General features: G+C 69.6%; 46 protein-coding genes (1 of these 46 running past the window's edge). 22 read left to right on the top strand and 24 right to left on the bottom strand.

The annotated features are described in order from the left end of the window. The 3 genes from ACTJKJ_RS10375 to ACTJKJ_RS10365 form a co-directional block, all read right to left on the bottom strand. A protein-coding gene (locus tag ACTJKJ_RS10375) for a DUF1624 domain-containing protein (RefSeq protein ID WP_440820379.1) crosses the window boundary here: on the bottom strand, positions 1-238 show its 5' end (the start). Its footprint begins 563 nt before the window's first position; 238 of the gene's 801 nt are visible here — the first part of the coding sequence; its start codon is at positions 236-238; its stop codon lies off the left edge, out of view. 96 nt (positions 239-334) lie between these two features. After that, positions 335-1,741 (bottom strand): DUF6895 family protein, encoded by a 1,407-nt coding sequence (locus ACTJKJ_RS10370; protein WP_440820377.1) that lies wholly within the window; start codon positions 1,739-1,741, stop codon positions 335-337. A gap of 4 nt (positions 1,742-1,745) precedes the next feature. Further along, positions 1,746-1,976, bottom strand: coding sequence for a hypothetical protein (locus tag ACTJKJ_RS10365; RefSeq protein ID WP_297387835.1), 231 nt, complete (start codon positions 1,974-1,976; stop codon positions 1,746-1,748). 355 nt (positions 1,977-2,331) lie between these two features. On the opposite strand from ACTJKJ_RS10365, the gene kdgD reads away from it, so the two are divergent. The 4 genes from kdgD (at position 2,332) to garD (ending at position 7,958) form a co-directional block, all read left to right on the top strand. Continuing rightward, positions 2,332-3,246, top strand: coding sequence for a 5-dehydro-4-deoxyglucarate dehydratase (gene kdgD, locus ACTJKJ_RS10360; protein WP_440820376.1), 915 nt, complete (start codon positions 2,332-2,334; stop codon positions 3,244-3,246). A 128-nt stretch (positions 3,247-3,374) separates the two neighbouring features. Then, entirely contained in the window at positions 3,375-4,814 is a 1,440-nt protein-coding gene (locus tag ACTJKJ_RS10355; protein ID WP_440820375.1) for an aldehyde dehydrogenase family protein, read from the top strand. Between the two features lie 105 nt (positions 4,815-4,919). After that, entirely contained in the window at positions 4,920-6,302 is a 1,383-nt protein-coding gene (locus ACTJKJ_RS10350; protein WP_440820374.1) for an MFS transporter, read from the top strand. Between the two features lie 75 nt (positions 6,303-6,377). Next, the gene (gene garD / locus ACTJKJ_RS10345) at positions 6,378-7,958 is read left to right on the top strand and encodes a galactarate dehydratase (RefSeq protein ID WP_440820373.1); all 1,581 of its coding nucleotides are present in this window, start codon (positions 6,378-6,380) and stop codon (positions 7,956-7,958) included. A gap of 16 nt (positions 7,959-7,974) precedes the next feature. Here garD and ACTJKJ_RS10340 read toward each other — a convergent pair whose 3' ends face one another. The 4 genes from ACTJKJ_RS10340 to ACTJKJ_RS10325 are packed head-to-tail and all read right to left on the bottom strand — an operon-like array spanning position 7,975 to position 12,060. Further along, entirely contained in the window at positions 7,975-8,856 is an 882-nt protein-coding gene (locus ACTJKJ_RS10340; RefSeq protein ID WP_440820372.1) for an ABC transporter permease, read from the bottom strand. 1 nt (position 8,857) lies between these two features. Further along, entirely contained in the window at positions 8,858-9,727 is an 870-nt protein-coding gene (locus ACTJKJ_RS10335; protein ID WP_147240423.1) for an ABC transporter permease, read from the bottom strand. 7 nt (positions 9,728-9,734) lie between these two features. Next, positions 9,735-10,988 carry an ABC transporter substrate-binding protein gene (locus tag ACTJKJ_RS10330; protein ID WP_440820371.1) on the bottom strand — a complete coding sequence of 418 codons (1,254 nt, stop codon included), beginning with the start codon at positions 10,986-10,988 and terminating at the stop codon, positions 9,735-9,737. A 52-nt stretch (positions 10,989-11,040) separates the two neighbouring features. Then, complete coding sequence (locus ACTJKJ_RS10325) at positions 11,041-12,060, bottom strand: ABC transporter ATP-binding protein (protein WP_440820370.1); 1,020 nt, start codon at positions 12,058-12,060, stop codon at positions 11,041-11,043. Positions 12,061-12,164: 104 nt separating this feature from the next. Between ACTJKJ_RS10325 and ACTJKJ_RS10320 the strand changes: the two genes are divergently transcribed. After that, entirely contained in the window at positions 12,165-12,908 is a 744-nt protein-coding gene (locus ACTJKJ_RS10320; protein WP_440820369.1) for an aspartate/glutamate racemase family protein, read from the top strand. Between the two features lie 16 nt (positions 12,909-12,924). On the opposite strand, the gene ACTJKJ_RS10315 is transcribed toward ACTJKJ_RS10320, so the two are convergent. The 3 genes from ACTJKJ_RS10315 to ACTJKJ_RS10305 all read right to left on the bottom strand — a co-directional run bounded on the left by ACTJKJ_RS10315 (position 12,925) and on the right by ACTJKJ_RS10305 (position 15,812). Then, entirely contained in the window at positions 12,925-13,662 is a 738-nt protein-coding gene (locus tag ACTJKJ_RS10315; protein ID WP_147240419.1) for a GntR family transcriptional regulator, read from the bottom strand. 71 nt (positions 13,663-13,733) lie between these two features. Next, a complete protein-coding gene (locus tag ACTJKJ_RS10310; RefSeq protein WP_091732693.1) occupies positions 13,734-14,321 on the bottom strand; it encodes a PAS domain-containing protein in 588 nt (195 codons plus the stop codon). 150 nt (positions 14,322-14,471) lie between these two features. Next, positions 14,472-15,812, bottom strand: coding sequence for a class I SAM-dependent methyltransferase (locus ACTJKJ_RS10305; RefSeq protein ID WP_440820368.1), 1,341 nt, complete (start codon positions 15,810-15,812; stop codon positions 14,472-14,474). A 344-nt stretch (positions 15,813-16,156) separates the two neighbouring features. Here ACTJKJ_RS10305 and acnA point away from each other — a divergent pair, with 344 nt between their 5' ends. Both acnA and ACTJKJ_RS10295 read left to right on the top strand, forming a co-directional pair. Continuing rightward, positions 16,157-18,892 carry an aconitate hydratase AcnA gene (gene acnA, locus ACTJKJ_RS10300; protein WP_183480597.1) on the top strand — a complete coding sequence of 912 codons (2,736 nt, stop codon included), beginning with the start codon at positions 16,157-16,159 and terminating at the stop codon, positions 18,890-18,892. A gap of 129 nt (positions 18,893-19,021) precedes the next feature. Beyond that, positions 19,022-19,444: a YciI family protein gene (locus tag ACTJKJ_RS10295; RefSeq protein ID WP_091732680.1), complete on the top strand. Its 423-nt coding sequence runs from the start codon at positions 19,022-19,024 to the stop codon at positions 19,442-19,444. A gap of 87 nt (positions 19,445-19,531) precedes the next feature. Here ACTJKJ_RS10295 and ACTJKJ_RS10290 read toward each other — a convergent pair whose 3' ends face one another. The 4 genes from ACTJKJ_RS10290 to ACTJKJ_RS10275 all read right to left on the bottom strand — a co-directional run bounded on the left by ACTJKJ_RS10290 (position 19,532) and on the right by ACTJKJ_RS10275 (position 22,467). Continuing rightward, positions 19,532-20,482 (bottom strand): CsgG/HfaB family protein, encoded by a 951-nt coding sequence (locus ACTJKJ_RS10290; RefSeq protein WP_297389089.1) that lies wholly within the window; start codon positions 20,480-20,482, stop codon positions 19,532-19,534. A 102-nt stretch (positions 20,483-20,584) separates the two neighbouring features. Then, positions 20,585-20,971 (bottom strand): hypothetical protein, encoded by a 387-nt coding sequence (locus tag ACTJKJ_RS10285; RefSeq protein ID WP_440820367.1) that lies wholly within the window; start codon positions 20,969-20,971, stop codon positions 20,585-20,587. A gap of 439 nt (positions 20,972-21,410) precedes the next feature. Beyond that, the gene (locus tag ACTJKJ_RS10280) at positions 21,411-22,100 is read right to left on the bottom strand and encodes a riboflavin synthase subunit alpha (protein WP_440820366.1); all 690 of its coding nucleotides are present in this window, start codon (positions 22,098-22,100) and stop codon (positions 21,411-21,413) included. Between the two features lie 13 nt (positions 22,101-22,113). Then, complete coding sequence (locus tag ACTJKJ_RS10275; RefSeq protein WP_091732668.1) at positions 22,114-22,467, bottom strand: ArsC family reductase; 354 nt, start codon at positions 22,465-22,467, stop codon at positions 22,114-22,116. A 58-nt stretch (positions 22,468-22,525) separates the two neighbouring features. Here ACTJKJ_RS10275 and aat point away from each other — a divergent pair, with 58 nt between their 5' ends. The 5 genes from aat (at position 22,526) to ACTJKJ_RS10250 (ending at position 30,102) form a co-directional block, all read left to right on the top strand. Then, entirely contained in the window at positions 22,526-23,338 is an 813-nt protein-coding gene (gene aat, locus ACTJKJ_RS10270) for a leucyl/phenylalanyl-tRNA--protein transferase (RefSeq protein ID WP_440820519.1), read from the top strand. A gap of 2 nt (positions 23,339-23,340) precedes the next feature. Then, positions 23,341-24,066, top strand: coding sequence for an arginyltransferase (locus tag ACTJKJ_RS10265; protein ID WP_091732664.1), 726 nt, complete (start codon positions 23,341-23,343; stop codon positions 24,064-24,066). 645 nt (positions 24,067-24,711) lie between these two features. Further along, positions 24,712-27,318: a chitinase C-terminal domain-containing protein gene (locus tag ACTJKJ_RS10260; RefSeq protein WP_440820365.1), complete on the top strand. Its 2,607-nt coding sequence runs from the start codon at positions 24,712-24,714 to the stop codon at positions 27,316-27,318. A gap of 46 nt (positions 27,319-27,364) precedes the next feature. Beyond that, positions 27,365-29,404, top strand: a complete 2,040-nt coding sequence (locus ACTJKJ_RS10255; protein WP_440820364.1) for a glycosyl hydrolase family 18 protein — start codon at positions 27,365-27,367, stop codon at positions 29,402-29,404. A gap of 182 nt (positions 29,405-29,586) precedes the next feature. Further along, the gene (locus ACTJKJ_RS10250; protein WP_297389072.1) at positions 29,587-30,102 is read left to right on the top strand and encodes a hypothetical protein; all 516 of its coding nucleotides are present in this window, start codon (positions 29,587-29,589) and stop codon (positions 30,100-30,102) included. 132 nt (positions 30,103-30,234) lie between these two features. Here ACTJKJ_RS10250 and ACTJKJ_RS10245 read toward each other — a convergent pair whose 3' ends face one another. The 4 genes from ACTJKJ_RS10245 to glgX all read right to left on the bottom strand — a co-directional run bounded on the left by ACTJKJ_RS10245 (position 30,235) and on the right by glgX (position 35,884). Then, positions 30,235-30,630, bottom strand: a complete 396-nt coding sequence (locus ACTJKJ_RS10245) for a VOC family protein (protein ID WP_091733810.1) — start codon at positions 30,628-30,630, stop codon at positions 30,235-30,237. 57 nt (positions 30,631-30,687) lie between these two features. Further along, positions 30,688-31,893, bottom strand: a complete 1,206-nt coding sequence (locus tag ACTJKJ_RS10240) for a cation:proton antiporter (RefSeq protein ID WP_091732654.1) — start codon at positions 31,891-31,893, stop codon at positions 30,688-30,690. 152 nt (positions 31,894-32,045) lie between these two features. Continuing rightward, positions 32,046-33,569: a 4-alpha-glucanotransferase gene (malQ, locus tag ACTJKJ_RS10235; RefSeq protein WP_091732651.1), complete on the bottom strand. Its 1,524-nt coding sequence runs from the start codon at positions 33,567-33,569 to the stop codon at positions 32,046-32,048. Beyond that, on the bottom strand, positions 33,566-35,884 hold the full coding sequence (gene glgX, locus ACTJKJ_RS10230; RefSeq protein WP_440820363.1) for a glycogen debranching protein GlgX: 2,319 nt from the start codon (positions 35,882-35,884) through the stop codon (positions 33,566-33,568). The genes malQ and glgX overlap by 4 nt, the downstream gene beginning before the upstream one ends. Before the next feature lie 310 nt (positions 35,885-36,194). Here glgX and ACTJKJ_RS10225 point away from each other — a divergent pair, with 310 nt between their 5' ends. The 9 genes from ACTJKJ_RS10225 to ACTJKJ_RS10185 all read left to right on the top strand — a co-directional run bounded on the left by ACTJKJ_RS10225 (position 36,195) and on the right by ACTJKJ_RS10185 (position 49,039). Then, complete coding sequence (locus ACTJKJ_RS10225) at positions 36,195-37,295, top strand: ABC transporter ATP-binding protein (protein ID WP_440820362.1); 1,101 nt, start codon at positions 36,195-36,197, stop codon at positions 37,293-37,295. Positions 37,296-37,312: 17 nt separating this feature from the next. Continuing rightward, positions 37,313-38,500, top strand: a complete 1,188-nt coding sequence (gene malE / locus ACTJKJ_RS10220) for a maltose/maltodextrin ABC transporter substrate-binding protein MalE (protein WP_440820361.1) — start codon at positions 37,313-37,315, stop codon at positions 38,498-38,500. Next, entirely contained in the window at positions 38,497-40,161 is a 1,665-nt protein-coding gene (gene malF, locus ACTJKJ_RS10215; protein ID WP_440820360.1) for a maltose ABC transporter permease MalF, read from the top strand. The genes malE and malF overlap by 4 nt, the downstream gene beginning before the upstream one ends. 13 nt (positions 40,162-40,174) lie before the next feature. Next, positions 40,175-41,065, top strand: a complete 891-nt coding sequence (malG, locus tag ACTJKJ_RS10210) for a maltose ABC transporter permease MalG (protein WP_440820359.1) — start codon at positions 40,175-40,177, stop codon at positions 41,063-41,065. Between the two features lie 411 nt (positions 41,066-41,476). Then, a complete protein-coding gene (locus ACTJKJ_RS10205; RefSeq protein WP_440820358.1) occupies positions 41,477-43,774 on the top strand; it encodes a phosphoesterase in 2,298 nt (765 codons plus the stop codon). Between the two features lie 17 nt (positions 43,775-43,791). After that, positions 43,792-45,204 (top strand): cytochrome-c peroxidase, encoded by a 1,413-nt coding sequence (locus ACTJKJ_RS10200; RefSeq protein ID WP_440820357.1) that lies wholly within the window; start codon positions 43,792-43,794, stop codon positions 45,202-45,204. Positions 45,205-45,218: 14 nt separating this feature from the next. Further along, the gene (locus tag ACTJKJ_RS10195; RefSeq protein ID WP_440820356.1) at positions 45,219-45,881 is read left to right on the top strand and encodes a hypothetical protein; all 663 of its coding nucleotides are present in this window, start codon (positions 45,219-45,221) and stop codon (positions 45,879-45,881) included. Between the two features lie 8 nt (positions 45,882-45,889). Beyond that, entirely contained in the window at positions 45,890-46,792 is a 903-nt protein-coding gene (locus tag ACTJKJ_RS10190) for a 2OG-Fe(II) oxygenase (protein WP_440820355.1), read from the top strand. 75 nt (positions 46,793-46,867) lie between these two features. Further along, on the top strand, positions 46,868-49,039 hold the full coding sequence (locus ACTJKJ_RS10185; protein ID WP_440820354.1) for a glycoside hydrolase family 13 protein: 2,172 nt from the start codon (positions 46,868-46,870) through the stop codon (positions 49,037-49,039). Positions 49,040-49,059: 20 nt separating this feature from the next. Here ACTJKJ_RS10185 and ACTJKJ_RS10180 read toward each other — a convergent pair whose 3' ends face one another. The 5 genes from ACTJKJ_RS10180 to glk all read right to left on the bottom strand — a co-directional run bounded on the left by ACTJKJ_RS10180 (position 49,060) and on the right by glk (position 54,081). Then, positions 49,060-49,200: a hypothetical protein gene (locus tag ACTJKJ_RS10180; protein ID WP_440820353.1), complete on the bottom strand. Its 141-nt coding sequence runs from the start codon at positions 49,198-49,200 to the stop codon at positions 49,060-49,062. Between the two features lie 70 nt (positions 49,201-49,270). Then, on the bottom strand, positions 49,271-49,429 hold the full coding sequence (locus ACTJKJ_RS10175; protein ID WP_440820352.1) for a hypothetical protein: 159 nt from the start codon (positions 49,427-49,429) through the stop codon (positions 49,271-49,273). Further along, on the bottom strand, positions 49,426-49,776 hold the full coding sequence (locus tag ACTJKJ_RS10170) for a helix-turn-helix domain-containing protein (protein ID WP_440820351.1): 351 nt from the start codon (positions 49,774-49,776) through the stop codon (positions 49,426-49,428). The genes ACTJKJ_RS10175 and ACTJKJ_RS10170 overlap by 4 nt, the downstream gene beginning before the upstream one ends. Before the next feature lie 169 nt (positions 49,777-49,945). Then, positions 49,946-52,741, bottom strand: coding sequence for a TonB-dependent receptor (locus tag ACTJKJ_RS10165; protein WP_440820350.1), 2,796 nt, complete (start codon positions 52,739-52,741; stop codon positions 49,946-49,948). 329 nt (positions 52,742-53,070) lie between these two features. Next, positions 53,071-54,081 (bottom strand): glucokinase, encoded by a 1,011-nt coding sequence (gene glk, locus ACTJKJ_RS10160; RefSeq protein ID WP_440820349.1) that lies wholly within the window; start codon positions 54,079-54,081, stop codon positions 53,071-53,073. Positions 54,082-54,486: 405 nt separating this feature from the next. Here glk and ACTJKJ_RS10155 point away from each other — a divergent pair, with 405 nt between their 5' ends. Next, positions 54,487-56,400, top strand: coding sequence for a glucokinase (locus ACTJKJ_RS10155; RefSeq protein WP_440820348.1), 1,914 nt, complete (start codon positions 54,487-54,489; stop codon positions 56,398-56,400). Between the two features lie 111 nt (positions 56,401-56,511). Here the strand turns inward: ACTJKJ_RS10155 and ACTJKJ_RS10150 are convergent, their stop codons facing one another. Next, positions 56,512-57,624, bottom strand: a complete 1,113-nt coding sequence (locus tag ACTJKJ_RS10150) for a TIGR03364 family FAD-dependent oxidoreductase (protein ID WP_440820347.1) — start codon at positions 57,622-57,624, stop codon at positions 56,512-56,514. Positions 57,625-57,671 lie beyond the last annotated feature (47 nt).

The raw sequence follows: 57,671 nt of genomic DNA, 5'->3' as shown, positions 1-57,671 counted from the left end.
TGCCGCTGCGCTGCCATGTCCAGAACGGATCGCGGTAGAAGTCCTCGACGATGACCTTGAAGTAGCTCAGGTCAAAGCAGAAATGGAAGGCCGTCATCCACACCATCGCCAGGCCGCGCAGCGCGTCGAGGCGGTCGAAACGGGGCGTGGCGGTCTCGGGGCCCGGGGGTGGGAAGTCGGCGGAGGCGCCGTGTCCGGGGTCAGGCGTTGCGGTCGGGAGGCGGGCCGGCGGATTCATCGAGGAACGAGTCTACATAAGCCGATCCGCCCCACGATGACGCTGAACCGGCAATCGGTCACGGGCAAGCGGCATACCCCGCGCCGCGCGGCGCCGCTACGCCGGTGGGCTCGACCGCGCCACCGCGGTCGTGCGCCGCAGCCGCATCAAGGCCTGGCGCGCCGACGGCCCGTCGCCGCTGCCGTGCTCGAGCGTGCCCGCCAGCGCCTCGCGCAGCTGCGCGAGGTCTCCCGCGGCCGCGCGCCGGAACCAGACGTTGAAGCACAGCGAGGTCAAGGCCGCCTGGCGGCTCGCGTCGAGTCGCTCGAAGGTCTGTTGCCAGCGTGGCGTGGGCGCGCGTGGCGGCAAGCGCGCGAGCCAGCCAGTGTCTCCAACCGGCGCCGCGCCACGCCGCGGCGGCGACGCCAGCGAGGCGGATGACATGAACGGTGCCGGCATCCCCCGCGACGAGGGCGACACGAGCGAAGCGCGCGACGCGATCGCCGCGGGCGGCGCCGCGCCCGGCCGCAGCGCCGCCGCGCACAGCATGCCCATCACGAGCGTCGCGTGGTACGACGTGCGCAGCACCATCTCGTCGCGCGCAAGGCCCGGCACCGGCTCGGTGGCCCACCGCGCATGCTCAGGTCCCGGCAGGAAGCCGAATTCATCCTGCACCGTCGACAGCAGGTCGAAGGCGAACACGGCGGCCGCGCTCCATGGCCGATCCAGCATCGGCCAGGTCCACAGCAACTCCGCCGCGAGGTCGAAGTTGTCCGCATCGAGCGCCGCGGCCAGGCCCGCCTCGGCCTCGGCCAGCACCTCGTCCACCGGGCGCGGCAGGCGCACCGGCCGGCGCCCCATGTCGGACGCATACAGGACGACGTGGGTGAACATGTAGAGGTCGAGCGTCGAGCACGCCAGCACGTCCAGCGGCCAACCGATGCAGGTGGCGGCCAGCAGCTCCGCGTCGATGGGCTCGACGTCGACCCGGCCGCGCCGCAGCTGGTCCAGCCACTCGCATTCCAGCTGGTGATTCGGCAGCCGCTCGGCGCCGCCGGCGACCTCGCCCTCGAGGAGTTCGTCGAGCAGGCGGTCGAAGGCTTCGTCCGGATACCCCGCGTCGCCGAGGAACAGGTGCGCCGACGCATGCTCCAGCGCGCGGCCGGTGTCGTGGCACAGCCGCGCCTTCACCCGCGCACCGCGTGCCGGCGCGACCAACTGCACCGCGAGCAGCCGCGATTCCACGTCCAGCGTCTCGTCCTCGCCGCGCAGGCTCGCCGCCATGCGCAGCAGCATCGCCGCCTCGCCGACGACCTTCGCCAGCACCAGCGGCGCCGGGGCACCGCCTCCTCCCGGCGCGCCCGCGAGTGCGCCCTCCTCCTCGGCCAGCGCGCGCTTCAGGCTCCGCCGGGCCATGCGCACCGCCAGGTGCACGCGGCCCAGCAGGTCCTCCCGGCGCCGGGCGGCGGCCGACCGCCTGCCCACCATCGGCCGGACCACCGGCATCGGGACGACCGCGCTCATCGCGTCACTCGCGCAGTTGGCGGACGTCGCGCACGATGTCCAGCTCCGGCCCCGGCCAGCCGCAGTTCCAGATCGCGTTGCGGTTGATGATGGTGACCAGCGCCTCGCCTTGCAGCAGGGCCCGTTCGCCGAACTTGGCGAAGGTCACGCCGACCGCGTCGACGTTGATGGCCTTGCTCTCCACGAGCGCCTCGATGACTTGCTGCTGGAACGCAGTTCTCGCTTCAGATCTCATGACAGCCTCCTTGAAGGGTTTCGCGTCGGAGCTGAAGCGGACTGCCTCCCCCTCGATCGCCTACCGGTTGTAGGTGGCCCCCTCGGCCCCCACTACCCCTAGCTCGCCCCCCTCCGAAGAGGCCCCTCCAAAGAGGCAACCGCAAACAGGCTCCCCGAAGGGGGGAGCCCCCGCCGGGGCGACCGGCGCGCTGCGCGATTCCAGATTAGGGGATTACCCGCAGTTGTCAGACATCCTCTTGATGAGCGCCGGTGGCATCGCTACCATCTGCCCATGCTGGTACCGGTACCAAGTCATTCAGGACGGGGTGCGACGACGGATCCAGCGCTGTTGTAGCCACGGAGACAAGCCGCTCATGACCTCGCCCCAAGACCTCAAGGCCACCATTTCCCACGGCCTGCTGTCCTTCCCGCTGACCGATTTCGACGCCCAGCTGAACTTCGCGCCCAAGCCTTATGCCGAGCGCCTGGAATGGCTGATGCCCTACGGCGCGACTGCGCTGTTCGCGGCCGGCGGCACTGGCGAGTTCTTCTCGCTCGAGCCCAAGGAGTACAGCGACGTCATCCGCGTCGCGGTCGAGACCTGCAAGGGGAAGATGCCCATCATCGCGGGCGCCGGCGGCCCGACCCGGGTCGCGATCCAGTACGCGCAGGAAGCCGAGCGCCTGGGCGCGCAGGGCATCCTGCTGCTGCCGCACTACCTGACCGAGGCCTCGCAGGAAGGCCTGGTGGCGCATGTGCAAGCCGTCTGCCGCAGCGTCAAGTTCGGCGTGATCGTCTACAACCGCGGCGCCTGCCGCCTGACGCCCGAGTCTCTGCTCAAGCTTGCCGACACCTGCCCCAACCTGATCGGCTTCAAGGACGGCATCGGCGACATCGAGTCCTTCGTCTCGATCCGCCAGCAGCTCGGCGACCGCTTCAGCTACCTGGGCGGCCTGCCCACCGCGGAAGTCTTCGCCGGCGCCTACCGCGCCATGGGCTGCCCGGTGTATTCGTCGGCCGTCTTCAACTTCATCCCGAAGACCGCGATCGACTTCTACAACGCCCATGCGTCGGGCAACACCGCCACCACCGACCGCCTGATCCGCGAGTTCTTCCTGCCCTACATCGCGCTGCGCAACAAGGGCCATGGCTACGCGGTGTCCATCGTGAAGGCCGGCGCCACGCTGGCCGGCCACACGGCCGGCCCGGTGCGTCCGCCGCTGTCGGACCTCAAGCCCGCCGAGGTCGACGAGCTGGGCGCGCTGATCTCCAGGCTCGGCCCGCAGTAAGCGCGCCGCGGGACGCGTCGTCCGGCTTCGGCCGGCGCGCGTCCCTCTTCCCTTCTTCGCCTTCCGCCCCTGCGGCCTTCCCGTCCATCCGCCACGCGCCCTTCGCGGCCGGCAACGAGCAGTCCCTCATGTTCAAGAACCTCATCAACGGCGAGTGGGTCGACGGTCCCCGCGCCTCCCGCAACATCAACCCGAGCGACACCCGCGACCTGATCGGCGAGTACGCGCAGGCCGACGTCGCCCAGGCGCGCGCCGCCATCGCCGCCGCACGCGCGGCCTTCGGCCGATGGAGCCTGTCCACGCCGCAGCAACGCTTCGACGTGCTGGACGCCGCCGGCACCGAGATCCTGGCGCGCCGGGCCGAGCTCGGCGACCTGCTGGCCCGCGAGGAAGGCAAGACGCTGCCCGAGGCGATCGGCGAAGTCGTGCGCGCCGGCAACATCTTCAAGTTCTTCGCCGGCGAGGCGCTGCGCGTCGGCGGCGAGGTGATCCCCTCGGTGCGCCCGGGCGTCGGCGTCGAGGTCACGCGCGAGCCGGTCGGCGTGGTGGGCCTGATCACGCCGTGGAACTTCCCGATCGCGATCCCCGCCTGGAAGATCGCGCCCGCGCTGGCCTTCGGCAACAGCGTCGTGCTCAAGCCGGCGGACCTGGTGCCGGGCTCGGCCTGGCAGCTCGCGGACATCCTGAAGCGCGCCGGCCTGCCCGACGGCGTCTTTAACCTCGTGATGGGCCGTGGCGCCGAGGTCGGCGCCGAGCTGCTCGAGAACCGCCAGGTCGACGCGATCAGCTTCACCGGCAGCGTCGCCACCGGCCAGCGGGTCGCCGCCGCCTGCGTCGCGCGCGGCGCGAAGTTCCAGCTGGAGATGGGCGGCAAGAATCCGTTCGTCGTGCTGGACGACGCCAACCTCGACGTGGCCGTCGCCGCCGCGGTCAACAGCGGCTTCTTCTCGACCGGCCAGCGCTGCACCGCATCCTCGCGGCTGATCGTCACCGCGGGCATCCATGACCGCTTCGTCGCGGCCGTGGTCGAGCGCATGAAGGCGCTCAAGGTCGACGACGCGCGTAAAGCCGGCACCGACATCGGCCCGGTCGTCGACGAACGCCAGCTGGCGCAGGACCTCGAGTACATCGCCATCGCCAAGGCCGAGGGCGCGACGCTGGCCGCCGGCGGCGAGGCACTGCCCACCAGCAGCGCGGGCGCGCCCGGTTTCTACCTGACGCCCGCGCTCTTCACCGGCACCGCGCCCGCGATGCGCATCAACCAGGAAGAGGTCTTCGGCCCGGTGGTGAGCGTCATCCAGGCCAAGGACTACGACGAGGCACTGGCCCTGGCCAACGACACGCCCTTCGGCCTGGCCACCGGGATCGCCACCACCTCGCTCAAGCACGCGACCCACTTCAAGCGCCACGCGCAGGCCGGCATGGTGATGGTCAACCTGCCCACCGCGGGCGTCGATTACCACGTGCCTTTCGGCGGCCGCAAGGCCTCCAGCCACGGCCCGCGCGAGCAGGGCAAGTACGCCGCCGAGTTCTACACGACGGTGAAGACCGCATACACGCAAGCGTGATCCACCTGTGATGCAGGCATGAGGGCGGCGCGGGTCCAGGCCCGCGCGCCCGATGGCATGACGCAAGCCGGCGCAGACCGGCCCTCGATACGATCCGGAGACAACATGCAGTTATCCCTCTCCTCCGCCGCCGCGAGCGGCATCGGCCGCGCGCGCTTCGGCGTGCTGGCGATGATCTTCGTCGTGACGGTCCTGAACTACGCGGACCGCGCCACCGTCGGCGTCGCCGGCCCGGTGCTGTCCAAGGAGCTCGGCATCGACGCGGTCCAGATGGGCTTCATCTTCTCGGCCTTCAGCTGGTCTTACGTGCTGGGCCAGCTGCCCGGGGGCTGGCTGCTGGACAAGTTCGGCGCCAAGCAGGTCTATGCCTGGAGCATCCTGCTCTGGTCGCTGTTCACGATGCTGCAGGGCAGCGTGCACCACATGGGCATGGACCAGATGCTGTTCGGGCTGCCGCTGGCGGTCTCGGCGCTGTTCCTGATGCGGCTCATGGTCGGCCTGTCGGAGTCGCCCTCCTTCCCGGCCAACGGCCGCATGGTCGCGGCCTGGTTCCCGGTGAAGGAACGCGGCACGGCGTCGGCGATCTTCAACTCCGCGCAGTACTTCGCCACCGTGCTGTTCGCGCCGATCATGGCGTGGATCGTGCATGCGATCGGCTGGTCCGAGGTCTTCTACTTCATGGGCGGCCTGGGCATCCTGATGAGCGTGCTGTGGATGCGCACGATGCACAACAGCCCGGCCGAGCATCCGTCCATCAGCGCCGCGGAGCGCGAGTACATCGAGGCCGGCGGCGCCTTGCTGTCGGGCTCGGACAAGGCCTCGCGGGCCTCGCGGGCCTCGCGGGCCGCGCGGGTCGCGGGTCCCCGGCTCGGCTACCTGAAGCAGCTGCTGGCCAACCGCATGCTGATGGGCGTCTACCTCGCGCAGTACTGCGTCAACGTGCTCACCTACTTCTTCCTCACCTGGTTCCCGATCTACCTGGTCAAGGAGCGGGGCATGTCGCTGCTCAATGCCGGTTTCGTCGCGGCGCTGCCGGCGATCTGCGGCTTCGCCGGCGGCGTGCTGGGCGGCGTGATCTCGGACTGGCTGCTGCGCCGCGGCCACTCGCTGACCTTCGCCCGCAAGCTGCCGATCGTGGTGGGCATGCTGCTGTCGACCTCGATGATCGCGTGCAACTACGTGGGCATCGAGGCGGTCGTCGTCGGCATCATGGCGCTGGCCTTCTTCGGCAAGGGGCTGGGCGCGCTGGGCTGGGCGGTGGTGTCGGACACCTCGCCCAAGGAGATCGCCGGCCTGTCGGGCGCGCTGTTCAACACCTTCGGCAACGTCGCCGGCATCGTCACGCCGATCGTGATCGGCTACATCGTGCAGACGACGCATTCGTTCAACGGCGCGCTGGTCTTCGTCGGCGCGCATGCGCTGGTCGCGGTGCTGAGCTACCTGCTCATCGTCGGCGAGATCAAGCGTGTCGAGCTCAAGCCCGTCTGACCTTCCGACCCACCGGGCGTGCGGCCGCGTGGCCGCCGCGCCCTCGCCCCAGGTTGACCTGACCCAGGAACTTCCATGATCACCTCCCCGCTGACCCTGCAGATGCACGAGGCCGACAACGTCGCCATCGTCGCCAACGACGGCGGATTGCCCGAGGGCACGGTGCTGCCCTCCGGCCTGGTGCTGCGCCACCACGTGCCGCAGGGCCACAAGGTCGCGCTGGTGGACCTGCCGGCCGACACCGCCGTGCTGCGCTACAACGTGCCGATCGGCTACGCGCTGCAGGACATCCCGGCCGGCAGCTGGGTGCACGAGCGGGTGCTGCGCATGCCGCCGGCGCGCGAGCTCGAGGGCCTGCCGATGGCCACGGTGCCGGCGCCGACGCGGGAGCCGCTGACGGGCTACACCTTCCAGGGCTACCGCAACGCCGACGGCTCGGTGGGCACGCGCAACATCCTGGCGATCACGCAGACGGTGCAATGCGTCGCGGGCGTCGTCGAGTTCGCGGTCGAGCGCATCAAGCGCGAGCTGCTGCCCAGGTACCCCCATGTCGACGACGTCGTCGGGCTGGCGCACACCTACGGCTGCGGCGTCGCGATCGACGCGCCCGACGCGGTCATCCCGATCCGCACCGTGCGCAACATCAGCCTCAATCCCAACTTCGGCGGCGAGGTGATGGTCGTGAGCTTGGGCTGCGAGAAGCTGCAGCCGGAGCGGCTGATGCCGCCCGGAGTGATCCCGATCGCCGACCAGCGCGGCGGCGCCGGCGCGGCCGATGCCCAGGGCGATGCGCTCGACGTGGTCTGCCTGCAGGATGCGAAGCATGTGGGCTTCATGTCGATGATCGACTCGGTCATGGCGCAGGCGAAGGTGCATCTGGAGCGCCTGAACGCGCGCCTCCGCGAGACGGTGCCCGCGTCGGAGCTGGTGGTCGGCGTCCAGTGCGGCGGCAGCGACGCGTTCTCCGGCGTGACGGCCAATCCGGCGGTGGGCTTCTGCGCCGACCTGCTGGTGCGTGCGGGCGCGACGGTGATGTTCAGCGAGAACACCGAGGTGCGGGACGGCATCGCGCAGCTGACCTCGCGCGCGAGCACGCCGGAAGTGGCGGAGGCGATGGTGCGCGAGATGGCGTGGTACGACGCCTACCTGCGGCGCGGCAGCGTGGACCGCAGCGCCAACACGACGCCGGGCAACAAGAAGGGTGGCTTGTCCAACATCGTCGAGAAGGCGATGGGATCGATCGTGAAGAGCGGCAGCTCGGCGATCTCGGGCGTGCTGTCGCCGGGCGACAAGCTGGCGCGCGACCAGCGCGGGCTGATCTACGCGGCGACGCCGGCCAGCGACTTCATCTGCGGCACGCTGCAGCTGGCCGCGGGCATGAACCTGCATGTGTTCACCACCGGCCGCGGCACGCCCTACGGCCTGGCGGAGTGCCCGGTGATCAAGGTCGCCACGCGCAGCGACCTGGCGCGGCGCTGGCATGACCTGATGGACCTCAATGCCGGGCAGATCGCCGATGGCGAGAAGTCCATCGAGGAGATGGGCTGGGAGATGTTCCGGATGATGCTGGACGTCGCCTCGGGCAGGAAGACGTGGGCGGAACAGCACCGGCTGGCCAATGCGCTGGTGCTGTTCAATCCGGCGCCGGTGACTTGAGGTCGACGCGAGCGGCTCACCGACGTCGGACACTCCGCCGCCGCATCCCCCACGCCACCGCGAGCGCCAGCCCGATCACCACGAAGGAAACCACGGTCGTCACCGTGCCGAGCGCATAGATGACCGGCGTGGTCACCGTCGTCGTCAGGCCTTGCAGCTCCATCGGCAGCGTGTTCAGGTCGCCCATCGTCTGCGAGGAGCGCGCGATCTCGTCCCAGCTCAGCGTGAAGCCGAACATGCCGACCCCCACCAGGCTCGGGGCGATCAGCGGCAGCACGACATGGCGAAAGGCCTGCCACCGCGTCGCGCCGAGGTCGCGCGCCGCTTCCTCGTAGGCCCGGTCGAAGCGGTTGAACACCGCGAACATGATCAGCAGCCCGAACGGCAGCGTCCAGGTCAGCTGCGCCCCCAGGCCCGAGGTGAACAGGCCCAGCGCCGTCCCGTAGTCGTCGGCCCAGCTCGAGCCCAGTCCCTCCAGTACGGTCCTGATGCCACCATCCAGCAGCCGGAAGGCCAGCCCGATGCCCAGCGACACGATGATCGACGGCATGATCAGGCTGGCCACCACCGCATAGAACAGCACCGTCCCGCCCGGCAACCGCTTGCGGTAGGCGAGCCCGGCCAGCAGCGACAACAGCACCGTCAGCGCCATCACGACGCCGCCCAGCGCCAGCGACCGGCGGAACGCGCCGCCGATGTCGACCACGCCGATCCCTTCCCAGAGCTTCGCGAACCAATGCAGCGACCAGCCGCGCAGCGGGAAGGTCAGGCCGCCCTCCGGGCCCTGGAAGCTGAGCGCGACGATCGCGATCATCGGCCCGTAGAGGAACAGCACGAAGAGCCCGAAGAAGGCGGCGAGCGCGAAGAAGGCGCCGGGGCGCCGCGTGGCATCGCTCATCTCAGAGCTCCCGTCTCAGGTCGACCAGCCGCATCAGCGCGGCGATCATCAGCAGGACCACGGCCAGCAGCACCACGGCATTGGCCGCGGCGGCCGGGAACTGCAGGTAGCCCGCCTGCACCTGGATGGTCTTGCCGACCGAGGCGATCTGCTGGCCGCCCATCACGCCCACCGTCACGAAGTCGCCCATGACCAGCGCCAGGATGAAGATCGAGCCGATCAGGATGCCGGTCCTGGACAGCGGCATCACGACATGCCGGATCGTCTGCCAGGCGCTCGCGCCCGAGTCGCGCGCGGCCTCGATCAGCGCGCGGTCGATGCGCATCATCGAGTTGAAGATCGGCACGATCATGAACATCGTGTAGAGGTGCACGAACGCCAGCACGACCGAGAAGTCCGAGAACAGCAGCCACTCCACGGGCCGGTCCACCGCACCGGTGGCAAGCAGCGTCTGGTTGACCAGGCCGTTGCGCCCCAGCAGCGGGATCCACGAGATCATCCGGATCACGTTGCTGGTCCAGAACGGCACGGTGCAGACGAGGAACAGCACCGTCTGCATCAGCGTCGTGCGGACATGGAAAGCCAGGAAGTAGGCGATCGTGAAGCCGATCGCCAGCGTCAGGGCCCAGGTCAGGACCGCGAACTTCAGCGTCGAGCCATAGGTCTTCAGCGTGACGCACAGCTCCGACGTGTCCGCGCAGCCCCGGAACACGTCGGCATAGGCCTGCGTCGTGAAGGCCGGGATCAGTTCGTAGTCGGTCGCCTGCCAGAAGCTCACGACCACCACCAGCACCAGCGGCACGACGAAGAACAGCGCGAACACGGCCGCCAGCGGGCCGGCCTGCAGCCACGCGGAGATCTGCGGTTTCATCGCGCCGTCACGCCGCAACGAACTCGTTCCACTTCTGCACCATGTACGCGTTCTCGTCCATGATCGCGTTCCAGCAGGCGATGCCGCCCATGCGCTGCTCGTAGCTGCCACCGTCCCGCTTCTCGCCGGCCTTGGCCAGCAAGTCGCCACCGGGGCTCTTGATGTCCTTCTCGGCCGCCTTGCCTTCCATCCAGTACGCCCACTCGTAGGGCGCCATCTGGGCCTTGGCGGTGTCCAGCACCGCGCTGTAGTAACCCTGGCGATTCAGGTAGGCCCCGGCCCAACCGTCGAGGAACCAGTTGATGAACTCGTAGGCGGCGTCCAGTTGCCGGCCCTTGAGCGTCCTGGGCACGCCGAAGCCGGCGGCCCAGGCGCGATAACCCTCCTTCAGCGGCTGGAAGTTGCAGGCGATGCCCTTGGTGCGCACGGCGGTGACCGCCGGGCTCCACATCGACTGGATCACCACCTCGCCGGAGGCCATCAGGTTGACGCTCTCGTTGAAGTCCTTCCACAGCGCGCGGAACTGGCCGGCGCGCTTGGCCTCGATCAGCGTCCTGATCGTGAGGTCGATCTCCTTGCGGGTCATGTTGCCCTTGTCCGGATACTTGTAGAGGCCCGCCGCCTCGACCACCATCGCCGCGTCCATGATGCCGATCGACGGGATGTTCAGGATCGCCGCCTTGCCCTTGAACTCGGGGTTCAGCAGCTCCTTCCAGCTCTCGATCGGACGCTTGATCAGGTCGGGCCGGATGCCCAGCGTGTCCGCGTTGTAGACGGTGGGGATCAGCGTCATGTACTGCGTGGGCGCGGCGGCGAAGGTCTTCGCGTCGGGCTTCTCCAGGTACATGACCTTCTTCGGCGCCGTGCCCTGGTCGCCGACCTTCCTGCCGCCGACCTCGCCGCGCGTGAACAGCGGCGTGATCCGGTCGGCGTTCCTGATCCGCCGGGCATCGATGCCCTGCAGGTTGCCGGTCGGCAGGATCTTCTTGAGGCTGAAGTACTCGGTGTCGATCAGGTCGAAGCTGTTGGGCGCGGTCACCGCGCGCTTGGACACGTCATCGGTCGTCACGGCGATGTACTGGATCCTGATGCCGGTGTCGGCCTCGAACTTCTCGGCGATCGCCTTGTCCTGGTTCACCGCCGTGCCGAGGTAGCGCAGGACGGGCTTGGCCTGGGCATGCACGAACGGGAAGCCCATCGTGCCGGCACCAGCGACGGTGGCGGCACCGGCGGTCTTCAGCAATTGGCGGCGGGTGGTCATCAGGCGGCTCCTCAAGAAAGTTGCTGGGATCGGTGATCGGGGCTCGGGCGGCTCAGGCCTCGAGCACATGGACGTCGGCCGCGAGCCAACGCATCGTGGCGCGGTCGCCGGGGTTCAGCGGACTCGCATGGAACTGGCTGTCGCTCATCGCGGCGGTCCAGTCGGGACCCGCCGCCGCATCGAGCTCGCGACGGTTGTCGGCGCCCAGATGGACCAGCACCTGGCTGCCCTGGTATTCGACGTCGAGCACGGTGGCCGGCATGGCCGCTTCTCCGGTCGCGCCGCCGCGGCCGACGAGCACCCGGTCGCAGCGCACCGCGACCTTGCCCGCCGGGGTCTCCATCACGTTGTGGGCGCCGATGAAGCGCGCGACGAATTCGGTGCGGGGCCGCTCGAACACCGCTCGCGGCGGGCCGGCCTGCTCGATGCGGCCCTGGTTCATGACGACGACGAGGTCCGCCAGCGCCAGGGCTTCCTCCTGCGAGTGGGTGACGTGCACGAAGCTCATGCCGAGCTCGCGATGCCAGCGCTTGAGTTCGGCGCGCATGCGCACGCGCAGGAAGGGATCGAGCGCCGACAGCGGCTCGTCCAGCAGCAGCACGCGCGGCTGCATCATCAGCGCACGGGCCAGCGCGACGCGCTGTTGCTGACCACCCGAGAGCGCGGCGGGCAGGCGCGCCGCATAGGGCGTCATGTGGACCAGCTCGAGCAACTCGCGCGCACGCGCCTCGCGCTCAGCCTTCGGCTGGCCCTTCATGCGCGCGCTGAAGGCGACGTTGTCCAGCACGCTCAGGTGGGGAAACAGCGCGTAGCTCTGGAACATCATCGCGGTGCCGCGCTCCGCCGGCGACAGCGGGGTGATCTCGCGACCCGACAGCAGGACGTGGCCCTCGGTCGGCACCTCATGGCCCGCGATCATGCGCAGGGTGCTGGTCTTGCCGCAGCCCGACGGCCCCAGCAGGCAGCAGTAGCTGCCACCCGCAATGCGCAGATCGATGCCGGCCACCGCGGTGGCATCGCCATATCGCTTGGTCAGCGCAATCAGTTCCAGATCGTTGCGTGCAGTCGTCATGGGATTTTTGTATGCATAAGCTGTGCCATATCATCGACTCTGTTGTCGACTTGAAGCTGCACCAACTGCATGCAAAAAGCACCTTGCCGGTGCGGAGAGCCCCAATGAAGCTACTGCTGATCAACCCCAACACCTCGCTGCCGATGACCCGCGGCATCGAGGAAGCGGCCCGGGCGGTGGCCGCGTCGGGCACCGAGGTCGTGGCCCGGTGCCCCAGCTTCGGGCCGGTGTCGATCGAGGGGCATCTCGACGACGCCTTCGGCGCGGCGGGCGTGGCGGAGCAGGCGCTGCTGGCGGCGCGGGAGGGCTTCGACGCCACCGTGATCGCCTGCTTCGGCGACCCCGGACTGGACGCGGCGCGCGAGGCGCTGCCCGGGCCGGTGCTGGGCATCGCGGAGGCGGCCTTCCAGGCCGCGTCCATCGTGGCGACGGGGTTCTCGGTCGTGACGACGATGACGCGCACCTGCGTGATCGCCGAGCGGCTGGTGCGTCGTTATGGCTGCGAGTCGACCTGCCGCGGCATCCACGGCACCGACATCGAGGTACTGTCGCTGGAGTCGTGCGACGAGGCCACGCTGGCGCGGATCGAGGCGGCCTCGCGCGTGGCCCTGGCGCGCGATCGCAGCGAGGCCATCGTGCTGGGCTGCGCCGGGATGGCCTCGCTGTGCGAGGAACTGCAAAGGCGTCTGGAGGTGCCGGTGATCGACGGACTCGCGGTGGCGGTGAAGCTGGCCGAGGCCCTGTCGGCCCTGCGGCTGCGAACCGCCAAGGGCGGCGACTACGCGCCGCCGCTCGCCAAGCGCTGGACCGGATGGGCCGCCGGTTTCGGCCAGGACCGCACGGCCTAGGCGCGGAGGGCGGCGATCACGCCTTGGCCGCGGACTTGCGACGGGGCTTGGCGCCGCGGGCCGGCGCCTCGGGCTCGAGCTGGAAGATCTGGCGGAAGTCCATTTCGCCCGCCGTTTCGGCCGGGGGACGGATGCCCTGCTCGACGTGCGCCAGGTGCTCCAGCATCAGGCGCTCGGCACGGCGCGCATCGCCGCTCTCGATGGCGGCCACGATGTCGTCGTGTTCGTGATCGGGGCAGGCGCTGGACGCCAGCGCGTCGTACTGCGCGATCGCCAGGCCGGTCAGCGCCACCAGGCGGCGCACGGTGTCGATGAACAACCGGTTCTCGGTGCATTCCGCCAAGCGGAGGTGGAAGGCGCCCGTCAGTTGCGCCAGCGCCGCGCGATCGCCGGCGGCGCGGGCATCGGCCTCGTGCGCGAGGTGCTGGCGCATCGCCGCCAGCTGCGACTGGCCGGCGGTCCCCGCCAGTTCGGCGCTCAGCTGCGCGGCCACGGCGCGCTCCACGGCGCGGCGCATGGCGAAGACATCGCTGAGGTCGCGCGGCGTCGGGCTGGCGACGAACGCGCCCCGGTTCAGGTGCAGGTCGATCACCAGTTCCTGGCTGAGCCGGTTCAGCACTTCGCGGATGCGCGTGCGGCTGGCCTGGAAGGCGCTGGCCAGGCGTTCCTCATTCAGCTTGGTCCCGGGCAGCAGCCGCCGTTCGCTGATCGCGGTGTAGATGCGCTCGTAGATTTCCTGATTGGTCAGCGGCATGGCGGCGGCAAGGGCGGGAAGACAAGGCTGCGATTATGTGCGCGCGATTGTCGACAAAACGCAGATGCCGCTCATGCGCCGCAGGTCGCCTGCCTGAACGATGCCGCGAGGATCTCCGCCACCTGGTCCAGCAACTGGGCCGCGTCATCGTCGCGCCGCGGGTCATACGGGGCCGCGTCGGTCGCGGGCACGCCCAGCAGTGCGTGGAACGGCGTGCAGCCCAGCGCCGCGGGCGACAGGTGCTCGCCCAGGAAGCGGTCGTCGTAGGGCGTCACCGGACGCTCGGTCAGGTCGACCATCGTGCCCAGCATCCGGAGCACGTTGCCCCGGTGATCCCGCTGGACCACCCTCCCCCGCGACAGCACCGCCCGGTAGCCCGAGCCATTGCTGCGCAGCCGGAAGCGTTGCTCGTAGGTGTCGGTGAAGCCGTCGAAATGCGCGCGCAGCGCCAGCATCATCGGCTCGAGGTCCTCGGGATGGACGCGGCAGCGCCAGAACGCGGTGCTGTCCGGTTGCTCCGGATGCGGAAAGCCCAGGTGTTCCTTCCAGCGCGGCGAGTAATGCACCAGCTCCAGCGGCGGATTCAAGTCCCAGACGCCGAAGGCGCCCCGCTCGATCGCCGTCCGCCAGCGCCTGACTTCATCATGACGGATCCCCATGGCGGGGCATCTTGCGCGCCATGCCGGGCGGGGTCAACGCCGGTTCTCCCTCGGAACGGGGAGCCGTGCCGTCGCGCCACAGCTGCGCCGCCGGCGAGCCCCCTGGGGCTTGACAGCCGGGTCGACCGCCGGTCGCTGATCGGAGATCCCCTACCTCGGCTCGTACATGTAGCGCCGCGTTAGCGGAACCGGCGCCGGCCCGCCGTCGCGCTTGCTGGCCAGGATCTGATACAGGCCCAGCTCGCCAGTCTCGAATTCGAGCGCCGACGCGGCCATGTACAGCCGCCAGATCCGGTAGTGCGCCTCGTCGACGTACTGCAGCGCCTGCTCATGCCCCTCCTCGAGCTTGGCCACCCAGGCGCGCAGCGTGCGCGCGTAGTGCATCCGCAGTCCCTCGACGTCATGGAGCTCGAACTGCTGCTGTTCCATCACCCGCATCACATTGCTGGCCCGGTCCAGCTCGCCGTCCGGGAAGACATAACGGTTGATGAACTTGGACGACAGCGCCTGCCCCCATCCGTCCTCCTCATGGGTGATGCCATGGTTCAGGAACAGCCCGCCGGGCTTGAGCAGCCGATGCACGCTGCCGAAGTAGGTCGGCAGGTTCTTGAGCCCCACGTGTTCGAACATGCCGACGCTGGACACCTTGTCGAACTGCCCGCTCATGTCCCGGTAGTCGCACAGACGCACCTCCACCTGCCCCTGCAGGCCGGCGGCTTCGATGCGCTGGCGGGCCAGCGCGAGTTGCCGCTCGGACAGGGTGATGCCGGTGGCCTTCACGCCGTAATGACGCGCCGCATGCATCACCAGCGCGCCCCAGCCGCAGCCGATGTCCAGCAGCTCCTCGCCGGGCTGCAGCCGCAGCTTGCGGCAGATGTGGTCCAGCTTGGCCCACTGGGCCTGGGCCAGGCTGGTGTCCTCGGTTTCGTAATAGGCGCAGGAATAGACCATCGCCGGGTCCAGCCAGAGCGCGTAGAAGTCGTTGGACAGGTCGTAATGGAAGGCGATGGCGGCCTTGTTCTCGGCCCGGGTGTGGCGACGCACGCCATCGGCGCGCAGTTCCGCGTCAGCGGCGCCGGGCGGCGGCGCCAGCAGGCGGACCGCCAGCCGCAGGCGGTCGCTCCAGGACAGGGTCAGCTCCGGCAGGTGGTCCTTGAGCTGCAGCGCGGCGAAGAAGTCGCCCTCCACGTCGATCTGCTGGGTGAAGTAGGCCTCGGCGAAGCGCAGCGGATCGCGGCCCAGCAGCAGCCGGCGCAGCGCCGTCGGCTCGTTCAGGACCAGGGTGAACTCGGGCGGCTGATGGGCCTGCCGGCCCAGCCGCGTGGTCCAGTGGCCCTGCCGCAGCCCCATGCTGCCGGGGTAGGCGCAGAACAGACGCTGCAGCAGCGTCAGTCCGGCGGGCGGCAGCGGCGGCGTGCCCGACACGCCGGCGATGACCTCGGCCGCGCGGGCGGCGGCCGCCGAGGTGGGGGACAACAGTTCCTGATCCATGCGAGTCCTCGTCCGAAACCACGAAAGCATGCTGGTCGGAAGCGCCGCGGGGTCAGTTCTTGCGCGCCCTCGCGAGCTGGCGGCCTGGAGTCGTCGGGGGATATTAGCCAAACCGGCACCCCCCGCCCGGATTGGGGGCATTGCTGCAATCGGCATGCCCGGCACCCTCCGGCGGGGGGCCCTCGCGCGCTCGTTGCGCCCTCGCACACCCTCGCCCAAAGGAGTCATCACAAGCCCGTCGGCCAGGGCCACAATCAGCCCCCATCGCCCGAGAGAAACCCGTCTGGCCCCGGGTCCCGGGACCGCGCCAGGACCACCAGCCAAGAAACGCCAAGGAGTGAGCCATGCCCCATGCATTCGCCAACACCGTCGCCAGCTTCAAGACCGCGTCAGGCAAGAGCGGCAAGTACTACTCGCTGCCCCGGTTGGCCGAGCGCTTTCCCAACGTGAACCAGCTGCCGGTGTCGATCCGGCTGGTGCTCGAGTCGGTGCTGCGCAACTGCGACGGCAAGCGCGTCACCGCCGAGCATGTCGAGCAGCTCGCCAACTGGCAGCCCAATGCGCCGCGCAACGAGGAGATCCCTTTCGTCGTGGCCCGCGTGGTGCTGCAGGACTTCACCGGCGTGCCGCTGCTGGCCGACCTGGCCGCGATGCGCAACGTCGCCCAGGCGCAGGGCAAGAACCCCAAGACGATCGAGCCGCTGGTGCCGGTCGACCTGGTGGTGGACCACTCGGTCATGATCGACCACTTCGGCGACAAGCAGGCGCTGGACCTGAACATGAAGCTGGAGTTCGAGCGCAACCGCGAGCGCTATGAATTCATGAAGTGGGGCATGCAGGCCTTCGACACCTTCGGCGTCGTGCCCCCGGGCTTCGGCATCGTCCACCAGGTCAACCTGGAATACCTCGCCCGCGGCGTCCACAAGACCGACAACAAGACCGGCGGCGGCGCCGGCACCGTCTACTACCCCGACACGCTGGTCGGCACCGACAGCCACACGACGATGATCAACGGCATCGGCGTCGTCGGCTGGGGCGTCGGCGGCATCGAGGCCGAGGCCGGCATGCTCGGCCAGCCGGTCTACTTCCTGACGCCGGACGTGGTCGGTTTCGAGCTCACCGGCCGCCTGCGCGAGGGCGTCACCGCCACGGACCTGGTGCTGACGGTCACCGAGATCCTGCGCAAGGCCAAGGTGGTGGGCAAGTTCGTCGAGTTCTTCGGCGAGGGCACCGCCTCGCTGTCCGTGCCCGACCGCGCCACCATCGGCAACATGGCGCCGGAATACGGCGCGACGATGGGCTTCTTCCCGGTCGACGAGCGCACCATCGACTACTTCAAGGGCACCGGCCGCACGACCGAGGAGATCGAGGCCTTCGAGAGCTACTTCCGCGCGCAGGGCCTGTTCGGCATCCCCAAGGCGGGCGACATCCGCTTCAGCCAGGTCGTCTCGCTGGACCTGGGCAGCGTCGTGCCCTCGCTGGCCGGCCCCAAGCGCCCGCAGGACCGCATCGTCATCACCGACCTGGCCAAGACCTTCACCTCGCTGTACAGCAAGCCGGTGGCCGACAACGGCTTCAACCAGCCGGCCGCCAAGCTGCACCAGCGCTTCCCGCTGGGCGGCGCCCAGAAGGGCCTGTCGATCGCCAACGGCGACGTGCTGATCGCGGCGATCACCTCCTGCACCAACACCTCCAACCCGAGCGTGCTGCTGGCCGCCGGTCTGCTGGCCAAGAAGGCGGTCGAGGCTGGCCTGAAGGTGCAGCCGCACATCAAGACCTCGCTGGCGCCGGGCTCGCGCATCGTCACCGAGTACCTGGAGAAGGCCGGCCTGCTGCCCTACCTGGAGCAGCTGGGCTTCACCGTCGCCGCCTACGGCTGCACGACCTGCATCGGCAACGCCGGCGACCTGACGCCGGAGATCAACGAGGCCATCACCGGCAACGACCTGGTCTGCGCCGCGGTGCTGTCGGGCAACCGCAACTTCGAGGCGCGCATCCATCCCAACATCAAGGCCAACTTCCTGGCCAGCCCGCCGCTGGTGGTGGCCTACGCGATCGCCGGCAACGTGACCCGCGACCTGATGACCGAGCCGGTCGGCCATGGCACCGACGGCCGGGCGGTCTACCTGGGCGACATCTGGCCCACCAGCGACGAGATCTACGCGCTGCTCAAGCTCGCGCTCAATCCCGACGCGTACCGGGCCAACTACGGCAAGGTCAAGGCCGAGCCGGGCGAGCTCTGGAAGAAGATCACCGGCGGCACCGGCCAGGTCTACGGCTGGCCGCGCAGCACTTACATCGCGCAGCCGCCCTTCTTCAGCGGCTTCACGCAGATCCCGCAGGCGCAGGAGATCGGCGTGCGGGACGCGCGCATCATGGCACTGTTCGGCGACTCGATCACCACCGACCACATCTCGCCCGCCGGCTCGATCAAGGAAGCGTCGCCCGCGGGCAGCTACCTGAAGGAGCAAGGCGTGCTCAAGGCCGACTTCAACAGCTACGGCTCGCGCCGCGGCAACCATGAGGTCATGATGCGCGGCACCTTCGCCAACGTCCGGATCAAGAACCTGATGATCCCGGCCAAGCCGGACGGTGCGCGCGAGGAAGGCGGGCTGACGCTGTTCCAGCCCGGCGGCGAGAAGCTGTTCATCTACGACGCCGCGATGCGCTACATCGCCGCCGGTACCCCGACGGTGATCTTCGCCGGCGAGGAATACGGCACCGGCTCCAGCCGGGACTGGGCGGCCAAGGGCACGCAGCTGCTGGGCATCAAGGCGGTGGTGGCCAAGAGCTTCGAGCGCATCCACCGCTCCAACCTGGTCGGCATGGGCGTGCTGCCGCTGCAGTTCCGTCCGGGCGATTCCTGGGAATCGCTGGGGCTGAAGGGCGACGAGCTCATCGACATCGAGCTGGGCAACGAGATCCGGCCGCAATCGGAAGCGACGCTGATCATCCGTGCCGCCGGCGCCGCCGAGCGCCGCGTGCCGCTGATCCTGCGCATCGACACGCCGATCGAGGTCGAGTACTACCGCCACGGCGGCATCCTGCCCTACGTGCTGCGGCAACTGCTGGCGGCCTGAGGGGCACGGGGAAATTTCGCGGCGCCTGTCGAAATCCGGCGGCGCCAGACGTCATGAGGGTGAGACGGCCATGGTCGTCCACCCTCATCCACTTTCAGCGTCCCGCCGGGGCGCATTCAGGAGCACGTCATGCGATTCATGGTCATCGTCAAGGCCGACAGCCACAGCGAAGCGGGCGAGATGCCCAGCACCGAACTGCTCGCCGCGATGGGCGCGTACAACGAGCAACTCGTCAAGGCCGGCATCATGAAGTCGGGCGAAGGGCTGCATCCGAGCCGCAAGGGCGTGCGGGTGCGCTTCTCCGGGGAGTCCCGCACCGTCACCGACGGTCCGTTCGCCGAAACCAAGGAGCTGATCGCCGGCTTCTGGATCTGGGAGTGCGCCTCGCTGCAGGAGGCGATCGAGTGGGTCAAGAAGTGCCCGAATCCGCAGACGGGCGACTCGGACATCGAGATCCGCCAGATCTTCGAGGCCGAGGACTTCGGCGAAGCCTTCACCCCGGAATTGCGCGAGCAGGAAGAGCGCCTGCGCGCCGAGATCGAGCAGCGCTGAGGCACGCCGCGTCTCCCGCGCGGTGGCGGGAGTCCCCGGCATGGCCCCCTCTCCCGCGAAGTGGGAGAGGGTTGGGGTGAGGGCGAGTTACTTCCCGGTCGTCCCGGTCGTGCCCGAGGTCGCCGGCTTCTTCGCCGCGGGCTTGGCCGCCGGCTTCGGCGCGGCCTTCGGTGCGGCGGGCTGGTCCAGTTCCTTCGACGCCGCGGTCGAGCCGCCCTGCACGCCAAGTCGACCGCCGGTGCCCAGGCCACCCTTGACCTGCTGCGCCTTGTAGTTGCGCAGCGCCTTGACCATCTGGTTGTACGAGTCCGCGAAGGCGGTCACGATGACCTTGCCCGCCGGCGTCTTGCCGTAGGCGCCGCCAGCGATGGCGGTGTTGCTGAAGAAGCTGGCACCGCCGAAGCCGAAGTCGAAGTTCTTGGCCGTGCCCTCCGCCGCCGAGATCTGCACGCCGGAGCGGTTGTCCACCAGCAGCAGCGTCGTGGAGGCCTCGTTCTGGCTGACGTTGGCCGCGACCGCGGTCAGCAGCCCGATCGCGCCGGTGCCGATGCCACCGCCACCACCGCCGGTCTTGCCGGCGAACTGGATCTCGGGGCTCATCGTGTAGTCGGCGGCGACCATCTGGCCCTGGCCGAAGTTGCTGCCGGCACGAACCTCGCCCGACTGCATCAGCGCCCGCTCGCGCTCCATGTTGGCGAAGGCCTTGCCGCGCTCCACGATCACGAAGCAGTTGGACTGCTGGACCATCAGGCGCAGCACCGGCACCGTGGAGCCCAGCTGGCGGTCACGCAGCTGCGACCACCAGGGGGCGTTGGTGTCCTCGAAGATCGCCAGCGTGCCCAGCGTCTCGTCGCAATGCTCGAGCTTGCTGTTCTGGTTCTCGGCGGTCGCGCCGCCAGCGGCGCCGGAGACGGTGCCCTTGTTCTCGCCCATCGTCGGCGCGGTGGCCAGGCAACCCGCGAGCAGCAGCGGGGACAGCAGCAGGGCCGACTTCAGCGCGAAGCCGGACACGGAAGTGGAGCGGGGAGTGGCGAGCATGGGATCCTCCAGTTTTTCTAAGGACGTCTCAGGACGAGCGGAAACAACAACGACGGACACGACCCGGTCGGCCCGACCGGCCGGGTCTGGGAAACGGGGTGATCAGTCGAGCGGGGTGGCGGGCGCGACGCCGTAATGGCCGCCGACCGGCTGGCCATGCGGGTTGCCGATCCAGATGCTGGTGCCGAAGACATCGCTGCAGCCGCCCCAGGCGATCTCGAAGGCGCGCGGCTCCTCGTTGCGGGTCTGCGCGTAGACGGACACGGTGCTGTCGGACGGACCGATCGTGTAGCAGACCCGCGCCCACACCGGACGCGGCGACGACGCCACCACCGAGGCCGAGCCCTCGGCATGGCCATCGGAGGCCTTGGCCATCCATTTCGTGCCGCGGGTGGGTCCCGGGTTGTAGCTGAACACGTAAGGCACCTGCGCCACCGCCGCGATCGACGCGGCGAGCAGCCCGGCTGCCATCAGGCCTTTGGCCATCATTCGTCATCCCCTTGCCTGTGGTCCGCATCGCAACGGATGCGACGGAATGTGGCGGATTGTTGAGCCTCGTTTTTGAAAAAGCGAGGCCCCCATCGTGGTGGGGACCACCCGATCCGCAGGGGCGGAGCGGCGACGACATGGATCAGGGACAGCCCCGCTCCACAGGGCGCACGAAAGCGGCGCGGCGGACGGCGCACAGCAAGCCCTGGCCCCGCGATCGCCAGCATCGGCGCGGGTTGGCGAGGATCGGCGCCAAGGCCGATGGCATCGGGGAATGGTTCGCCGGCGCGTCGGCCGGAGCAGCGCGCGGCGCCCGCGTCACGCGATGCGGCGCGCCGCGGGACGCATCCGCGTCGCGCGGCGGCGATGACTTAGGTCATCTGGTGTTGTAGGGATGGCGAAACAGCGGCGATGGACTATGCGGGGGAACCCGCACGCCTCATTCCACGCCGAGGTCCAGGCCCCGTTCCCTGGCGAATGCCTGGAGCGCCGGCATCAGCGCGCCGATCTTTTCCGCCACCGCATCGCGGATGGTGTCCACCATCACCTGGGTCTGGCGCTCGATCTCGATGTGGACCGGCGCGCCCTCGCCCTTGTCGGCGAAGGTCGTCATGCGCAGCGTCTCGGGAATGAGCCAGACCTCGAACCAGCCCGAGCCGTCGGCGTTGCGGCCGGCCTCGGCCACGGTCAGGCTGGCGCCGTTCACCGCGATGTAGCCCTTCGGGAAGATGTAGCGCATCCATGGCGCGGGCACCGCGATGCGGATGACGTGGTTGTTGGCCGGACGGCGGATCGACGCGACGGTGGCCATGAAGTCGACATGGCCCGACAGCGGATGACCGCCGATCTCGGCGCCTTCCTTGGCGGCCCGCTCGACGTTGAGCCGGCCGCCGACGCCCAGCCGCCCCAGCGTCGTGAGGTTCAGGCTCTGCAGCATCACGTCGAAGTCGGCGCGGTGGTCGCCGTCCAGCGCGGTGACGGTCAGGCAGACGCCGTCGCAGGCGACGGACGCGCCGATCTCCAGGTCGCGGCAGAAGCCGTCGGGGAAGTCCAGGGTGAAGCTGCGCAGCCCTTCCTTGTCGGTGATGCGGGCGACCCGCGCGATGCCTTGAACGATGCCGGTGAACATGGCGGACCTCCGATCAGCGCGGGGCGTGCGACGCGAACAGCTCGGGCGAGAAACCCAGGCTCAGGCGGCCGTCGTCCCATTCGACGACCGGGCGCTTGATCACGCTCGGCTGCTCGCTCATCAGCGCGGCCGCCGAGGCCGCATCGGTGACGCCGGCCTTGGTCGCGTCGTCCAGCTTGCGCCAGGTGGTGCCGGCGCGGTTCAGCACCTTGTCCCAGCCCAGTTCCGCCATCCAGCGCGGCAGCCGCTGCGCGGGCACGCCCTGCTTCTTGTAGTCGTGGAACTGGTAGGCCAGGCCCTGCTCGTCGAGCCAGGCGCGGGCGCGCTTCACGGTGTCGCAGTTGGGGATGCCGTAGAGGGTGATCATGGGAACGAGGGGGATGCGGGACGTCGTCGAAAGAAGCCGGCACGCTACCATGAAGCGGATGATCCCCTGGCTCGACGATGACTCCCTGGACTTCCCGCCGACCCGCCGCGCGCTGGGTCCGCGCAGCGACGCGCCGGGGCTGCTCGCGGCCGGCGGCGACCTGCGGCCCGCCCGCCTGAGGGCGGCCTACGCCCGGGGGATCTTCCCCTGGTATGGGGAGGGCCAGCCCATCCTCTGGTGGACCACCGATCCGCGCATGGTGCTCAAGACGGCGGACTTCAAGCTGTCGCGCTCGCTGCGCAAGACGCTGGCCCGCTTCATCCGCACACCCGGCTGCGAGATCCGCGTCGACAGTGCCGCCGCCACCGTGCTCAAGGCCTGCGCCAGCACGCCACGCGACGGGCAGGACGGCACCTGGATCGTTCCCGAGATGCAGCAGGCTTACCTGCAGCTCGCCCGCGACGGCACGGTCCACACGGTCGAGACCTGGATGGACGGCGAGCTCGCCGGCGGGCTCTATGGCGTCAACCTCGGCCGCATGTTCTACGGCGAGTCGATGTTCATGCGCAGGACCGACGCCTCGAAGATCGCGCTGGCCGCGCTGGTCTGCCTGTGCCGGGAATTCGGCATCCCCTGGATCGACTGCCAGCAGCAGACGGCGCACCTGGCGTCGCTGGGCGCGGCACCCGTCACGCGCGAGGCCTTCGAGGCCCATCTGGACGCCCATGCCGACCTGCCGGCGCCGGGGGATTGGACCTATCATCCGCGCCTGTGGGCCCACCTGGGCCTCGGCGACGCCGACCGCGCGGCCGCCGGCTCCCCGCCGATCCCCTCCTCGACCGACTCGCGCGCAACGTCCGACAGGCCCTGACCGTGACGCATCCCAAGGAACTCCCGCTGGCCGAGCTGCAGTTCTATGCGACCGCGCCCTACCCCTGCAGCTACCTGAGCGACCGCCAGGCCCGCTCGCAGGTCGCCACGCCCAGCCACCTGATCCATGCCGACGCCTACTCCAGCCTGGTGGCGGCCGGTTTCCGGCGCAGCGGCATGTTCACTTACCGGCCCTACTGCGATGGCTGCAAGGCCTGCGTGCCGATGCGCATCCCGGTGGCGGATTTCCATCCCAACCGCAGCCAGCGCCGTGCCTGGGCGCAGCACCAGCACCTGCAGGCGCGGGTGATGCGGCTGGGCTACAGCGACGAGCATTACCAGCTCTACCTGCGCTACCAGGCCGGCCGTCACAGCGGCGGCGGCATGGATCACGACAGCGTCGACCAGTACACCCAGTTCCTGCTGCAGAGCCGCGTCAACTCGCGGCTGGTGGAATTCCGCGAGCCCGGCGGCGCGCTGAAGATGGTGTCCATCCTGGACATCCTGGGCGACGGGCTGTCGGCGGTCTACACCTTCTACGAGCCCGAGCCCGGCGTCAGCTACGGCACCTACAACGTGCTGTGGCAGCTGCGCCAGACCCGCGACCTGAGCCTGCCCCACCTCTACCTGGGCTACTGGATCGCCCAGAGCGACAAGATGGCCTACAAGGCCCGCTTCCTCCCGCACGAGCTGCTGCGCGAGGGGCACTGGCAACGCGTCGACCGCTGACGCCGCGCCTCCCGGCACCTCTCAACAGACACCCCCTCTCCCCGCTTGCGGGGAGAGGGTGGGGGTGAGGGGTCTCCGCACGGCACCAATCCTCTAGCGGGCAAAAATTGGTCCCACACTGGTTTTCCCTCCAATGGCGACGGCCGCTTCCCGTTTTCCCTTGAAGGCGACACAAATGACGCCCGCACGCGCCTTTAACGACATCATTACGACAAGTTACCCCACCTCCAAGGGTTAACCTGAATGATGCGAACGCGAGTGGTATCTACATTGCATACCACTATGAGATCAGCAGCGGTATCGATCTCCTGGACGCCGCGGACGCCAGTCGCCCGCGGACTGCACGTCGAACGCGAGGAGTGACTTCCATGCCTGCACGCGCCCTCCCAAGTCCCGCTGACCGCGTCGCCCCTGTGGCGGCGCCGATCCCACGCCCCTCTGCCCCCGAGTGGCCGGCATGACGCCCGTCTGAAGCCGGCCGCCGGCGCTCGCGCCCGAGCGACCGCCGCCTTCGCCGGTTGAACGACCGGCGCTTTTTCTCCGAGTCCGACCGATTCCGCCGCGCTGCATCCGCAGTCGCCCGGCGCGGCGGCGCTCATCCCTGCAGTTTCCGAAGACAACGACAACACCCTTCAGGAGCCCCCGATGAGACTTCATCCCTGTGCCCGCCCCCACCCGCTGCTGCCCTGGCTGATGCCGGTGGCGCTGGCCTTCGCCGGCAGTTCCGCGATGGCCTACGACTGCACCGGCGTCGCCGACTGGAACGCGGCCACCGCCTACAGCGGCAACGCGATCGTCAAGCAGAACAACACCGCCTACCAGGCCAAGTGGTGGACGCAGAACAACCCGCCGGCCAGCAACTCCGGCCAGTGGGACGTGTGGAAGGTGCTCGGCGCCTGCGACGGTGGCGGTGGCGGCACCAACAAGCCGCCGACGGTGGCGCTGACCGCGCCGACCGCCGGTACGTCGCCGACCGCGGGCGACACGGTGACCCTCGCCGCGACCGCCGCCGACAGCGACGGCACGGTGGCCAAGGTCGGCTTCTACGTCAACGGCGCACTCGTCGCCGAGGACAGCACCGCGCCCTTCAGCATCGGCTGGACCGCGCGCGCCGGCGTCGCCGACATCACCGCCCGCGCCATCGACGACAAGGGCGCCAGCACCGACAGCGCCGCCGTGCGCATCAGCGTGCAGGGCCAGGTCACCGGCGACGAGCGCTGCCGGCCCGAGGGCCTGGTCACCACCGCCGGCACCGCGCCCGCCTACTGCAAGGTCTACGACGACCAGGGCCGCGAGAAGATGGGCGCCGACAAGCCGCGCCGCATCATCGGCTACTTCACCAGCTGGCGCACCGGCAAGACCGGCCAGCCCGCCTTCCTCGCGCACCAGATCCCGTGGGCGCAGGTCACGCACATCAACTACGCGTTCGCGCATGTGGACGCGGCCAACAAGCTGTCCATCGGCAACACCGCCGACGCCGCCAATCCCGCCACCGGCCTGACCTGGCCGGGCATCGCCGGCGCGGAGATGGACCCGGCCTATCCCTACCAGGGCCACTTCAACCTGCTGAACAAATTCAAGAAGCAGTACCCGAACGTCAAGACGCTGATCTCGGTCGGCGGCTGGGCGGAGACGACCGGCTTCTACACGATGACGACCAACGCGGACGGCTCGGCCAACACGGCCGGCATCAACGCGTTCGCGGACTCGGCGGTGGCCTTCCTGCGCCAGTACGGCTTCGACGGCGTGGACATCGACTACGAGTACCCGACCAGCATGAACAACGCCGGCAACCCGGTGGACTTCGCCATCAGCAACGCCCGTCGCGGCGCGCTGATGAAGAACTACGTGGTGCTGATGCGGACCCTGCGCGCCAGGCTCGACGCCGCCAGCCAGGCCGACCAGCGTCATTACCTGCTCACGATCGCGGCGCCCTCCTCCGGCTACCTGCTGCGCGGAATGGAGGCCTTCCAGGTCACGCAGTACCTGGACTACGTGAACATCATGAGCTACGACCTGCATGGCGCCTGGAACCAGTTCGTCGGCCCCAACGCGGCGCTGTACGACGACGGCAAGGACGCCGAGCTCACCGCCTGGAACTACTACTCGAGCGCCCAGTACGCGCGCATCGGCTACCTCAATACCGACTGGGCCTACCACTACTTCCGCGGCGCGATGCCGGCGGGCCGCATCAACATCGGCGTGCCCTACTACACCCGCGGCTGGCAGGGCGTGACCGGCAGCACCAACGGCCTGTGGGGCCAGGCGGCGCTGCCCGACCAGAGCAAGTGCCCGGCCGGCACCGGCGGCGGCACCGTGCAGAAGTGCGGCAACGGCGCCATCGGCATCGACAACCTCTGGCACGACCTCGACGTCTCCAGCAAGGAAGTGCCGGCGGGCTCCAACCCGATGTGGCATGCGATGAACCTCGCCTCCGGCCGCCAGGGCAGCTACCTCGCCGCCTACGGCCTGAACCCGGCGACGAATCCGGCCGACCGGCTCACCGGCAGCTACGTCCGGCACTACGACGCGACGCTCGTGGCGCCCTGGCTGTGGAACGCACAGAAGCAGGTCTTCATCAGCACCGAGGACGAGCAGTCGCTCGGCACCAAGGCGCAGTACATCGCCGATCGCGGCATCGGCGGCGTGATGTTCTGGGAGTTCGCCGGCGACTACGCCTTCGACACCGCGCGGAGCGAATACTTTATCGGCAACACGCTGACCAGCACGCTCTACAACAAGCTCAAGACCGCCGGCGCCTACGGCAACCGGATGAGCGCGGCCAGCCTGCCCACCGACACGCTGGACATCGGCTTCGCGCTGAACGGCTTCGCGCTGGGCGACAGCAACTACCCCATCACGCCCAAGCTGACCCTCACCAACAACAGCGGCACGACCCTGCCCGGCGGCACGGAGTTCCAGTTCGACGTCCCGACCGCGATCCCGTCGACGGTGACCGACCAGAGCGGCTTCGGCCTGACGGTGATCGCCAATGGCTCGAACGCGGCCGGCCACAACGTCGGCGGGCTGAAGAACGACTTCCACCGCGCCAGCTTCAAGCTGCCCGCCTGGCAGAGCCTGGCGCCCGGCGCCAGCGTGACGCTGACCATCAACTACTACCTGCCCATGCCCATGCCCAGCAACTGGACGGTCACGTTCGGCGGCCGCAGCTACGCGCTGGCGCAGGAAGCGCGGCGCGGCGCGGTGCCCGCCGCCACCGCGGCCAGGGCCTCCACCGCCGCCCGCCAGTGATTCACGAACCTCCCCACCCACCCAACCTCGACATCAGGAGCTCGACATGAAGAACCGCATGGTCCGCCTCGGCGGCATCGCGCTGGCCGCGGCGATGGCCGCCGGCACCGCCCAGGCCTATGACTGCACCAACGTGCCCGAATGGTCCGCCTCGGCGATCTACACCGGCACGTCCAACAGCTATGCCAAGCAGAACAACATCGCCTACCAGGCCAAGTGGTGGACGCAGAACAACCCGCCGGCCAGCAACTCGGGCCAGTGGGACGTGTGGAAGTCGCTGGGCGCCTGCGACACCGGCGGCGCCGACACCACGCCCCCGAGCGTGCCGGGCGGGCTGAGCTCCAGCAACATCACCACCAGCAGCATCACGCTGAGCTGGGCCGCGTCGACCGACGCCGGCAGCGGCGTCAACAACTACGAGCTGCTGCGCGGCGGCTCGCTGGTCGCCTCGCCCACCGGCACCACCCACACCGACACCGGCCTGAGCGCCGGCACCGCCTACAGCTACCAGGTGCGCGCCAAGGACAAGGCCGGCAATGTCTCGGCGCTGAGCGCGGCGCTGCTCACCAGCACCGCCAGCGGCAACTGCGCCGCGGCGCCCGCCACGCCGGGCGGGCTGAGCTCGCCGTCCAAGAGCGCCACCAGCGTGAACCTGGCCTGGAACGCCGTCGCCGCCGGCCCGAACTGCACGGTGCAGTACCGCGTCAACCAGGGCGCGACCCAGGTCGCGCAGGGCGCGGCCACCAGCGCCAGCGTCGCCAACCTGACACCCGACACCAGCTACACCTTCACCGTCAGCGCCTTCAACCAGGCCGGCAGCTCGCAGCCGTCGGCGCCGATCACGGTCAAGACCGACACCCAGACCGCCGGCGGCAAGGTGCTGCTGGGCTACTTCGCGCAGTGGGGCATCTACGGCCGCAACTACCACGTGAAGAACATCGACACCAGCGGCTCGGCGGCCAACCTCACGCACATCAACTACGCCTTCGGCAACGTGCGCAACAACCGCTGCGAGGTCGGCAAGGTCATCCCGAGCAACGAGAGCACCGGGGAAGGCGGCGACGCCTTCGCCGACTACAGCAAGGCCTACGGCGCCGACCTGAGCGTGGACGGCAAGGCCGACACCTGGGACCAGCCGCTGCGCGGCAGCTGGAACCAGCTCAAGAAGCTCAAGGCCAAGTACCCCAAGCTGAAGGTGCTGATCTCGCTGGGCGGCTGGACCTGGTCGCGCGGCTTCTCGAGCGCGGCGCGTCCGGAGAACCGGGTGGCCTTCGTGCAGAGCTGCGTGGACGCCTACATCAAGGGCAACCTGCCGGTGAGCGACGGCGCGGGCGGCCCGGGCGCGGCGCTGGGCGTGTTCGACGGCATCGACCTCGACTGGGAGTACCCCAACGCCTGCGGCCTGGCCTGCGGCGCGGCCGAGGACCGGGAGAACTTCACCGCGCTGCTGGCGGAGTTCCGCAAGCAGCTCGACGCGGTCAAGCCGGGCCTGCTGCTGACGATCGCCTCCGGCGCCGGCGTGGACAAGGTGCGGGCCTACGACCCGGACAAGGTGCACCCCTACCTGGACTTCATCAACGTGATGACCTACGACTTCCATGGCGGCTGGGACACCATCACCGGCTTCCATTCGCCGCTGTACGCGCCGGCGAACGATCCGTCCACCGGTGACGTGCGCAAGTACAACACCAACGACGCGATGCAGGCCTTCCTGGACAAGGGCGTGCCGGCGAAGAAGCTCAACGTGGGCATCGGCTTCTACGGCCGCGGCTGGACCAACGTCCCGAACGTCAACAACGGCCTGTTCCAGAGCGGCACGCCGGCGCCGGGCACCTACGAGGCCGGCAACGAGGACTACAAGGTCCTGAAGAACCTGCAGGGCTACACCAGCCGGATCGACGAGGTCAGCAAGGCGCAGTGGATCTACAACGGCACGACCTTCTGGAGCTTCGACACCCCGGCGACGATCGCCACCAAGATGGCCTACGTGAAGTCCAAGGGCTTCGGCGGCGCCTTCTTCTGGGAGTTCTCCGGCGACGATCCGACCGCCTCGCTGTCCAAGGCGATGGGCGCCGGCCTGAAGTGATCCGCGGCGGCTGAGGCCGCTCCGCCCCCCTCATGACGCCCCCGCGCGGTCCGCCGCCCGGGGGCGTTCTTCATCCTGCCAACGGGTGGCAGCACCCCCAAGACCCTGTCTTGAACACTGTATGTACATCCAGTATTCTCCTCCCTCCCCAATGCACAGCGCCCGAGTGGAAGGAACCCGTCATGCGACGCTACGAAGTCATCCTGGAGAGAGTCATGGTCCCGTACCACGAGCGTGAGCTCGCGCGGGTGATCGCGTCGCAGGTGCTGGATGCCCGGCTCGGCGGGCCGGCGGGCGTCGTGGACGCCTTCCAGGCCGCGCAGGCGGTGACCGGCGGCGATCCGCGCTGGCCGGTGCCGGAGAGCGCGAGCCGGTCCGACGTGGCCGCCGTCAAGCGCTGGCGCCGCGCGACCGAGGCGGCGCTGGACGCGGTCGAACGCGGCTTCGCCCATGTGTTCCTCGGCATGTCCGAGGAGGAGATCGAGCTGGCCCGCGCCGACGAGTTCCTGAGCATCGTGCCCACCAGCAACGACCTGCCGCTGCCGGCGCGGCTGCTGTCAGAGGCACGCGTCGGACTGCCCTGGTCGGCGACCGCGGCGGTCGTCGTCAGCGCCGCAGCGCAGGCGGCGCTCGTGGCGCCGATCGCCCTGGTCGCGCAGGCGCCGGTGATGGCGCATGCGGCCGCCTTCGCGCGCTGAATATGCGGGATCCGTCGGATCTGCGGAATGCCTCGAGACGGGACGACTCGTCGCCTGTTCTCCCCCCGGCTCTGGATCGCCGGGCGTCCACCTGAGCCCGCCGGGCCCGGTGGATGACGATGAGCGCCAGGTTCAGCCCGCGAGCTCCGAGATCTCGATCAGGTTGAGGTCAGGGTCGCGCACGTAGACCGAGCGGATCCGGCCGGTCGCGCCAGTGCGTATCACCGGCCCCTCGACGATCGACACCTGCAGCGCCGCCAGGCGCTCGATGACGCGGTCCAGCGGCACCGCGGCGATGAAGCAGAGATCGAGCGCGCCCGGCACCGGCGTGTGCGCCTTGGGCTCGAACTCGCGCCCCTTCACATGCAGGTTGATCTTCTGCTGGCCGAAAAGGAAGGCCTGCCGAGACACCGGCGGCGTGCCGCCGACGAAGGTCTCCAGCCGCATGCCCAGCACCTCGGTGTAGAACCGGATGCACGCGGCTTCGTCGGCGGTCGTCAGGACCAGGTGGTCGAGGTGATCGATCAAGGCAGTCTCCATCGCGGACAGTGCGGACAGTGCGGACCGCCCATTCTGCGCCGACGCTCAGCTCGCGCGGAACACCAGTTCCTTGATCCGTGCGAGCCGGGGCGCCACGATCGGCACCGTCAGCATCGTCGAGCCCACCGCCATCAGCAGCAGCGCGGTGAAGGTGGACGGCGTGATCAGCTGCTTGTCCAGCAGCACGTTGGAAAACACGATCATGATCAGCGCCTTGGTCTGCAGCAGCCAGCCGATGATGCCGGCCTCGCCCGGCTGCCAGCGCAGGATGCGGCCGGCCGCATGCACGCCGATCAGCTTGCCGCTGATCGATGCCGCCAGCAGGATCGCCGCCGCCAGCACGATGACTGCGCCGCCGTCGGTGCCCCACTGGGTGCGCAGCCCGGTGCTGAGGAAGTAGACCGGCATCATGACCAGCAGCACGTTGTGCCGGAGCTGGTCCATCTGCGCCTGGTCGAACCAGTCCGCGTCCATCACGACGCCAGCCAGGAAGGCGCCCACCATGTAATGCAGCCCGCACCAGTCCGCGCCCAGCGCGCACAGCGCCAGCCAGACGATGCCGACGTACCAGCGGTCGTTGCGGGGAATGCGGACCATCAGCCGGCGGAACAGCACCGTCAGCAGCGCGAACGCGCCCAGGAAGACGGCCTGCTTCCCGATCCGGGACCAGTCCATCAGGATGATGGCCAGCACCGACCAGATGGCGATGTCGTCCAGGCTGGCGTAGCGCAGGATGCGCTGCCCGATGGGCTGGCGCAGCACCTCGAGCTTCTCCATCAGCAGGATCAGGATGGGCAGCGCGGTCACCGCGCAGGACATGCCCACGCCGACGATGAACTGCCAGGTCTGGGCGCGCTCGCCGATCCACTGCGGCCCCAGCTGCATCAGCGCCACCGCCGCCACCGCGCCGAACGCCATCGGCACGCCCAGGGCCAGGCCGGCGGTGATGCCGCTCTCGACGCGATGGGCCCAGGCCTTCTTGAGGTCGAGCTCGATGCCGGCGATCCACACGAACAGCATGACCGCCCACCAGGCGATGCCGTTCAGCGAGCCCACCACCTGCGGGTTGAACACGAACTGGTAGTACTCCGGAAAGGCCCGGCCCAGGATGCCTGGCCCCAGCACGATGCCCGACAGGATCTGCACGATCACCAGCGGCGCGAAGTAGTCGGTGCCGCCCAGTCGCCACACCAGGTAAGGCAGGGCGAAGGTGATCGCCATCGCGATCAGGAAGATCTCGGTCGTGCTCATGGGCGGCTCCTGGCGTCCTCGCGCGCTGTCCGCCGTCCGGTGCGCTTGCCCGGCCGGTCGATGACAACGTTGTCTCACGCGAATCCGATCCTAGGGCGCGAGCCCCGGGACCGCCGCTCTCGTTTCCCCTATGAAAGCGGTTTCAGAGCATTTCACTCCGGCAGCCGGGCGCCGGCAATCGGGGATCTCCCGCTGGTGGCCGAGATCTGCGCCAGCAGCCGGCCCGGCTCGGCGCCGACCATATCCCAGGTGAAGCGCCACTCCCAGTTGCCGCCGAGGGTGCCGGGAATGTTCATGCGGTGTTCGCTGCCCAGGCCCAGCACGTCCTGCAGCGGATAGACCGCCACGCTCGCCACCGAGTTCGCGCAGGCGCGGATCATGGCCCAGTGGATGTCCTGGTCGCCGGCCGGCAGGTAGGCGGCGGCGAAGGCGCGCTCATGGGCGCTGGCCTGGTTCCACCAGCCGCGCACCGTGTCGTTGTCGTGGGTCCCGGTGTAGCAGACGGCCGCGCGCGGCCAGTTGTGCGGCAGGAACTCGTGACCGCCGTCGCCGCCGAAGCCGAACTGCAGGATCTTCATGCCCGGGTAGTTCAGCGCGTCGCGCAGCTCGTGCACGTCGGGCGTGATGAAGCCCAGGTCCTCCGCGACGATGGGCAGCTCGCCCAGCGACTTGGCGATCGCATCGAACAGCGCCTTGCCGGGACCGGTCTTCCAGACGCCGCGGGTGGCGTCGGGGCTGTCGCCGGGGATCTCGTAATAGGCGGCGAAGCCGCGGAAGTGGTCGATGCGGAAGACGTCGGCCGAGCTGAGCATGCGCTTGACCCGCGCGGTCCACCAGGCGAAGTGCTCATGGGCCATCTTGTCCCAGCGGTACATCGGATTGCCCCAGCGCTGTCCGGTGACCGACATCGCATCCGGCGGCACGCCGGCCACGACGGTGGTCTGGAACTGCTCGTCCAGCTCGTACAGGTCGGGGCGCGCCCAGCAGTCGGCGCTGTCGTGGGCGACGAAGATCGGCAGGTCGCCCATGATGTGGACGCCGCGTTCATTGGCATAGGCCTTGAGCGCGCCGACCTGGGTGTCGAAGCACCACTGCACGAACTGCCAGAAGCCAACCTCGTCCGCGTACTGCTCGCGCGCCGCGGCCAGCGCGCGCGGCTCGCGGGCCGCCAGGTCGCGCGGCCACGCCCACCAGGGCTGGCCGCCGCGCGACGAGCGGGTCGCCATGAAGAGCGCGTAGTCGTCCAGCCAGTCGCGCTGGGAGGCGCACCACAACTCGTAGGAGGCGCGGTCGTCGGCCGACGCCCGCGCGAAGAAACCCGCCGCCGCCGCGCGCAGCTGCTGCTCGCGCCAGGGCAGCACGCGGCCGTAGTCGACGCGCCGGTCGTCGAAGCCGCCCTCGGGCGCCGCCGGCTGCGCCAGCCAGCCGCGCGCGACCAGCGGCTCCAGCGCCACCATCCACGGGCTGCCGGCGAAGGCGGAGACGCCCTGGTACGGGCTCTCGCCGGGGCCGATCGGCGTGCTCGGCAGCCACTGCCAGATCGACTGCCCCGCCGACTGCAGCCAGTCGACGAAGCGATAGGCCTCGGGGCCGAAGTCGCCGATGCCGTTGGGGCCGGGCAGCGAGGTGATGTGCAGCAGGACGCCGGACTGGCGCTGGTGAAGATCGATCGTCATGGTGTCGTGTCGCTCGAGAGGGTGTTCGTGGAATTGGATCGGGTGTCGGTGTCGATGTGCGCCCGGGAGGTCGATACGGCATTCGTTAGCGGCCATCCCCACAGCATCAACGCGCGGGCCGGGACCGTCACGCCATCTTCGCCGCGATGGCCCGTCGGCGTCTCGCCGCTGCTGTCCAGCAGCAGGGTCCAGCCGCCGGCGTCGTCACGGTCACCGTCACTGGGGCCGTCGATGTCGCCCGCCGCCGGCAGCGTGAACGGCGTCGGGTTGGCGTCCGGGTTGACCATCAGCAGCAGGCGATCCTCGCCATCGCCCAGCATCGCCGCCAGCGCCGTGCGGCCGTCGACTCGCCAGTCCTGCTCGCGCATCTCGTGGCCCGTGGCGTCGAACCAGCGCAGCGTCGCTTGCCCCGGCGCGTCGACCTCGCCGTCATCGCCGCCGCCGCGCGCCTCGCCCTGCGGCGACGGGAACCACCGCGCGTGGCGCAGCAGCGCATGATCGCGGCGCAGCCGCGCCAGCGCGGCGGTGTAGGCGATCAGCGACTCGTCGGCCGCGGGCCAGTCCAGCCAGCCGATCGGGTTGTCCTGGCAGTAGGCGTTGTTGTTGCCGCCCTGCCCGTTGCCGAACTCGTCGCCCGAATACAGCATCGGTGTCCCCTGCGACAGCAGCAGCGTCGCGAGCATCGCGCGGCGCACGCGCTCGCGGGTGTCGCGGATCAGCGGATCGTCGGTCGGGCCTTCGACGCCGAAGTTGCCGCACAGCTCGCCGTCGCGGCCGTCGCGGTTGTCCTCGCCATTGGCCTCGTTGTGCTTGCGCGAGTGGCTGACCAGGTCGGCCAGCGTGTAGCCGTCGTGCACCGCCAGGAAGTTGATCGATGCCAGCGGCGAGCGAGCGCCGCCGCCATTCGTCGGCTGCGCCGGGTCGAAGACATCACGCGAGGCGCTGAAGCGGCGCGCGAATTCGGCGCGGTCGATGCGCCGGCCCTCCGGCCCGTGGCCGAGCCAGAAGCCGCGGGCCGCGTCGCGGAACTTGTCGTTCCACTCCATGAAGCGGCCCGGGAAGCGGCCGAGCTGGTAGCCCTGCGGTCCCGCGTCCCAGGGCTCGGCGATCAGGTGCACCTGCGCCAGCAACGGATCCTGGCGCAGCGCGGTGTAGAAGGCCGACCGCGGATCGTGACCGTGGTCCGTGCGGCCCAGCACCGGCGCGAGGTCGAAACGGAAGCCGTCGACGCCCATCTCGCCGACCCAGTGGCGCAGCGAGTCCAGCACCAGCTGCGTCACGCGCGGATGCTCGACCTGAACGGTGTTGCCGCAGGCGGTCAGGTTCTCCATCCGCGACGGATCGTCGGGCTGCAGCCGGTAATAGCTCTTCTGGTCCAGCCCGCGCAGCGACAGCGTCGGCCCCCACTCGTTGCCCTCGGGCGTGTGGTTGTAGACCACGTCGAGCACCACCTCGAGCCCGGCCTCGTGCAGCGCGTGGACCATGGCGCGGAACTCGGCCACGACGGCGCTCGGGTCGTGGCGCACCGCGGCGCTGGCCAGCCGCGGATCGGGCGCGAAGAAGCCCAGCGTGTTGTAGCCCCAGTAGTTGCGCAGGCCGGTGCCGGACAGGTGCGGCTCGTCGACGGCGAACTGCACCGGCAGCAGCGACAGCGTGGTCACGCCCAGGCGTTTGAAGTGCGCGATGGCCACCGGATGCGCGAGCGCCGCGTAGCTGCCGCGCAGCGCCTCGGGGATGCCGGGGTGGCGCATCGAGAAGCCCTTGACATGCACCTCGTAGAGCACGACGTCGCGCGGCGCGTGGCGCGGCGCATTGGCGCGCGGACCTGGCCCCGCCAGCGGCGCGGCCACGCGGGCCTTCAGCGCGGTCGCGCCGTTGTCGCGCTCGTCCAGCGCGAAGGGGCCGTCCGGATGACCGAAGGGATAGCCATGGTCCTCGGGCAGGTTGCGGAACTCGCCGACGATCTCGCGCGCATAGGGATCGAGCAGCAGCTTGGCGGGGTTGAAGCGGTGGCCCTCGCGCGGCGCATGCGGGCCGTGCGCGCGCAAGCCATAGAGGCGGCCGGGCGCGACGCCGGCCAGGAAGCCGGTCCAGAGCCCGTCCACCGGGCCCTGCAGCGCATGGCGCGAGAGCTCCCGCGTGCCGGTGTCGTCGAACAGGCAGAACTCGACGCGCGTCGCATGGGCAGAGAAGACGGCGATGTTGACGCCGCCGTCGCGGACGGTGACGCCCAGGGGTTCGTGGCGGCCGGGCTCGACCGCGGCTGGGATCGCGGGCAGGCCGGTACCCGCGGGGAGGGCGGAAGCAGCGCTCATTCGATTCATCGGAAAGCAGTGGCGCCGATGGCGGCGCTCGTCATTAAGCGAAGTATCCATCAGACGCTTGGAGTTTCTGTAGTTTCACTACATCGGGTTATCCCGATATTCGACGCAAGCCATTGATTTCACTGGATTAGACGTCGGGCGCGCGGGTGTTGCCGCGTTGTGGATCGTCAATCCGCCATGTATATTCTCTACAAACATCGTTCGCTCCTTCGCCGCTGCGCGGTCGCGGCGACGGACGATCGATCGACACCAACGAGCGAGACAGGCGGCGCCCTCCCCGGGCGCGCGCGGAGGTATCCAAGTGGCGGACGTGAAGCTGCACAGCGTGGTCAAGGCCTATGGCGAGACCAAGATCCTGCATGGCATCGACCTGGAGATCCGGGACGGCGAGTTCATGGTCTTCGTCGGCCCGTCGGGCTGCGGCAAGTCGACGCTGCTGCGCACGATCGCCGGACTGGAGGACATCACCGGCGGCGAGATGCGCATCGGCGGCCGCCTGGTCAACGACGTGCCGCCGGCCGAGCGCGGCATCGCGATGGTGTTCCAGAGCTACGCGCTCTACCCCCACATGAACCTGTACGACAACATGGCGTTCGGGTTGAAGCTGGCCAAGGTGCCCAAGGACGAGATCGACCGCGCGGTGCGCTACGCCGCGCGCATCCTGCACATCGAGCACCTGCTCGAGCGCAAGCCCAAGGACCTGTCGGGCGGGCAGCGCCAGCGCGTGGCCATCGGCCGCGCGATCGTGCGCAAGCCCGAGGTCTTCCTCTTCGACGAGCCGCTGTCCAACCTCGATGCCGCGCTGCGCGTGCGCATGCGTTATGAGTTCGCGAAGCTGCACGAGGACCTGAAGACGACGATGGTCTACGTCACCCACGACCAGGTCGAGGCGATGACGCTGGCCGACCGCATCGTGGTGCTGAGCGCCGGGAAGATCGAGCAGGTCGGCACGCCGCTGGAGCTGTACGAGCATCCGGACAACCTCTTCGTCGCCGGCTTCATCGGCAGCCCGAAGATGAACTTCATCGAGGCCGAGCTCGTCAGCGCAGCGGCCGATCACGCGGTGCTGCGGCTGAGCGACGGCGCGGTAATCCGCGCCCATGTCGACGCCTCGCGCGCCAAGGCCGGCGACAAGGTCACGCTGGGCCTGCGGCCCGAGCACTTCGAGGTCGGCGGCGATGCCAACCTGATCTCGAGCACGGTGACCTTCGTCGAATCGCTGGGCGGCGTCACGCATGCGTACTGCGCCTATCCCGGTGTCGAGGAGGCGCTGACCTGCGAATTCGACGGCCGCAAGCGCGTGCGCTCCGGCGACACGCTGCAGCTGCATCTGCCGCCCGACCTCTGCTACCTCTTCGACGCGCAGGGCCTGGCGTTCAAGCGGCTCGGGGCCGCGGCATGACCGCGCCGGCATCACGCATGACGCTGGCCGCGGCCGCGCTCGCGGCGGTCGCGTTGCTCTGCGGCTGCAGGCAGGCCGCCGCGCAGACGCAGCCCAAGCTGCTGGTCTGGATCAACGGCGACAAGGCCTACAACGGGCTGCAGAAGGTCGGCGACGCCTTCGAGCGCGAATCGGGCGTGAAGGTCGTGGTCGAGCATCCGGTCGACGCGCCCGAGAAGTACACGCAGGCGGCCGGCGCCGGCAAGGGGCCGGACGTCTTCTGCTGGCCGCATGACCGCGTTGGAGAATGGGCCAAGGCCGGCCTGCTGACGCCGGTGCAGCCGCGCAAGGCGCTGTTCGACGAGGTCGAGGCCACGGCCTGGCAGGCGTTCCGCTATCAGGGCCGCTACTGGGGCTACCCGATCGCGATCGAGACCACCGGCCTGATCTACAACAAGGCACTGGTCGCGCAAGCGCCGGCGACCTGGGACGCGCTGATCGCGCTGGACAAGACGCTGCGCCAGCGCGGCAAGCACGCGATCCTGTGGGACTACAACAAGAGCTTCTTCACCTGGCCGATGTTCGCCGGCGCCGGCGGCGTGATCTTCGGCCGTGACGCGCAGGGCGACTTCGACGCCGGCCAGGTGGCGGTGAACAACGAGGGCGCGCTGGCCGCGGGCCGCATGCTGGAGCGCCTCATCCAGGAGGGCGTGATGCCGCGCGGCGCGCGCTACTCCGAGATGGAATCGAGCTTCGCGCGCGGCGAGATCGCGATGATGATCTCCGGCCCCTGGGCCTGGGAGAACGCGCGCAAGGCCGGCATCGACATCGGCGTCGCGCCGATCCCCGCGGTGATCCCGGGCAAGCCGTCCAAGCCCTTCGTCGGAGTGCTGGGCTGCATGATCTCGGCGCCGTCGAAGAACAAGGACCTCGCGCGCGAGTTCATCGAGCGCCACCTGATGCGACCCGAGTCGCTGAAGGTGCTCGACGCCGACGTGCCCATCGGTGTGCCGGCCAACAAGGCCTTCTACCAGGCGCTGTCGGTGAATCCGCTGATCCGCGCCAGCATGGAGAACGCCCGCGCCGGCGAGGCCATTCCCAACATCCCCGAGGTGGGCCGCTTCTGGACCGCGATGGACGCGGCGCTGGAAGCCATCACCAACGGCCTGCAAAGCCCCAAGGACGCGCTGGACGGCGCCTCGGGCCGGATGCTGCTCAAGCAATGAACGCCACGACCGCCTCCTCCGCGGCCCTGTCCGCCGCCCTGCCCGGCTCGCCGCTGGCCGAGGCCTACACCCGCCAGCCGCCCGGCGCGCTGGAGCGACTGGGCCGCGCGCTCTACTGGCCGACGATCGCCGTCATCGCGCTGGCCGCGCTCTACCTCGTGTTCATGCTGTACGCCGCGGGGCTGACCAGCTGGGCGCTCGGCGTGCTGCTGCTGGCCGGCGCGGGCTTCGCCGTCTACCTGTCGAAGGCGGGCTTCGCGTATCGCTACCTGTTTCCCGGTGTCGCCGGGATGCTGCTGTTCATCGCCTTCCCGCTCGCGTTCACGACGCAGATCGGCTTCACCAACTACTCGTCGGCCCACCTGCTGAGCCAGGAGCGCGTGCGCGAGTTCCTGCTGGACCAGCACGACACGGTGCTGGACGAGGTGCGCGACTACAGCGTGCACGGCGCGGGCGGCGACTTCCGGATCGTGCTGCGCGACCCGGCCAGCGGTGCCGCGCAATTCGTCTCGCCGCCGCTGGCGCTGCGGCAGGCGGGCAAGCCGGTGGACGTCGCGATGCAGGCCGTCGGACCAGCCGACGCGACGCTGGGCACCGCGCTCACGCTGAAGGAACTCGTCGCGCACCGGCTGGCGCTCGCGCAGCTGCGGCTGCGCCTGCCGGGCCAGGCCGGCGGCACCGCGGCCACCGGCGGCGTGGGCGATGCGTCCACGCTGCGCTACCTCGGCCTGCGCGAGTTCGGGCCGATCCGCCCCCACTTCGTGGAGCAGCCCGACGGCGCGATCAAGCGCGTGGCCGACGGCGCGCTCTTCCGCCCCGACGCGACCACCGGCTACTACGAAGGCCAGGGCGCGGCCGCGGGCACGCACCTGGCGCCCGGCTACAAGGTGATGGTCGGCGCGCAGAACTACCGGCGCATGCTGTTCGATGCCGAGTTCCGCGGCCCCTTCCTGTCGATCTTCGGCTGGACGGTGATGTTCTCGCTGCTGACGGTGGTCTTCGCCACCGCGATCGGGATGATGCTGGCGGTGCTGCTGAACTGGGAGGACCTGCGCTACCGCACGACCTACCGCACGCTGCTGTTCCTGCCCTACGCGGTGCCGGGCTTCATCTCGATCCTCGTGTTCAAGGGCCTGTTCAACCAGAACTTCGGCGAGATCAACGCGATCCTGGACGCGCTCTTCGGCGTGCGTCCGGCCTGGTTCGCGGACCCCGCGCTGGCGCGGACGATGCTGCTGATCGTCAACGTGTGGCTGGGCTACCCGTACATCATGATCCTGTGCACCGGGCTGCTGAAGGCGATCCCCTCGGACCTGTACGAGGCCTCGGCGCTCGCGGGCGCGGGACCGCTGACCAACTTCTTCAAGATCACCGCGCCGCTGATCATCAAGCCGCTGTCGCCGCTGCTGGTGTCGGCCTTCGCGTTCAACTTCAACAACTTCGTGTTGATCGCGCTGCTGACCGATGGGAGGCCGGACTACCTGTCGACCAAGATCCCTGCCGGGCAGACCGACATCCTGGTCAGCTACACCTACCGCATCGCGTTCCGCGACTCAGGCACGGACTTCGGCCTGGCGGCGGCGATCTCGACGCTGATCTTCATCCTCGTCGCGGGGATGTCACTCCTCAACCTGCGCCTGATGCGCAAGGCCAACTCATAAGGACGCCCGGACCATGGCCATCGTTCGAGGCAAGCAGGCGCGCTGGCGCGTCGTCGCGGCGCATGCACTGCTGTGGGTTTTCCTGGCGGTGACGCTGTTCCCGCTGCTGGCGGTGGTGTCGATCTCGCTGCGGCCGGGCAACTTCGCCACGGGCAGCCTGATCCCCACGACGATCAGTCTGGAGCACTGGCAACTCGCGCTGGGCATCCCGTACCAGGCGCCGGACGGCTCGCTGGTGCAGCCGCCGTTCCCGGTGCTGACCTGGCTGTGGAACTCGATCAAGGTGGCGACGATCTCGGCGCTGCTGATCGTGGGCATCTCGACGACGGCGGCCTACGGTTTCGCGCGGCTGCGGTTCCCGTTCAAGGGCGGGATCCTGAACAGCATGCTGCTGCTGCAGATGTTTCCACCGGTGCTGGCGCTGGTGGCGATCTACGCGATCTTCGAGACCATCGGCAGCTTCGTGCCGTGGCTGGGCATCGAGACGCACGCGGGCGTGATCGTGGCCTACCTGGGCGGCGTGGCGACGCACATCTGGACCATCAAGGGTTACTTCGAGACGATCCCGGTGGAGATCGAGGAGAACGCGAAGGTCGACGGCGCGTCGCACTGGCAGGCCTTCCGGCTGGTGCTGCTGCCGATGGCGGTGCCGATCCTGATGGTGGTGTTCGTGCTGGCCTTCATCGGCTGCATCATCGAATACCCGGTGGCGTCGGTGCTGCTGCGCGAGGAATCCAACCTGACCCTGGCGGTGGGCTCCAAGTACTACCTGCACGACCAGCGCTTCCTGTGGGGCGACTTCGCCGCCGCGGCGGTGCTGTCGGGCTTGCCGATCACGGCGGTGTTCCTGCTGGCCCAGCGCTGGATCGTGTCGGGCCTGACGGCGGGTGGGGTGAAGGGCTGACGGGCGCGACGCGCCGTCAGCGCGTCTGCCGGCATCGTGTTCACCGTTCTGGACATGCGCAGCGCATTTTGTCCAGAACGGTGAACATCGCGCTCCCGGTGGGGCTGCAAGAGACGCCTTGAGCGCTCGGTCCGGGCGTGATGCGCGGACCCGCGACACGAAGCCTCCACTCGCCGCCAAGGCGTTGCGCTCGCGCCAAGCCGCGTGCGAGCCACGAGCCATTCCGCCCCGTCGCGCCGCTTCACCAAACTTTGCGAAACGCGCCAGGCCCGATGGCGCCTGGGTTCTCACGCGTCCTTGACGCTGGGTGACACGGATCCGTCATGCGTGATTCCTAGAGTGCGCCGCGTTTCGGGCCGGCCCCTGCCCGGGCCACTCGAACCCGCCATCGCCACCACTCCAGGACGCCCCATGCGACCCAGCAAATCCACCGCGCTGAACGCCTCGCTCACCCTGATCGCCGCCGCCATCCTGGCCGCCTGCGGTTCCGACAACGACGGCCCGTCGACGCCCAGCGTCACGATCAGCGGCGTCGTCACCGCCGCCAGCTTCACGCCCGGCAGCGCCACGGATCCCACCCTGGCGCCCGCCTACTACGTCGGCGCCAAGGTCTGCGTCGACGCCGACGGCAACGGCGTCTGCGATGCCGCCGAGCACCCGGTCGTCACCGATGCCCAGGGCCGTTTCTCGCTGACCGTGCCGGCCAATGCCGCGCTGATCGCCGACATCGGCACCGACGCCACCGTCTCCGCCACCGGCGCCAAGGTCGCCAGCCGCGACGTGCTGCGCGCCTCGCTGGACCAGGTCCTCGACCAGGCCGGCCAGGTCGTCATCAGCCCGCTGTCCTCGGAAGTGCAGCGGCTGGTCGAGGCCAACGGCAGCAGCTACGCCGTCGAGAAGCAGACCGTGGCGACGCGCATCGGCGTGTCCCTCGACAAGGTGCTGGCCGACGTCAACACCGTCAGCGGCGCCGACCAGGCCGCCATGCTGGCCGAGTCCAAGGCCCTGGACAACCGCTTCACCTACGCCATCACCAAGCTCGACCGCGGCGACCTCTATCCCGACGCGCTGGCCGTGCCCGGCGGCGATCCGCGCCTGGCCGGGGCCGCCAACGTCAGCGCCTCCACCGCGCCCAGCGGGACCGACACCCGCGCGAAGATCACCTTCGCGCAGGCGCAGCAGGCGGCCTTCAACCTCGAAGGCATCCCGCGCTACGACCATCTCTTCATCGTGATGCTGGAGAACAAGGCGACGCTGTCGATCAAGGGCTCGCCGTGGGCGCCCAAGATCAACGCGCTGCTGGCCAGCGGCAACCAACTGACCAGCTACTACGCCACCGGCAATCCGTCCGAGCCCAACTACACCGCGCTGGGCGGCGCCGACGACTTCGGCATCACCGACGACAGCCAGTGGAACTGCGACGCCACCGGCCCGAACGCGGTCCAGGACCTGCCGCTGCCCGACAAGACCCAGCCGGGCCTGGCCAGCTCGCCCTTCAACGCCAGCTGCACGCAGGCCGCGGCGGTCAACCACAACATCGTCGGCAGGCCCAACCTGTTCAACGCGATCGCGGCCGCCGGCATGACCTGGCGCACCTACAGCGAGTCGATGAACCCGGGCCAGGACTTCCGCACCGACAGCGTCGCCGATGCCGCGGTCACCGCCGCGGACAACGTCTACGCGCCCGGCACCCTCAACGGCAACACCAGCGCCGTCGGCAACGCCGCGCTGACGCTGCCGATGCCCGCCGGCCTCTACAAGACCAAGCACCACCCGGGCATGGCCTACCAGAACGTGCGCAGCGCGCCGGAGTTCAAGTACAGCAACCGCACCATGGGCGGCGGCCAGTGGGACGCCAACCTGAAGAACAGCAGCGCGTATGCGATGCCCGCCAACTACGACGTCGACCAGCTCGGCACCGACCTGGCCAGCGGCAAGGTCGGCACGCTGAACTTCCTGGTGCCCGACCAGTGCGACGACATGCACGGCATCAGCGTCGTGGGCAAGCTGGCGGGCGGCGGCACCGCCACCGCCAGCGACTGCGGCAGCGTCGCCAACAACGTGGCGCCGACCGCGGCGGCCAACATCATCACGCGCGGCGACAACTACGTCGACGCGCTGGTGAAGAGGATCCAGGCCTCGCCGCTGTGGAAGAACCCGGCCAAGCGCGTCGCGATCGTGCTGATGTTCGACGAAGGCAACGCCACCTCGGGCTTCAACTCCTGCTGCGGCTGGAACGTTTCCAACAGCGCGGTGTCCAAGCCGCTGGTCGTCGATCCCAAGACCGGCGCGGTCACGGTGGACGCCAGCATCAACAACTACACCAAGGGCAACCGCGGCCACGGCCAGAGCATCTTCGGCATCCTGACCAACCAGGCGGGCGCGCCCAAGGGGGTCTCCGACGGCGATGCCTACAGCCACTTCTCGTTCGTGCGCACGCTGCAGGACATGTTCCAGCTGGCCGACCCGGCGGTGGATGCGTCCTACATGAACCGCTCGAAGTACACCGAGAAGTTCATCGCCGCCAACATCCTCAACCTGCCCGAATACGCCGGCAGCGCCGACACCCACTTCGACGCGGTGCGCGCCATCAACCACGCCTGGCAGGCACCGGCGAGCTATACGCAGAAGCAGTCGGCCGACGTGAACACGCCGGCGCAGATCGGCGCCGACGCGGTCCAGACCAATGTCTGGGCGCTGACGAAGTAAACCCGGCGACGCGCGCGATGTCCCGGCGAGCCCTCCTCTCCTCCGCCCGCGCGTCGCTGGTAGCCCTCGTGGGCACCGGCGCGTGCGTGGGCCTCGGCGCGTTGCTCGCCGCCTGCGGCCCGTCCGGCGAGGCGACGCCGGCGGGCCCGTCGGCCAGCGCCACCGCGGCCGCTTCCGACAGCGTGGGCACAGCGCTGAACCCGGCGACCCCGCTGAGCCTGGCGGCGCAGGTCGGCCAGAAGATGTTCTTCGACGCCTCGCTGTCGGCCTCGGGCCGCATGGCCTGCGCCACCTGCCACGACCCGAAGCACGCCTATGCGCCGGCCAACGATCTGTCCGCCCAGCTCGGCGGTCCGGCGATGAACCAGACCGGCACCCGGGCCGTGCCGTCGCTGCGCTACAAGGACGCGACGCCGCCCTACGCGGACCTGCTCGACAACCCCGATGGCGTCAGCGTGCCGGGCCCTGGCGGCGGCTTCGCCTGGGACGGCCGCGCGGCCACGCTCGCCGAGCAGGCCGACCTGCCGCTGCTCGATCCGCGCGAGATGGCCAACGCCAGCCGCGCCGATGTCGTGAAGCAGGTGCAGGCGGGTCCCTATGCGGCGCTGTTCCGCCAGGCCTTCGGCGCGCAGGTCTTCGACGACGTGGACCGCGCCTTCGCCGCCGCGGGCCAGGCGCTGCAGGCCTTCCAGCTCGAGGACGTCAGCTTCCATCCCTACTCCAGCAAGTTCGACCTCTACATCGGCAACAAGATCGGCGGCGTGCTCACGCCGGCCGAGGCCCGCGGGCTGAAGGTCTTCGCCGATCCGAACGGCGGCAACTGCGCGTCGTGCCACTACCAGGGCGCCGGCCTGAACGGCAGCACGGCGCTGTTCACCGACTTCTCCTACGAGGCCATCGGCGTGCCGCGCAACGCGGCGCTGCCCGTGAACGCGGACCCGAACTACGTCGACCTCGGCCTGTGCGGCCCGGCCCGCACCGATCACCCGCCCACGCCGGGCAACCGCTTCTGCGGCATGTTCAAGTCGCCCACGCTGCGCAACGTCGCTTCGCGGCGCAGCTTCTTCCACAACGGCATCTTCCATTCGCTCGAGCAGACGATCCGCTTCTACAACACGCGCGACACGATGCCGGAGCTCTGGTACCCCACCGTCGGCGGCCAGGCCAAGGCCACGCCCGATCCGGACTTCCCGAGCTACGGCCTGATCACCACGCAGTACGTCGGCGGCCAGGTGCGCAAGTTCGACGACCTGCCCGCGCGCTTCGTCGGCAACATCGACACGCAGATGCCGCTGGACGGCCGTCCCGCCCACAGCAAGCCGCCGATGTCCGAGCAGGACATCGCCGACCTCCTCTGCTTCCTCAACACGCTCAACGACAAGGACGTCCAGCCGGCCGAGCCGCCCAAGCCGGGGGCCTGCACGTCGTGATGCGTCGCTCCCCCATGACCCACGCCCTCTCCTTGCGCCGCACCGCCGTGTCCATCGGCCTGATCGCGAGCGCGCTCGTCCTGAACGCGCTCAGTGGATGCGCGCGCTCGGCGGCACCTTCCTCGGACCATTTCGCCGCGGCGCTGAAGGACTACCTCGCCCAGCGCGGCGACCTGTGCCTGGACAAGACCGACTGGCCCATCGACCTGACGCAGCACGAGATCGACACCGGCGCGCGCAACGCGCTGCAACTGCCAGTCCTGGAGCGACTGGGGCTGGCGAGCTCGACGGTCGCCGAGGTCGATGTCAAGGACGATCAGGAGATGCCGCACCGCATGAAGGTCCGCCGTTATGCGCTGACCGAGGCGGGCCGGCAGTTCTACCTGACGCGGGAGCGAGCCACGCCGGGGGGCGGCCGGCAGACGGTCGGCGACTTCTGCGCGGCCAGGCTGAGCCTGGACCGGGTCGTCCATTGGGAGTTGGCCGGCGAAGGCCGGGACCGGCTGGCGACGGTCAGCTACACCTACCAGGTCAAGGCCGCGCCCTGGACCGCGGACGCCGAGGTGCAGCGGGTCTTCCCCGTCGTCGCCCAGGTGATCCGCGGAGCGGGCAGCGCGCAGTTGCAGGAGCGGTTCCGGCCGACGGCGACCGGCTGGGTGGCGGTGGACCTGCCCTGAGCGCCGCCATGACGAGCGTCGTGCGCTTTCCCTCGGCCCTGGGCGACTGGGTCCGTCGACATCTGGACGACGGCGCGTCGCCCGATGAGCTGTGCCACGCGCTGCGCGAGCGCGCCATCGCGCCGGAGGCCGCGCAGGCGATCGTCGACGGCTTCGTCCGCGCGCGCCACGGCCACGCGCCGATGCCGGTGGATCAGGTCGCGCTGCCCACGCCCGCGGCGCCGGGCGGCACACCGCTGCCGCCGTATCGCCATGGCGAGCCGCGCCTGCGTCCAGGCACCTCGATCGCGACGCATGACCGCCTCGTGCGCGTCGCCGCGCGCGCGGCGCAGCCGCTGCTGGCGGTGCTGAACGGCGTGATCGATGCCGATGAATGCGAACAGCTCATCGCGCTGGCGCGCCCTCGGCTGCGGCCCTCGACGCTCGTCGATCCGCACACCGGTCGCGACGTGGTGAGCGGCTTGCGCAGCAGCTTCGGCATGTTCTTCCGGCGCGCCGAGACGCCGCTGATCGCGCGCCTGGAGCGGCGCCTGGCCGAGCTGATGAACCTCCCGGTCGCGCACGCCGAAGGCCTGCAGGTCCTGCACTACCCGCCAGGCGCCGGCAGCGCGCCGCACTACGACTTCCTCGTGCCGTCCAACCCGGCCAACCAGGCCTCGATCGACCGCAGCGGCCAGCGCGTCAGCACCTTGGTGACCTACCTGAACGACGTGCCCGCCGGCGGCGAAACGGTCTTCCCGGCGGTCGGCTGGGCGGTGTCGCCGCAGCGCGGCCACGCCGTCTATTTCGAGTACGCCAATGCCCAAGGGCAGTTGGACCACGCCTCGCTGCACGCCAGCGCGGCTGTCCTCCAGGGCGAGAAATGGGTCGCGACGACCTGGATGCGGGAGCGCCCGTTCGTGAGTGCGTAGGCCGGAGGGACGCAAGTCCCAAGAAGGGCTGACCCCGAGGGCTCTCGCCTCGAATCCGAGGTAGCGTTCCCGGCCATGCACGCCTCATTGCCACGCCGACGCGCGCCGCTCGCGTCCCTCCCCGCCGCGCTGCTGACCGGCCTGGCGGTCACGCTGTACGCCACCGGGCCGGCGCTGGCCGCGCGGGCCGACGAGGCCGGCCCACCTCCAGCGATGCCGACGCCGAGCGCATCGGGCGCATCCGCCGCGTCGCTGGGCGCCATCGCGGCAAGCCTGCGCTACGACTCGCGCCTCGCCGCCTTCAAGACGCCCTTCGGCGCGCAGCCGGCCAAGACCTGGATCGAGTTCCAGCTGACCGCGCTGCCCGGCGTCGAGAAGCTCGAGCTGGTCGTCGAGCGCCGCCGCGTCGAGGGCAACGAGGACCTGATCGCCTATGCCGAGGAGGCCCGCGTGCCGCTGCACAAGGCCGCCACCGCCGAGGGCCGCGAGCGCTGGAAGGCCCGCCACCGCTTCGGCGCGGCGGGTGTCTACGGCTACTACTTCATCGCCACGATCGACGGTGCCCGCTACGTCGTCCAGAACAACGCCGACCCGATCCACTGGACCAAGGAGAAGGGCTCGATGGGGCCGGCCAGCATCGCGCCGCTGCCCGACGGACCCGATGCCAAGGGGCCGTTCTCGATCCGCCGCTATCGCCAGACCATCCACGCCTCCGACTTCGCCGTCCCCGGCTTCGCGCGCGACCTCATCTACTACTACGTCTTCCCCGAGCGCTTCCGCAACGGCGACAGCTCCAACGATCCGCAGGTCGGCCAGGCCCGGTACCAGGACCACGGCATCGAGCGCCATCCGCGCTGGCTGGACCGCCCGTACAAGCCGGGCAGCGGCGACGGCTCGGACGCCGTCTACAACAACGACTTCTTCGGCGGCGACCTGGCCGGCCTCATCGACAAGCTCGATGACCTGCGCGAGCTGGGCGTCAACGCGCTGTACCTGACGCCGGTCTTCCAGGCCGCTAGCAATCACAAGTACGACACCGGCGACTACAAGCGCATCGATCCGGCCTTCGGCAGCAACGACGACTTCCAGCGCCTGACCAGCGAGGCCGGCAAGCGCGGCCTGCGCGTGATCCCGGACACCTCGCTGAACCACGTCGGCGCGGACTCGCCCTACTTCAACCGCTTCGGCAACTTCCCGGCCGGCGGCGCCTTCGACAACGGCAAGCCCAACCCGGCCTCGCCCTATGCGAGCTGGTTCCGCTTCGACCTCTCCCGGCCCAAGCCCGACGACCAGTACGCCGCCTGGATCGGCATCAAGGACCTGCCCGAGCTGGACAAGTCCAGCCGCGCCTTCCGCGACTACGCCTTCGGCCGGGACGGCGTGATGCAGTTCTGGCTGGACCGCGGCGCGGCGGGCTGGCGCATGGACGTGGCGCCCTGGGTGCCGGACGATTTCTGGCGCGCCTGGCGCATCGCGGTCAAGCGTCACCAGCCGGAGGCGCTGACGATCGCGGAGACCTGGTTCGACGCCAGCAAGTTCTTCCTCGGCGACACCTTCGACGCGACGATGAACTACATCTTCCGCAATGCCGTGCTGGACTTCGCGGCCGGCGTCAGCGCGGAGCGTGCCTACCAGAACCTGGAGCTGCTGCGCGAGTCCTATCCGCCGCAGGCGCTGTTCGCGTCCATGACGCTGCTGTCCTCGCACGACCAGCCGCGCGCGCTGCATCACTTCGGCGTGCGCGACGACAGCCCGCCGGAGAAGATCGCCGACGGCAAGCGGCGCCTGCTGCTGGCGATGTTCTTCCAGATGAGCTACCCGGGCGCGCCCACGATCTATTACGGCGACGAGGTCGGCCTTGGCGGCGGCGAGGACCCGTACAACCGCGCGCCCTACCCCTGGGCCGACGAAGGCGGGCAGCCGGACCTGGCGCTGCGCGCGCAGGTCAAGCGGCTGGTCGGCCTGCGGCAGTCGCAGCCGGTGCTGCGGCACGGCAGCCTGTCCGCGCCGCTGTGGCTGGACGAGCACGTGATCGTGCTGCTGCGCCAGGACGGCCGCCGCAGCGCGATCGTCGCGATGAACAACGCCACCGAGCCGATGCGGGTGACCATCGCGCTGCCGCCGGCGCTGCGCGCCACGCCCTTCATCGACGCCCTGACGCCCGGCGCGCCGATGAAGGCGGCGGGCAACGGCCAGTTGCTGATCGAGATCGGCCCGCTGAGCGGGCGGGTGCTGGTGGGCGATTGAGGCCGGTCGGGGGATCGGGCTCAAGCCAGATGCGCCGCGCGCTGGCGGGCAAGGAAGGGCCGATCGATCTGATCCGCGAGCAACGCGATGTCGCGCGGCGACACGCCCGCGCGTTGGAAGTGATCTCGCCAGCCGTCCACGGCGCGGGCGACCCGGGACACCTCGGCTTCGGCCTCCCGCTCCTTCAGGCCAAAGAAGCGCGCCTCGGTGAGCGCGTTGTCGATCGTCGATTCATGCCCCTGACAACCAAGCCTCCGAGTAGGTGAGGGACACGCCCTTCAGCGGCCGGACCAGGCGCAGCTCGCCGATGGGACGAGGCGTCTGCGGGTCGCCCAGCCACCACAGCCACAACTGGTCGGTCGGCTCATAGGCCCCGCTGTCCATCGTCATGCGTCCTCTCCCGGCTTCGCCTGGCCGTCGCTGCCGGCGGCGAGTCGCTCATCGATCGTCGTTCGGCGCTTCACCGCCCGCTGACGGGCGACCCGCACAGCCTGCGCCAGCGCCCCGCGATCATGCTCCGGCGCCGCGAGGTCCGGCAGGGCCGAGTCGCGCCCCATCAGCCACAGCGCCGTCGCGTAGACCGCCATCGACACCGTCGGATCGCCCTTCTCCATGCGCATCAGCGTCGGTTCAGACACGCCGATCCGCCGGGCCCACGACTTCAGCGGCTCCTGTCTTCGCTTGCGCGCCAACGACAGGTTTTCGCCCAGTTCGCGCAGGTGCGCGAGCACGGCCATGGGCATCTGCTCGATCGCGGCTGGTCTCTTTGGCATGACATAGATATTAGTACAACGGCGGATTTGCCAACATCTATGTTTATTGAAACCAAAAAGCCCCGCCGGCTCTCGCCGTGCGGGGCTGCATCACTCGGCCCACCGGGCCCGGCCCGGTGGCTTCAGCGGGCCATCAGAACTTGTAGGTCGCCCCCAGCAGGAAGGTGCGGCCCCACTTGATGTACTCCAGCGGGCGGTCCTTGGTCTGCGCGTAGGTGCGGTAGGCCTCGTCGGTCAGGTTGTTGACCTGCGCCAGCAGCCCCAGCCCCTTCAGCGGACCTTCGGTGAAGTTGTAGCCGATCTGCGCGTCGACGATGCTCTCGCCCACCACGTAGCGCAGCGTGCGCGAGCCGTTGAAGTTGCCGATCTCGCCGATGAAGTCGGACCGCTTGCGCTGGCTGATCCGGAACTCGAAGCCGTTGGCCTCGTAGTACGCGGTCAGGTTGTAGACCCGCTTGGACAGGCCCGGCAGCGAGATCGGCCCGCTGCCCACGCTGCTCGCGCTGTCCGGATCCTTGATCGAGATGTTGCTGTCGTTGAAGGTCGCGCTGGCGACGATGCCGAAGCCGTTCAGCATCGGGCTCACCAGGTTCAGCGGCAGCGACGCCGTCAGCTCCAGGCCCTTGAGCTGGCCGCCCTGCCCGTTGTACGGGGCGGTGAAATCGCCGGTCAGCTGCGCCGGCGGCTGGCCCGGCTGCGGCACGTAGTCGACGACGAAACGCGAGAAGTCGTAGCCGTCCACCGTCTGCTTGTAGATGTAGCTGCGCAGGTCCTTGTAGTAGGCGGCCGCCGCCACGTAGGCCTTGTTGCCGAAGTACTTCTCCCACGACAGGTCGACCGCGTTGGCACGCCACGGATTCAGCGTCGGGTTGCCGCCGGTGGCGCCCGGCCTGCCGGTCGTGCCATTGACGCCGAACTCCAGGCCCGCGTTCATCTGCTCCACCCGCGGACGCGCCATCTGCTTGGCCAGCGCGAAGCGCACCGTCTGCTCGCCCGGCAGGCTCCACGACAGGTTCATCGAGGGCAGGTAGTCGGTGTAGGTCTTGCCGCCCTCGATCGGCTTCACGCCGCCCGCGTTGTTGTTGAGCGTCGCGTCCCAGTAGTTGGACTGCGAGGACTGGTCGGTGCGCACGACCTGCAGGCCGATGTTGCCGCGCATCGGCACGCCGAAGGTGGTCGCGTCCAGGTTGCCCTTCAGGAAGGCGGTGGTCGTCTTCTCCTTGACCTGCCAGGCCTTGGGGATCAGGTAGCTGGCCGTCTCCGTCGGCGCGAAGGTCATGTAGCGGCCGACCGCGCCCGGCACGTTCCACGCCGGGATCAGGCCCAGGCCGGCGAAGCTCAGGTCCACCGGGCGGTATTGCAGGTCCGGCGCGATCGCGGTGTCGCCCTGCGCGCCGACGTTGATGTTGCCTTCCGGCTGGCGCTTCTTCTTCGAGCGGTCCGCGTAGTTCAGGCCCGCCTCGAAGTCGGAGAACAGCCCGGAGGCGAAGTCGGGCGCCGGCAGGTTGCCCACCAGCTTGAAGCCGGTCAGCTCGTCCTTGACGCTGGGCACCTTGCCGTAGCCGGAGCCGTAGATCGTGTTCTGCAGCAGCAGTTGGGTCGGGTCCGAATAGTTGCGCAGCCCCGGCACGATCTGCGAGAAGCCGCCGGTGCGGAACGCCAGGCCCACGTTGTCCAGCGGCCAGTCGGTCGCGGAGGCCCGCGCCAGCTGCGTGTTGTTCTCCAGGCTCAGCTCGTTGCGGGTGGCGCGCGAGTAGTTCACGTCAGCCATCAGCGACAGGCCGCTCTCGAACTTCAGCTTGTTGTTCCAGCCCGCGGCGACGATCTTGTCGTCGCGCTTGTTGTACATGCCGCGCACCAGCGGATAGGCGTTCAGCAGCGTGCCGCCGGTCTGGGTGCCGTTGTCGTTGATGGTCGGGTTCGACCAGTTCAGGCCGGCCGGCGGGTTGTTGCCGTTCCAGCCCAGGTTCATCTCGAACTGGTTGGCGGTGTCGACCTGCTTGGCCTTGGTCCAGAAGCCGTCGACGACGCTGGTCCAGTTCTGGCTCGGACGGAACTCGACCGTGCCCATCAGCGCGTCGCGCTCGCTCTTGCCGGTGCGGCGCAGCGCCTTGATGCCGCCGGAGTTGTAGGTGCCCGCCGGGAGGCCGGTGCGGCCGGTCTGGTCCCAGGGCTCGTAGAAGCCGACCTGCTCTTCCTGGACCGGCGTCTGCTGGTGCGCATACCCCAGCGACACGCCGATGCTGCGGTTGGCGAACTGGTCGATGTAGCTGGCGCTCAGGCGGTTGCCGGTGGCGCTGGCGTCGGCCGCCTTGCCCAGCGAGTTGCGCTGGCCGCGGGCGTTCAGCGTCACCACGCGGTTGCTGAAGTTCAGCGGGCGGACCGTCTGCATGTCGATGGTGCCCGACAGGCCCTGGCCGACCAGCCCCGCTTCCGGCGTCTTGTAGACCACCACGGCGCTGAGCAGTTCCGACGGGTACTGGTCGAACTCGACGCTGCGGTTGTCGCCGGTGGAGACCAGTTCGCGACCGTTGAGCAGCGTGGTCGCGAAGTCGGGCGACAGGCCGCGGACCGAGATCACCTGCGCGCGTCCCGCGACGCGCTGCGCCGACAGGCCGGGCAGACGGGCGATGGACTCGGCGATCGACACGTCGGGCAGCTTGCCGATGTCCTCGGCGGAGACGGCCTCGACGATCGCGTCGGCATTCTTCTTGACCGAGATGGCGGCCTCGATGCCGCGGCGGATGCCGGTGACGGTCACCGTCTCCAGCGTCTTGTCGGCCGCGGCCTTGGCGGCGGCTTCCTTGTCCGTTTCGGTCTGGGCCTGCTGCGCCTGGGCGGCGCCGGCCATCAGGGCCAGCGTCACCAGGCAGCCGGCGGCGACCGGCTGCACACGGAACAACTCGCGGGGGGCGTGCGATGTCTTCATTGGGTTTGTCTCCTGTAGCTCTGGCTGCGCTCGAGCGTCTTCTGGCGCTCGCTGGCTCGTCCTGCGGGGCACTGCGACCGGGAAGTTCACGTTGCAGGGACCACGGAACCCCTTGTTCGGAAAGAATTCTGTACTAAAACTAGATCACCCACCTAGTTCTCGCAAACCCTGGCGCTCTTGAGTTAGCCGATTTATGGTGTGAAAACGACGAATAGACTGCGGGTTTCCACCGATAAAGCCGCAAAATGAGCAACGGAAATGAAAAACGGCGACCGCGCGGGTCGCCGTTTTGGCTTGGTGATGTAGCTGTACTACAGCATGGCGCTTCCTCAGCGCACCGACTGCTCCAGCGCGAAAGCGGCGCCGGCCAGCGCGGTCAGGGTGTCGGTGATCAACACGCAGGGAACGGCCGCCAGGTAGGAGGCGAAGCGCCCCTTGGCCTCGAAGCGCTCACGGAACGGCGACTCGAAGAAGCGATCCCCCAGGCGCGGCACGATGCCGCCACCGATGTACACACCGCCGCGCGCGCCCAGCGCCAGCGCGACGCTGCCGGCGAAGCTGCCCAGGAAGGCGCTGAACTGCGTCATCGTCCGCGCGCAGATCTCGTCGCCCCCCAGTGCCCGCTCCACGATCTGCTCCGCGGTCAGGCGCTGCGCCGGCGGCTGGCCCGCCACGGTCGCGACCGCGGCATGCAGCGTCGGCAGGCCGATGCCCGACAGGAAGCGCTCGGCCGACACATGCGGGAACTCGCGCCGCGCGACGGCGAGCAGTTCGCTTTCGTAGTCATTGGTCGGCGCCAGCGTCATGTGACCGCCCTCCCCCGGCAGCGCGATCCAGCCGCCCGAGGTCTCGATCACGCCGCCGACGCCCAGCCCGGTGCCGGGCCCGATCACCGCCAGCGTGCCGCGCGGCGTCGTCAGCGCGGGCCCCGGGACCGCGGCCACCTGGTCCGGCCGCAAGCCGGGCAGCGACAGCGCCAGCGCCTCGAAGTCGTTCAGCAGCCGCAGCTCGTCCAGGCCGAGGTCGGCCTGCAGCTGGCTGCGGGAGAAGGTCCAGTGGCTGTTGGTCAGCTCGATGCGGTCGCTCTTGATCGCGGTCGCCAGCGCCAGCGACGCCCGCCGGGGCCGCGCCTGCACGCCCAGGCCGGCGAGTTCCTTCAGATAGGCCTCGGCCGCCGCGCGCAGCGATTCATATTGAGCGACCGGCAGCTTGCGCACATGCTCGACCGACTTGCCGGGGCCGTCGACCCACGCGAAGCGGGCATTGCTGCCGCCGATGTCCGCCACCAGCCACGGATACCCCGCGGCGCCCGTCGTCGCCACACCCTGATCTGCTTGCACTGTGCTTGTCCTGCTTGTTCGGCTTGTTGAGGCGCACCCCCAAGGTGCGCCGGAGGCCGCCTCGGAGGCGGAATCCGCGCAAGGTAGCAAAACTACAGCAATCGCACAAGAGCACTGTCACCCGGTCGCGCTTTTCGCGACGGTGGTCATGACGCGACCACTCCACTTTCGTTGGCAAGCGCTTGTCACCAATCACTTTTCCCTTCCCATCCATGCCACCGATGGCTCTAAAAATCACTGTAGTCTCACTACAGCGTCGGGTGCCAAGACCAAGGCACAGCTAGGGGCGAACCCTTCCGGCGCTCCCGGGCGTGGAGGCCATAATCGCCCCTTCCCCGCCGCCGCCGCGCCACCCGGATCCGCCCGGATCGATTCCAGGCCCGAGGCGGCCAGCACCTCTCCTTCATGCGTGAATTCGACAGTCCCCGGCTGATCGCCGACATCGGCGGCACCTTCGCCCGCTTCGCCCTGGAGACCTCCCCGGGAGAGTTCGAGCACATCGCGCTGCTGCGCTGCGCCGAGCACGCCGACTTCCACGCCGCCGTGCGGGCCTTCATGGACCGGTTGCCGCGCCAGCTGCGGGTGGCGCACGCGGCGATCGCGATCGCCAACCCGGTCGAGGGCGACCAGGTGCGGATGACCAACTACCACTGGCAGTTCTCGATCGAGGAAGCGCGCCAGCGCCTCGGCCTGGACACGCTGGTGGTCGTCAACGACTTCACCGCGCTGGCGATGGCGCTGCCACGGCTGCGGGGCGGCGAGATCCGCCAGATCGGCGGCGGCGAGCCGCGCGCCCACAGCGTGATCGGGCTGCTGGGCTCGGGTTCGGGCCTGGGCGTGTCGGGCCTGATCCCGGCGGGCGAAGGCTGGATCTCGCTGGGCTCCGAAGGCGGCCACACCAACTTCGCGCCGCGCGACGAACGCGAGATCGCGCTGCTGCGCTTCGCCTGGAACGAGTACGAGCACGTCTCCTTCGAGCGGCTGCTGTCCGGCCCCGGCCTGGAGCTGATGCACCGCGCGATGGCGGACTACCTCAAGCGCCCGTCGGAGCCGCTGAGCGCGCCGGAGATCACCGCCCGCGCGCTGGAGGCCACCGACCCGGTCTGCGAGGAGACGCTGGAGCTCTTCTGCACGCTGCTGGGCACGGCCGCGGCCAATCTGGCGGTGACGCTGGGTGCCTTGGGCGGCATCTACATCGGCGGCGGCATCGTGCCGCGGCTGGGCGAGTATTTCGACCGCTCGCGCTTCCGCGCCCGCTTCGAGGACAAGGGCCGCTTCTCCGACTACGTCGCCGCGATTCCCACCTTCGTGATCACCGCCGAGCACGCCACCTTCAAGGGCGCGTCGGCGATCCTGGAGGCGCAGCTGCGCAGCCTGCAGACCAGCGGCGGCGCGTCGGCGATCGTCGGCCAGATCCGCCGTGCACGCGACGGCCTGTCGCCGGCCGAGCAGCGCGTCGCGGACCATGTGCTGGCGCATTCGCGCAAGGTGCTGAACGATCCGATCGCCGAGATCGCCAAGGCCGCCAACGTCAGCCAGCCGACGGTGATCCGCTTCTGCCGCTCGCTGGGCTGCGAGGGGCTGTCCGACTTCAAGCTGCGGCTGGCGTCGGGCCTGACGGGCACGGTGCCGGTCAGCCACACGCAGGTGACGCAGGACGACTCGATGGTCGAGCTCGGCGAGAAGGTGCTGGGCAACACCGCGTCGGCGATCCTGCAGGTGCGCAGCCAGCTCAACCGCGACATGATCGACCGCAGCATCGAGCTGCTGCTGAAGGCCTCGCGCATCGAGTTCTTCGCGATCGGCCATTACGGCGTGGTCGCGCAGGATGCGCAGTTCAAGTTCCTGCGCCTGGGCGTGGCCTGCAACGCCTACGTGGAGCCGCGGCTGCAGCTGCTGGCGGCGCAGACGCTCAAGCCCGGCGACGTGGCGGTGCTGATCAGCAGCAGCGGCAAGCTGCCGGAGCTGATCGCGGTGGCCGACGCGGCGCGCGAGCGCGGCGCCCATGTGGTGGCGATCACCGCCAGCCAGTCGCCGCTGGCGAAGAAGGCCGACGCGGCGCTGATCGTCGACCACGTCGAGGACGTCGCGACGCACCTGCCGATGATCAGCCGCATCCTGCACCTGCTGGTGATCGACATGCTGGCGGTGGGCGTGGCGATGCGGCGCGATCCGGCGGGACCGGCCGGCGCGGTGCTCGGCGCCGCGCATCCGGACCTGGACGAGACCGACGAGGACGGCCGCGTCAGCGCGCGCCGCGCGGCGCCGGGCGTCAGCCTGGCCTCGCCGCTGGCCAAGCTCACGGCGCACAGCCGCTGAGCGCGCCGCATCCGCGCGGCTCCTGACCGACCAGGCGCGCCCTGCCTGCGTCCGTGCGGCGCAGCGAACGCATCGCAGCGCCTGCCCGGCGAGCTCCACCGCCGGCGGCCATCACCAGTCCGCGAGCACCTCTTCCGCCAGCCCGAACGCGGTGCTCGCGCCGGTGCCGCCGGTCACCATCACCAGCCGCGTGCGCGGGTCCGGCGCCTCCACCAGGCACGGCACCTCGGCGCTGACCGGGTACACGCCGGTCCAGCGCTCGACGATCTCCAGGGACGGCAACGCCAGCTGCCGGTGCAGCTCGTCGAGGATCAGCCGGTCCACCGCCTCGCTGGCGAAGGGCGGCAGCACCGGCCCGTAGTGGTGCGAGTCGCCGACGACCAGCGAGCCGTCCGCGCTCTGCACCACGATCAAATGGATGCCATGCGCCAGCGCGTCGTGCCGCTCGGCCGACAGGCGCTCGAGCAGCGGCCGCGCCTGCGGCAGCGCCGCGTAGCCCTCGTAGCGCACCAGGCTCAGGTCGGCCATCAGCGCCGCGTTCAGCCGGAAGCCCGCCGGGGGCTTCACCCGCAGCATCTGCAGCTGGCACAGCGACAGCGCATGGGGCGTCCAGCGCTCGGCGAAAAGACCGTGCAGTTCCGCGCCCGAGCACACCGCCACGCGCTCCGCGCGGTAGCTCGCCCGCGACGTGCGCACGTGCGGGGCTTCGGCCTCGAGCACCGATTCGCCGAAGCGAAATTCGACGCCATGCCGCTCGGCCAGCCAAGCCGCGATGCGCGGGATCGCCTCGCGCGACTCGACGCGCAACTCGTGCGGGCTGTAGAGGCCGCCGCGCAGACCCTCGGCCCGCAGGCCCGGCTGCCGCGCCAGCGCTGCGGCGGCATCGAGCCGCTCGCAGCCCTCGCCCATCTCGGTGGCCAGGAAGGCCTCCAGGATCGCTTCCGAGGCCTCGTGACGCGCGGCGACCAGCAGGCCGGCGTGCTCGATGCGCAGGCCGGCCTGCGGCGCGAGCTCGGCCCACAACTCACGCGAGCGCCGCGCGCGCCGCCAGTGCGCGCCGCGCTGCTGGCCGGTCACGGTGACGAAACCGAAGTTGCGGATCGAGGCGCCGATGCAGGCGGCATCGCGCTCGACAACGACGACGCGCCAGCCGCGCCTGGCGCCAGCCCAGGCATGAGCCAGGCCGACGATGCCGGCACCAACCACGAGGAGATCACAGTTCATGGGAATGTCAGTCAAGTGAAGCAGTCTCTCCCTCTCCGCTCGCGCTT

Source organism: Roseateles sp. 22389 (genome assembly GCF_052044995.1).
Taxonomy (GTDB): Bacteria; Pseudomonadota; Gammaproteobacteria; order Burkholderiales; family Burkholderiaceae_C; genus Roseateles.
Note: the sequence above shows the minus strand (reverse complement) of the source record. Positions and strands in the feature narration are given on the sequence as shown.

Coding starts and splice junctions, on each gene's coding strand:
- ACTJKJ_RS10370 (WP_440820377.1), bottom strand. CDS start 1,741: ATGAGCGCGGTCGTCCCGATGCCGGTGGTCCGGCCGATGGTGGGCAGG.
- ACTJKJ_RS10365 (WP_297387835.1), bottom strand. CDS start 1,976: ATGAGATCTGAAGCGAGAACTGCGTTCCAGCAGCAAGTCATCGAGGCG.
- kdgD (WP_440820376.1), top strand. CDS start 2,332: ATGACCTCGCCCCAAGACCTCAAGGCCACCATTTCCCACGGCCTGCTG.
- ACTJKJ_RS10355 (WP_440820375.1), top strand. CDS start 3,375: ATGTTCAAGAACCTCATCAACGGCGAGTGGGTCGACGGTCCCCGCGCC.
- ACTJKJ_RS10350 (WP_440820374.1), top strand. CDS start 4,920: ATGCAGTTATCCCTCTCCTCCGCCGCCGCGAGCGGCATCGGCCGCGCG.
- garD (WP_440820373.1), top strand. CDS start 6,378: ATGATCACCTCCCCGCTGACCCTGCAGATGCACGAGGCCGACAACGTC.
- ACTJKJ_RS10340 (WP_440820372.1), bottom strand. CDS start 8,856: ATGAGCGATGCCACGCGGCGCCCCGGCGCCTTCTTCGCGCTCGCCGCC.
- ACTJKJ_RS10335 (WP_147240423.1), bottom strand. CDS start 9,727: ATGAAACCGCAGATCTCCGCGTGGCTGCAGGCCGGCCCGCTGGCGGCC.
- ACTJKJ_RS10330 (WP_440820371.1), bottom strand. CDS start 10,988: ATGACCACCCGCCGCCAATTGCTGAAGACCGCCGGTGCCGCCACCGTC.
- ACTJKJ_RS10325 (WP_440820370.1), bottom strand. CDS start 12,060: ATGACGACTGCACGCAACGATCTGGAACTGATTGCGCTGACCAAGCGA.
- ACTJKJ_RS10320 (WP_440820369.1), top strand. CDS start 12,165: ATGAAGCTACTGCTGATCAACCCCAACACCTCGCTGCCGATGACCCGC.
- ACTJKJ_RS10315 (WP_147240419.1), bottom strand. CDS start 13,662: ATGCCGCTGACCAATCAGGAAATCTACGAGCGCATCTACACCGCGATC.
- ACTJKJ_RS10310 (WP_091732693.1), bottom strand. CDS start 14,321: ATGGGGATCCGTCATGATGAAGTCAGGCGCTGGCGGACGGCGATCGAG.
- ACTJKJ_RS10305 (WP_440820368.1), bottom strand. CDS start 15,812: ATGGATCAGGAACTGTTGTCCCCCACCTCGGCGGCCGCCGCCCGCGCG.
- acnA (WP_183480597.1), top strand. CDS start 16,157: ATGCCCCATGCATTCGCCAACACCGTCGCCAGCTTCAAGACCGCGTCA.
- ACTJKJ_RS10295 (WP_091732680.1), top strand. CDS start 19,022: ATGCGATTCATGGTCATCGTCAAGGCCGACAGCCACAGCGAAGCGGGC.
- ACTJKJ_RS10290 (WP_297389089.1), bottom strand. CDS start 20,482: ATGCTCGCCACTCCCCGCTCCACTTCCGTGTCCGGCTTCGCGCTGAAG.
- ACTJKJ_RS10285 (WP_440820367.1), bottom strand. CDS start 20,971: ATGATGGCCAAAGGCCTGATGGCAGCCGGGCTGCTCGCCGCGTCGATC.
- ACTJKJ_RS10280 (WP_440820366.1), bottom strand. CDS start 22,100: ATGTTCACCGGCATCGTTCAAGGCATCGCGCGGGTCGCCCGCATCACC.
- ACTJKJ_RS10275 (WP_091732668.1), bottom strand. CDS start 22,467: ATGATCACCCTCTACGGCATCCCCAACTGCGACACCGTGAAGCGCGCC.
- aat (WP_440820519.1), top strand. CDS start 22,526: ATGATCCCCTGGCTCGACGATGACTCCCTGGACTTCCCGCCGACCCGC.
- ACTJKJ_RS10260 (WP_440820365.1), top strand. CDS start 24,712: ATGAGACTTCATCCCTGTGCCCGCCCCCACCCGCTGCTGCCCTGGCTG.
- ACTJKJ_RS10255 (WP_440820364.1), top strand. CDS start 27,365: ATGAAGAACCGCATGGTCCGCCTCGGCGGCATCGCGCTGGCCGCGGCG.
- ACTJKJ_RS10250 (WP_297389072.1), top strand. CDS start 29,587: ATGCGACGCTACGAAGTCATCCTGGAGAGAGTCATGGTCCCGTACCAC.
- ACTJKJ_RS10240 (WP_091732654.1), bottom strand. CDS start 31,893: ATGAGCACGACCGAGATCTTCCTGATCGCGATGGCGATCACCTTCGCC.
- malQ (WP_091732651.1), bottom strand. CDS start 33,569: ATGACGATCGATCTTCACCAGCGCCAGTCCGGCGTCCTGCTGCACATC.
- glgX (WP_440820363.1), bottom strand. CDS start 35,884: ATGAGCGCTGCTTCCGCCCTCCCCGCGGGTACCGGCCTGCCCGCGATC.
- malE (WP_440820361.1), top strand. CDS start 37,313: ATGACGCTGGCCGCGGCCGCGCTCGCGGCGGTCGCGTTGCTCTGCGGC.
- malF (WP_440820360.1), top strand. CDS start 38,497: ATGAACGCCACGACCGCCTCCTCCGCGGCCCTGTCCGCCGCCCTGCCC.
- malG (WP_440820359.1), top strand. CDS start 40,175: ATGGCCATCGTTCGAGGCAAGCAGGCGCGCTGGCGCGTCGTCGCGGCG.
- ACTJKJ_RS10205 (WP_440820358.1), top strand. CDS start 41,477: ATGCGACCCAGCAAATCCACCGCGCTGAACGCCTCGCTCACCCTGATC.
- ACTJKJ_RS10200 (WP_440820357.1), top strand. CDS start 43,792: ATGTCCCGGCGAGCCCTCCTCTCCTCCGCCCGCGCGTCGCTGGTAGCC.
- ACTJKJ_RS10195 (WP_440820356.1), top strand. CDS start 45,219: ATGACCCACGCCCTCTCCTTGCGCCGCACCGCCGTGTCCATCGGCCTG.
- ACTJKJ_RS10190 (WP_440820355.1), top strand. CDS start 45,890: ATGACGAGCGTCGTGCGCTTTCCCTCGGCCCTGGGCGACTGGGTCCGT.
- ACTJKJ_RS10185 (WP_440820354.1), top strand. CDS start 46,868: ATGCACGCCTCATTGCCACGCCGACGCGCGCCGCTCGCGTCCCTCCCC.
- ACTJKJ_RS10175 (WP_440820352.1), bottom strand. CDS start 49,429: ATGACGATGGACAGCGGGGCCTATGAGCCGACCGACCAGTTGTGGCTG.
- ACTJKJ_RS10170 (WP_440820351.1), bottom strand. CDS start 49,776: ATGGCCGTGCTCGCGCACCTGCGCGAACTGGGCGAAAACCTGTCGTTG.
- ACTJKJ_RS10165 (WP_440820350.1), bottom strand. CDS start 52,741: ATGAAGACATCGCACGCCCCCCGCGAGTTGTTCCGTGTGCAGCCGGTC.
- ACTJKJ_RS10155 (WP_440820348.1), top strand. CDS start 54,487: ATGCGTGAATTCGACAGTCCCCGGCTGATCGCCGACATCGGCGGCACC.
- ACTJKJ_RS10150 (WP_440820347.1), bottom strand. CDS start 57,624: ATGAACTGTGATCTCCTCGTGGTTGGTGCCGGCATCGTCGGCCTGGCT.